Here is a 55,875-nt window from a genome sequence, read left to right as displayed (position 1 = left end):
AACCCAAAAAATTAAAACTGGTCTTTCTTATTACGCAATTCAGCAAAAGTCTGCCATAACGGGGCGGATTCCACATTAATTGCTAAAGCTTTTTGTAAATCAGCATCTTGTGTGCGTAAAAATAAATTTATCTCACGTTCCAGCGCCAGTTTTGTCGGTAAAGTAGTGCGATTTTCTGCCCGTAAATCCTTAATTTCCTGATATCTGGCCAGAATTTTCGGATCATGGGGTAAAATTGCCGCAGAAAACTTCATATTAGATAAAGTATATTCATGTGCGCAGCAGATAAGCGTATCGGCGGGAAGTTGATTAAGTTTCTGAAATGAATGGAACATTTGTTCTGCTGTGCCTTCAAAAAGTCGCCCGCAGCCGCCTGAAAACATTGTGTCGCCGCAGAAAAGATAAGGTTCACTGTAATATGAGATATGTCCTAAAGTGTGGCCGGGCGTGGCAATAACCTGAAAAGGCAGGCCGAGCAGCGTAACGGTTTCGCCCTCATGAACAATATGCTGCGCCCCCTTAGCCGCCGTTTCCTGGGGGCCATACACCTCGAGCTGAGGATAACGCTGCAGCAGTTCAGCAACCCCGCCGGTATGGTCCTGATGATGATGCGTCAGCAGAACAGCCACCGGCGTCCAGCGATTAGCTTCAATTTTTTCAATCAGCGGCCGGGCTTCACCGGGGTCAACAATCAGGCAGTTACCGGCGTCGTCGTTCAGCGTCCAGATGTAGTTATCCGTTAAAGCGGGAATACTGGTAAGATTCATAAACACCTCTCTGGTTGTCTTAAAGGAAGATGGTAGAGCATGAAGCCAGCGAAAACACGTCAGATCCTGACCGCGCCGCGCACCTGGAATGATATGCCCTGGGGAGAGTACTTTCGCGATGCGTTAACCCAGCAGCTACAGCCCTGGCTGGCGAGGCTCTATGGCTTCCACATGCTAAAAATTGGCAGCCTGAGCGCAGAAATCAATACCAGCCAGTGTGCCATATCTCATCAGGTCAATGTTGGCAGTGAGGGCGACGCACTGCAGGTGCTTGCCAGCGTTGCTCAGCTGCCGTTTGAGTCTAAATCAATCGATGCCTGCCTGCTGGCGCACACGCTGGCATGGGAGCAGGATCCGCACCGCGTGTTACGCGAAGTAGACAGGGTGCTGATTGATGATGGCTGGCTGATTATCAGCGGCTTCAATCCTTTCAGCCTGCTGGGGATTAGCAAAGCGATACCAGGCCTGAGCCGCCGCGCACCCTGGAACAGCAGAATGTTCAGCCAGGTGCGTCTGCTGGACTGGCTGAGTCTGCTGAATTATGAAGTGGTCTACCGCACGCGTTTTCAGGTGGTGCCGTGGCATCGACAGGGGGGCAGGATGATCAGTGCGCATCTGCCGGCACTGGGGTGTCTGAACATCGTGGTGGCCCGCAAGCGCACGTTCCCGCTTACGCCAGCTAAAATGAAAACGGCGCGCAGCAGTGCGCAGCTGCGTCCGGTAGTAAACGCTACGCGTCAGTTCCGCGAAACGCAGGATCAGGATGCAACCTGATAGCCGATGTCTTCCAGCGCCGGATTACCGGCAGCGCTGCGCGCCAGTTCGTCACAGCGCTCATTCTCCGGATGGCCGGCATGCCCCTTCACCCACTCCCATTTAATGGTATGGGTGCTGAGCGCCGTATCCAGACGCTGCCACAGGTCGGTATTCTTAACCGCTTTTTTATCAGCGGTTTTCCAGCCGCGCTTTTTCCAGTTGTGGATCCAGCTGGTAATACCCTGGCGGACATACTGGCTGTCTGTGCTGATGACCACGTCGCACGGCTGCGTCAGCGCCTCTAAGGCGACAATGGCCGCCATCAGCTCCATACGGTTGTTGGTGGTCAGGCGATAGCCCGCGCTGAATAACTTTTCATGCTCGCGATAGCGTACAATAGCCCCGTAGCCGCCCGGTCCCGGATTACCAAGGCAGGAGCCGTCGGTGAAAATTTCTACCTGTTTGCGCATCTCTGGTAGACTTCCCTCTGAAAAAACGCCAAGTCTGACACAAAACGAGCCCTATGATCACTGCAAATAACCGCCAGATTGTCCTCGATACTGAAACCACCGGCATGAACATGATCGGGGTTCATTATGAGGGGCATCGCATCATTGAGATCGGTGCGGTTGAAGTCATCAACCGTCGCCTGACCGGCAACAACTTCCATATGTATCTCAGGCCCGATCGGCTGGTAGATCCGGAAGCGTTCGGGGTTCACGGCATCGCCGATGAGTTTCTGGCCGATAAGCCAACCTTTGCGCAGATAGCCGATGAGTTTCTCGACTATATTCGCGGAGCCGAGCTGGTTATTCATAACGCCTCGTTTGATATCGGCTTTATGGACTATGAGTTTGGCATGCTGCAGCGTGATATTGGCAAAACCGAAAGCTTTTGCAAAATCACCGATAGCCTGGCGATGGCGCGTAAAATGTTTCCCGGCAAGCGCAACAGCCTGGACGCATTGTGCAACCGTTATGAAATCGACAACAGCAAGCGTACGCTGCATGGCGCACTGCTGGATGCCGAGATTCTGGCAGAGGTCTTCCTGACCATGACCGGCGGCCAGACGTCGCTGGCGTTTTCAATGGAGGGCGACCAGCGTAATCAGGCTGAAGGTGAGCATATTCAGCGTATCAGCCGCCCCGGTTCAGGCCTGCGCGTGATTAATGCCAGTGATGAAGAGGTGATGGCGCACGAAAGCCGCCTCGATCTGGTTAATAAAAAAGGTGGCAGCTGTCTGTGGCGCGCCTGATGCACTGATTTTGCTGCTAAAAACAGCGGGAAGCTGAAAAAAGCGGCAAACGTGTCATTTTGATATAAAAAGCGTTGACGGGGGAGGGGGCTGCCATTAATATGCGCCTCGTTCCCGACGGGGAACAAAGCGCGGAGCGGTAGTTCAGTTGGTTAGAATACCTGCCTGTCACGCAGGGGGTCGCGGGTTCGAGCCCCGTCCGTTCCGCCAATCTATTTAAAAAAGCCGATTCAGAAATGAATCGGCTTTTTGCTGTCTGCAATTCAGTCAGAGCTACACACCCTCTTTTTGCAGCGTCGCTTCCGGGCGATAGGAGACCGGTACGATCCGTTCCGCACGCGCCAGCCAGCGATAACAGCCAGCGCCCAGCGCCACGCCGATAAACCAGCTGAAGTTAGCTACCGCATGCAGCGCCGGAATAAAACTTATCGTCAGGCAGATCCCGACCGCCGGCAGCAGCGCCGCGATCGCTTTGGGATTAAAGCCGTTGCGGTACCAGTAACGTCCCTGCGGCGTGGCGTTAAACAGGTCATCAACGCTTACGCGGCCGCCTTTAATCAGATAAAAATCCGCAATCAGAATGCCGAACAGCGGGCCAACAAACGAGCCCAGCACATCCAGCGTATAGTGGATCAGTTCAGGTGACTGAAACAGATTCCACGGCGTCAGCAGCACAGAACCCACCGCGGCGATCATGCCACCGGTACGGAAACTGATCTTCTGCGGGGAGCAGTTAGAGAAATCAAAGGCGGGAGACACAAAATTCGCCACGATATTGATGCCAATGGTGGCGGTGATCATGGTCAGCAGGCCGATAGCGACGGCCAGGTCGTTGCCTACCATACTCACCGTCTCAATCGGATCGGTGATCATTCTGCCAAACAGCGACTGGGTGCCGGAGACAATCACCACGGTGACCACGGAGAACAGCAGGAAGTTAAACGGTAATCCCCAGCGGTTGCCGCGGCGAACTTCACTCATGTTTTTGCCGTAACGGGAAAAGTCGCCGAAATTGAGCAGAGGACCGGAAAAGTAGGAGACGACCAGGGCGGTTGCAGTGATCATCTGCCAGGTCTGTTCGCCGGCGCTCAGTGATTTACTGGCGAGCGTAAAAGAGATACCGGCCAGACCGGTTTTGTATACAATCCAGCCCGCCAGCGCGACCATTACGACATAGACTGCCGGACCCGCCACGTCGATAAAGCGCTTGATGGCGTTCATGCCGTGCCAGAACACCATCGCCTGCAGCAGCCACATGACGCCAAAGCAGCACCAGCCGAGCAGCGACAGCCCCAGCCAGCTGCTTTGCGTCATGCTATTAAGCGCCGGGAAGAACTTCAGCAGAACCAGCATCAGGGCATTCGCCGCCAGATAGGTCTGAATACCGTACCAGGCAAACGCGATCAGTCCGCGGATCACGGCCGGAATATTGGCGCCGAATACGCCAAACGCCTGGCGACAGATCACCGCATAGGGCACGCCTGCCATCTGGCTGGGTTTCGCCACCAGATTCGCACAGAGCTGCACAATACCGATCCCGGCCAGCAGGCATAACAGCACCTGCCAGCTTGCCAGTCCCAGCGTAAAGAAGCTGGCGGCAACCACATAGCCGCCCATGCTGTGCACATCCGACATCCAGAAAGAAAAGATGTTGTACCACGTCCAGCTCTGCTGGCGCGTTGGGGCCAGATCCTCATTACACAGGCGTGGACTATAGGCCGCGCGGGCATCAGCCTGCGCTGGCGTCACTTCAGTATGAATTGGCATGAAACCTGCTCCTCTCACCATGATGGGGAAAATATTCACCGTTTAGAGAGCTATTGCAGGATCCAGGCCAGAAGTGATTTGTTGTATACAAAAAATGAAAGGAGTGTATACGATATCTGGCAATCAGCTATTTTCCGGAGCAGGTAATGAAGCATGAATCCGCAGTGAAGCCGCGCGCTGTGCCGTTTGAAAAAGATGAAGCGATCTTCCAGGCATTACTTAATGCCATCGTTGAGCACCAGCTTCCGCCGGGCAGCAAACTGCCTGAAGAAGCGCTGGCAGAGGTGTTTGGCGTCAGCCGTACCGGCATTCGTAAAGTGCTGCAGCGCCTCGCGGCGGTGCAGATGATCACGCTGTCGCCCGGACGTGGTGCACAGGTCAGCACGCCCGATGTGGCGGAATCACGCGATATCTTTGCCACGCGCAGCATGCTGGAGTGCGCCAACCTGCCCGCGGTACTGACGCATCTGCAGTCGCCACACCTCGCAGCGCTGGAGGCGATTATTACGCAGGAGCAGCAGGCGCATCAGCAGAATGACGGCGCGGCTGCCATTCGCCTTTCAGCCGCGTTTCACATCCAGCTGCAGGCGATATCCGGCAATCAGGTGCTGACCGATATCATCACGCGCCTGACCCAGCGCTCATCGCTGGTGATTGCCGCCTGGGGAACGCCCTGGCAGCACGGCTGCCGCTGCGATCATCACGACAGGCTGGTCGATCTGCTGCGCCAGCGGGCGCTGCCTGCGCTGACTGAGGCGCTGACACACCACTTTGACCATATTCTCTCCAGCCTGCACTTTGAGCGCAGCGGTGAAACGCTGCCCGATTTCAGCCGGTTATTTGCCGGTCATAAAGGAGCCCTATCATGAGCCTGATTCAGGTGATCAATCCCAATACCAGCCTGGCAATGACTGAAACCATTGGTGCGGCCGCGCGTGCTGTGGCGGCACCGGGCACGGACATTCTGGCGGTCTGCCCGCAGCAGGGCGTACCCTCCATAGAGGGACACTTTGATGAGGCGATAGCCGCGATCGGCGTACTGGAGCAGATTAAGCGTGGCGAAGCGCAGGGCGTCAGCGGCCATGTCATCGCCTGCTTTGGCGATCCCGGCTTGCTGGCGGCGCGTGAGCTGGCCAGCGGCCCGGTAATCGGTATTGCCGAAGCGGCAATGCATACCGCCACGCTGGTGGCGACGCGCTTTACCATCGTCACCACGCTGCCGCGTACGCTGGTGATCGCCCGCCATCTGCTGCAGCAGTATGGTTTTACGCACCACTGTGCGGCGCTGCACGCCATCGATCTGCCGGTACTGGCGCTGGAGGATGGCAGCGGCGTGGCGCAGGAGAAAGTCCGGGCGCGCTGCATTCAGGCCAAACGTGAAGATAACAGCGGCGCGATTGTGCTGGGCTGCGGTGGCATGGCGTCGCTGGCGCAGGATCTGACCCGCGAACTGGATATGCCGGTGATCGATGGCGTCAGCGCGGCGGTAAAAATGATAGAGGCGCTGGTGGCGCTTGGCCTGGGCACCAGCAAGCATGGCGATCTCGCTTATCCGCTGCAAAAACCCCTCAGCGGCGCCTTTCAGCACCTAAACTAAGGTCTGGCTGAGGTGTGACAACAGGAACTGACTGAATGAATGACGCATCTGAAAAGAAAGAGTACAGCTTCAACAAAAATTATCCGCGCGATCTGATCGGCTATGGTGGCCAGCCGCCGCATGCGCAGTGGCCCGGCAACGCCCGGGTGGCGGTACAGTTCGTACTTAATTATGAAGAGGGCGCAGAAAACAACGTGCTGCATGGCGATGCTGGTTCGGAGCAGTTCCTGTCCGATATCATTGGCGCAGCCAGCTACGCCGATCGCCACATGTCGATGGATTCCCTGTATGAGTATGGGTCGCGTGCCGGTTTCTGGCGCATTCATCATGAGTTTCAGAAGCGTGGCCTGCCGCTGACGGTGTTTGGTGTGGCGATGGCGCTGGCGCGGCACCCGGAAATTGTCGCCGCGATTAAAGCGGCGGATTATGACGTGGTCAGCCACGGCTGGCGCTGGATCCACTATCAGGGAATGGATGCCAAAACTGAACGTCAGCATATGCAGCAGGCGGTCGACGTGCTGACCGAACTGTTTGGCAAAGCGCCGACGGGCTGGTACACCGGGCGGGACAGTCCAAACACCCGCCGGCTGGTCGCAGAGCAGGGCGGCTTCAGCTATGACAGTGACTACTACGGCGACGATCTGCCGTTCTGGACTCAGGTCACACGTCAGGATGGCACCGTCAAGCCGCATCTGATCATCCCCTACACGCTGGAGTGCAACGACATGCGCTTCGCCACGGCGCAGGGATTCAACACCGCCGAACACTTCTTCACCTACCTGCGTGATACCTTTGATGTGCTGTATGAAGAAGGGGAGAGCGCCCCGAAAATGATGTCGGTCGGCATGCACTGCCGCCTGCTGGGGCGTCCGGGAAAATTCCGCGCGCTGCAGCGTTTTCTTGATCACATTCAGCAGCATGAAAAGGTGTGGATCTGCACCCGCCAGCAGATTGCCGATCACTGGATGACGGTACATCCCGCGCCCTGATAATGCCCTCACCGCAGGGGTGAGGGCTGACGCGCTTACTCACTCATCAGGCTCACCTGCGCGGCCGCAATGCGCCACCCCTGCGGCAGCCGCACCCACGTCTGCTGCTGCCGTCCGATACGCGCCGTTCCCTCGCGGGTAAACTCGGTGCTGCACACCGCGTAATCGTCGCCAAACGTGGTGATCACCGTATTGCGCAGCGTGCGATCGAGCCCTTTTGACGGCCGTGCTGCGCGAAAGGCGCGAATCTCCTCAATCCCGTACAGATTCTCTCCGGCACCGAGTCGCACCGTGCGCGCATCGTGCCAGAATAGTTCGTCCAGCACCGCGACATCATTGCTCACCAGCGCCTGCTCGTAGCGGTAAAACGCGGCGGTGACTTCAGCCAGTATCGCCGGACGATCGATATGTTCAGGTGTCATTTTCAGGCATCCATAAAAGAGGTTTGTGGCAGCGTCACACCTTGCTGCTGCAGCGCCCAGGCGGCGCGCAGCGCCAGCTCTTCATTGCCCGGCGCGGCAATCAACTGCAGGCCAATCGGTAAGCCGCTGGCGGTGAGCAGCGGTACGCTACATACCGGCAGGCCGAGGAATGAAATCGGCTGCGTCAGCATGCCCATGCTGGCGCGTGTCGGCAAATCCTGACCGTTGATGTGAATGGTTTCCTGGCCGATGGTGGTGGCGGTACAGGGCGTGGCGGGGGCGATCAGCACGTCATAATGGTCGAACAGCGGCAGAACCTGTTGCTGGAAGTGGCGGCGGAACCGCTGGGCCTGCACATACCACGCGGCGGGCAGCATTGCGCCAGCCAGCAGGCGTTCTCGTGAATTCGGCTCAAAGCGTTCTGGCTGGGTGCGCAGAGCGGGCAGATAGTGATTGCCGCCTTCCGCCGCGGTCATGATAAACGCGGCCGCGCGCGCGAGTTCGGCCTGGGGCAGCGTCACTTCTTCTGCCGCACCGAGCGCGCTGGCCGCTACCGCTACCGCCGCGCGCGCCTCATCATTGCACCAGGTGGTAAAAAAACCACCCAGCGTCGCGCAGCGCAGCCCGTCGCTGCCCGCCTGCAGGCGGTCGCTGACCGGTTCCGGCGGCCGCGTCAGCTGAAACGCATCCTCTGCGTCGCGGCCCTGCAGCGCATCATAAACCAGACTGAGATCGTCAACCGAGCGGGCAAACGGGCCGATATGATCGAGACTGGCGACAAACGGCTGTGTACCGCTGCGCGACAGGCGGCCAAAGGTGGGCTTAAGGCCGAAGATGCCGCACAGCGACGCCGGTACGCGAATCGAGCCGTTGGTATCGCTGCCGAGCGAAAAGTGCACCAGTCCGGCCGCTACCGCGGCGGCAGAGCCGCCGGATGACCCACCGGCGATGCGCGTGATATCGCGCGGGTTGCAGGTAGCGCCATAGTGACTGTTTTCGGTAGTAAAGCCATAGGCGTAGGCATCCATGTTCAGCATACCGGAGAGTAGCGCGCCCGATTCATGCATCCGGTTGACTGCCCAGGCGTCTGCTCGCGCCGCCGCACGCGTGCTGAACAGGCTGGCGCCCGCCAGCGTGGTATGGCCGGCTACGTCAAACAGATTTTTTACCGCATAAGGAATGCCCGCCAGCGGCGGCAGCGTTTCGCCACGCAGGCGCTGCCGGTCAAGCTCTTCAGCCTCGCGCAGCATGCGCTGCCCGGTGATCGCCGTCCATGCGTTGAGCGCCGGGTTATGCTGCTCAATCGCCGCCAGCGTATGGCGGGCAACCTCAGCCGCGCCGATTTCACCCTGCTGCAGCGCGCGCTGCAGCGCTGTAATTGATAATGACGTCAGGCGCATGGCTGGAACACCCCGGCCACTTCCAGGCGATCGTCCAGCGGCAGCGCCATCAGCGGCGCGGCGATAGCAGCGATCCGGCTGAGCTGCAGCTGCAGCTCAGCACGACGTGCGTCATTCAGATCCAGTGCGAGGATCTGCTCCATCTGAGCGACATAATTCGCCCACTCTGCGGATTCGGTCATGAGTCTCTCCTGTTAAAAACCGGCTGCGCTGCCGTTGCTGCGCGGATCGAAAGCGCCTTCCAGCATGCCGCTGGTGTGGCGCACGACGGCGCCCGCATGGCCCACCACTTCACTGAAGTCAGAGAGCAGCTCAACCTGATGCCCCAGCAGACGCAGCCGGCCCACCGTTTCCGGCGCCACGCGCGCTTCCAGTTTGAGTGAGTCAGAGGCCTCGCCCCAGGTGCGCCCCAGCAGCCAGCGTGGCGCACTGACCGCCTGCTGCAGCGGCATACCCTGAATAACGTGACGGGTAAAAATGGCCGCCTGCGTCTGCGGCTGACCATCTCCGCCCATCGATCCATATACCATGACCCGACCATCTTTCAGGCGGGCGGCGGCAGGGTTAAGCGTGTGAAATGGCTGTTTGCCCGGCAGCAGCGCCAGCAGATGATCGGGTTGCAGGCTGAACGCCGCGCCGCGGTTCTGCCAGGTGATGCCGCTGCCTGGCAGCACCACGCCGCTGCCAAATTCGTGGTAGATGCTCTGAATAAAAGAGACCGCCAGCCCGCTGCTGTCGATAGCGCCCATCCAGACGGTATCGCCCGGACCGCGTCCGGTTCCCCACGGCGCGGCGCGGTGGTCATCAATATTGGCCGCAAGGCTGGCAAGATGATTGGCACTGAGCAGTGCCTGCACGTCGGTATCGCTATGGCGAGGATCGGTGATGTGCCGATCGCGCAGGCTGAACGCCTGCTTGGTCGCCTCCACAATCCGGTGCAGCGTCTGAGCTTCATCAGCCTGCGCCATGTCCAGACGATCGGTAATGCCCAGAATCGCCAGCGACACCAGCCCCTGCGTCGGCGGCGTCATGTTCCAGATATCGCCTTCGCTGTGCGCGAGGTGGAGCGGGGTGCAGCGCCGGGCGCGATGCTGCTGCAGATCGTTCAGCGTGACCGGCATCCCCAGCGCGTGCATGTCATCTGCCAGCGACCGTGCCAGCCGGCCGCGGTAAAAGCTCTCCAGCCCCTCTTCACTCAGCTGGCTGAGCGTGGCCGCCAGCGCAGGCTGGGTAAAGCGGCTGCCCGGCTGGGGCGGTCCGCCATCCGGCATAAACGTGGCGGCAAAGCCGGGCTGATGCTGCAGCTCAGGCGCTTTTGCGGCGGTCGCGGCCGCCTGCGAGGCGGTAACCGGTATGCCGTCGGCAGCGTAACGGATAGCATCGCGCAGCAGACGGTGTGGCGGCAGCGGCGCATGGCCCAGCTCCTGTGACAGGGTCAGCGCCTCCTGCCAGCCGCTGACGGTGCCGGCGACGGTCAGCGCCGCTTCCGGCCCGCGATGCGGAATCGTCTGCCGGCCCTGATAAAAACGCACTGTCGCCAGCGAGCCGGCGGCGCCACTGGCATCAATCGCAATCGGTTCCCCCTCAGGCGGCACCACCAGCCAGAAGCCGTCGCCGCCCAGCCCGTTCATATGCGGATAGACCACCGCAATGGTAGCGGCGGCGGCGACCATCGCTTCGAGTGCGCTGCCGCCGTCGCGCAGTACGGCAAGGGCGCTTTCACTCGCCAGATGATGGGGGGTGACGACCATGCCCTGCGGGGCCATGTTGCTCTGAATCATAATTGTTCCCGGCTCATTTCTGCTCATCTCCATCCGACACAGCTGCCAAACCCGCTGCGGCGGCATTCCCTGACGTAAACATAAGCAAGAGCTGTTCCACTTTTTCTGTCGGCAGGCGCTGGATCGATTTATGCTAGAGCAGGGTGAAACGAAAGTTACAGGACAACGCATGAAACAACTCGATGAACGTCTGCGCAGCCAGTACGCGCAGCTGTCGCCTCAGGAGCAGCGCATTGCTGACTTTGTGTTTGACCATTTTGATGACCTGATCAGCTACAACAGTGCCGAACTGGCGCGGCTAAGCGGCGTCTCCAAAGCAACGGTAAGCCGGCTGTTCCGGCGCCTTGGCTATGAAAAATATAAAGATATGCGCGATGAGCTGCGCACCCTGCGGCAGAGCGGAATGCCGCTCACCGACAACCGCGACGCGGTACAGGGAAACACGCTGCTGGCGCGCCACTATAAGCAGGAGATGGCGAACCTGACGCAGTGGATCAACCGTATCGACAGCCAGCAGTTAAGTGACGTCGTCGCCGCGCTGGGCAGCGCAAAACGCGTCTTTATTGTCGGTATGCGTAACGCGTACCCGGTGGCGCTGCACCTGCGTCAGCAGCTGCTGCAGGCGCGTGCCCACGTGGTACTGCTGCCGCAGCCGGGCCAGACGCTGGGCGAAGAGCTGGTGGATATTACCCCGGACGATATGGTGGTGGTGATGGCGTTCCGGCGACGTCCGCGCCTGCTGCGTCCGCTGATGCAGCAGCTGCAGCAGCGCGATATCCCGCTGCTGGCGCTCTCCGAGCCGCAGGCGCAGGGGATTCAGGGCGTGGCACGCTGGCAGCTTTGTGCCCCGCTGGACAGCGTGTCTGCTTTCGACAGTTACGCTTCAGCCATGAGCCTGGTCAATTTACTGGCAAATGCGCTGCTGCATGAAACTCTGGCGCAGGGTCGGCAGCGCATTCATCAGATAGCCGATCTCTATCAGCATCTCGATGAGCTGGAACACCGATAGCGGGCACTGAAATGGTGCGCTGCACCGTTTTGAATCTCTGAAGCAGGGTACGCCAGTACCCGATTTTTCCTGCGGTTTATCCCTTTCATGCCGGTTTGTCACCGGTTTTTGTCTGTCGCTTCGATTGGCACATTAGTTGCAATTGTTCTTTTCAGGAATCTTTTGTTTCACGTTCAACACACCGGGGTGCATAATGAAAAAGGTTTTACTGGCGGTAGCGGGTGCGGCGCTTTTACTGGCTCAGGCAGGCAGCGCGCAGGCGGATCAGCTGCAGGATATTCAAAAGCGCGGCGTGATCCGCATCGCGGTGCCGCAGGATTTCCCGCCGTTTGGATCAGTGGGCACCGATCTGCAGCCGCAGGGCTATGACATCGATATGGCGCGCTATCTGGCAAAGCAGATGAAACTGAAGTTGCAGCTGGTGCCGGTCTCCAGCGCCAACCGCGTACCTTATCTGCAGACGGATAAAGTCGATCTGGTGATCTCCAGCATGGGGAAAAATGCGGAGCGGGAAAAGGTCATCGCTTTCAGCCGCGCCTATGCGCCCTTTTTCCTCGGCGTGTTCGGGCCGAAAGGTGAGACGCTGAAGGATGCCGCCGCGCTGAGCGGCAAAACGATCGGCGTTACGCGGGGCGCAGTAGAGGATATGGTGCTGAGCGCGGCCGCGCCGAAAGATGCGCAGGTCAAGCGTTACGAAGATAACAACACCACGCTTTCCGCTTATCTCTCCGGTCAGGTGCAGTATGTGGCAACCGGTAATCTGGTGGTGGCGGCCATCACCCGGCAGAACGCGGCAAAAGCGCCGGTGGCGCAGTTTATGCTGAAAGACTCTCCCTGCTTTATCGGTCTGAAGAAGAATGAGCCGGCGCTGAAAGCAGAGGTCGATACGCTGATCGAACAGGGTATAAAGGACGGTACGCTGAATAAGCTCTCGGAAGAGTGGCTGAAAGCGCCGCTGCCCGCCTCGCTCGGTGCCTGAGTCATGGCGCAGCTAAATTTCGCTGAACTCTGGCCTTACTGGCCGGAACTGCTGGCCGGGCTGTGGGTCTCTGTGCAGCTTACGGTGGTGGCTACGCTCGGGGGCGTCAGCCTCGGCATCCTCGGCGCGGCGCTGCGCAGCGGCAGGCCGGGCTGGGCCAGCCGCCTCTGGGGCGTCTATGTGGAGCTGATCCGCAATACGCCGTTTGTTGTACAGCTGTTTTTTATCGTGTTTGGCCTGCCCAACCTGGGCCTAAAGCTCACCGCCGGAGAAGCTGCGCTGCTGGCGATGCTGATCAATCTCGGCGCTTACAGCACAGAGATTATCCGCGCCGGCATTCAGGTCACGCCAAAAGGACAGTGGGAAGCGGGGCGCGTGCTGGGTTTAAGCCGCACGCAGACCTTTCTGCGCGTGGTGCTGCCACCTTCACTGCAGCGCATCTACCCGGCCCTGGTCAGCCAGTGCATCATCGTTATGCTCGGCTCATCGGTGGTGTCGCAGGTCTCTTATGAGGAGCTGACCTTTGCGGCCAACCTGATTCAGTCCCGCACGTTCTTGAGTTTTGAAGTCTACCTGGTGACCACGCTGCTCTATCTGGCGTTGTCAGTTGCGATGCGTCAGCTGCTGCTGGCGCTGGGGCGTAAATGGTTTGGAGCAGAGCCGGCATGACAACCTTTACCGACTGGGACATTTTGCGCAATCTGCTGCTGGCCGCACGCTGGACGCTGCTGCTGTCGCTGGTGGCCTTCGCCGGCGGCACGCTGGTGACGCTGCCGCTGCTGCTGCTGCGCCTGCTGAAAAAGCCGTGGCTGACGCGACTGATTCAGGGCTATACCGCGCTGTTTCAGGGCACGCCGCTGCTGATGCAGCTGTTTCTCGCGTTTTTTGGCGTCGGTCTGTTTGGCGTGGACGTGGCGCCGTGGACCGCCGCCTCGCTGGCGCTGACCTTTTATACCAGCGCCTTTCTGCTCGATATCTGGTACGGCAGCATACGCGCGCTGCCAAAAGGTCAGTGGGAGGCGTCACGCTGCCTCGGCCTGAACTTCGGCCAGACGCTCTGCCGCGTCGTGGCGCCACAGGCGATCCGCATCGGCATTGCGCCCACGGTGGGCTTTGCGGTGCAGGTGATTAAAGGCACCGCGCTGGCCTCAATCATCGGTTTTATCGAGCTGACGAAAGCCGGCACCATTTTAAACAACGTCACGTATCAGCCGTTTAAGGTGTTTGGCCTCGTGGCGCTTGGCTACTTCCTGATGTGTTATCCGCTGTCGCGCTACAGCCAGTACCTGGAGAAAAAATTCCATGCCGCTCATCACCATTAATCAGGTTCAGAAATACTATGGCGAAAATCATGTCCTGAAAGGGGTTGATCTGGATATCGATAATGGCGAAGTGATCTCGATTATCGGCCGCAGCGGCTCCGGTAAAAGCACGCTGCTGCGCTGTATGAACGGACTGGAGGGCTACCAGGAGGGCAGCATTAAGCTGGGCGGCATGACCATCACGCATCGTGAATCGCAGGCGCGTGAAATCAGCCGCTCGGTCGGCATGGTGTTCCAGAACTTTAATCTTTTCCCGCACATGACCGCGCTGGAGAATGTGATGCTGGCGCCGCGCCGCGTGCTGAAAAAAAGCGCGGCGGAGTGCCGGGAGCTGGCGGCAAAAATGCTGGAAAAAGTGGGGCTGGGTGAGCGACTGGATTACTACCCGGCCAGCCTCTCCGGTGGCCAGCAGCAGCGCGTGGCGATTGCCCGGGCGCTGGCGATGCAGCCAAAAGTGCTGCTCTGCGATGAGATCACCTCCGCGCTCGATCCGGAGCTGGTGGGTGAGGTGCTGAAGGTGCTGGAGCAGCTGGCAGCGGAAGGGATGACGCTGATCCTCGTGACGCATGAAATGAATTTTGCCCGCGACGTGGGCGACCGGGTGGTATTTATGCATCAGGGGCGGGTATGGGAGCAGGGCAGCAGTAAAACGCTGTTTGCGCAGCCGCAGACCGCCGAACTGAAACAGTTTATTTCGACCGTACGCCTCTGAGCGGGGCCATTAAGGAATTCACTATGGACATTCATCAGTTCTCTCAGATCAATCCGCCGCAGCGTCTGCTGATGGGGCCAGGGCCGATTAACGCCGACCCGCGCGTGCTGCGCGCCATGTCGAGCCAGCTGCTCGGGCAGTACGATCCGGCGATGACGCACTACATGAATGAAGTCATGGCGCTCTATCGCGGCATTTTTCGCACCGAAAACCGCTGGACGCTGCTGATTGACGGCACCTCACGCGCCGGCATTGAGGCGATTCTGCTCTCCGCTATCCGTCCCGGCGATCGGGTGCTGGTACCGGTGTTTGGCCGTTTTGGTCATCTGCTGTGCGAGATTGCGCGGCGCTGCCGGGCGGAAGTGCATACGATTGAAGTGCCCTGGGGCGAAGTGTTCTCGCCGGATCAGATTGAGGACGCGATCAAACGGGTTAAGCCGCGTCTGCTGCTGACGGTGCAGGGCGACACGTCAACCACCATGCTGCAGCCGCTGGCGGAGCTGGGCGCTATCTGTCGCCGGTATGGCGTACTGTTCTATACCGATGCCACCGCCTCACTGGCGGGCAACGCGCTGGAAACCGATGCCTGGGGGCTGGATGCGGTCTCTGCCGGCATGCAGAAATGCCTGGGCGGTCCCTCCGGCACCTCTCCCGTCACCCTGAGCCCGCAGATGGAGGAGATCATCCGCAAGCGTAAATGCGTGGAGGAGGGGATCCGCACGGCAGCGCACCAGGATGGCGATGATGAGATGATCTACTCCAACTATTTTGATCTCGGCATGATCATGGATTACTGGGGGCCGGAGCGTCTTAATCACCATACGGAAGCGACCAGCGCGCTGTTTGGCGCCCGCGAATGCGCGCGCATCATTCTGCAGGAGGGGCTGGATAACAGCATCGCCCGGCACAAGCTGCATGGTGATGCGCTGCTGAAAGGCATTCAGGGCATGGGACTGGAAACCTTTGGCGATCTGCAGCACAAAATGAACAACGTGCTGGGCGTTGTTATTCCGCAGGGCGTGAACGGCGACCAGGTGCGCAAACTGATGCTGGACGATTTTGGCATTGAGATCGGCACGTCATTTGGTCCGCTGCATGGCAAAGTGTGGCGCATCGGCACCATGGGCTATAACGCGCGTAAAGATTGCGTGATGCAGACCCTGAGTGCGCTTGAAGCGGTGCTGCAGCACTGCGGTTTTCGTACGCCGCAGGGCGCGGCGCTGCAGGCCGCCTGGGATCGCTACGGGAGCGAAGCATGAGTGCACGCCAGATGAGCGCTGAAGAGGCGCAGTCGGCCGCCGCGCGCATTATGGCACGCTGTGATGCGCTGGCGGAGATCAGCGAGGAGGAGGATAGCCTGACGCGCGTTTATCTCTCTCCGGAGCACCTGCGTGCTAACGCCTGCGTGGCGGAGTGGATGCAGGCAGCGGGCATGCGGACCTGGCAGGATGCCGTAGGTAATATCTGCGGCCGCTATGAGGCGGCTGAGCCGGGTGCAGCGGCGCTGCTGCTCGGTTCCCACCTTGATACCGTGCGCAACGCCGGACGCTATGACGGTATGCTGGGCGTGCTGAGCGCAATTGAAACCGTGCAGTGGCTGCACGATCGCCGGCAGCGACTGCCGCTGGCGGTCGAGATAGTGGGTTTTGCGGATGAGGAGGGCACCCGCTTCGGCATTACGCTGCTGGGCAGCCGCGGCCTGACCGGCAGCTGGCCGGAGAGCTGGATCACCCATCCCGACGGCAACGGCATTACGGTCGCTGCCGCGATGCAGGATGCCGGGCTGGATGCCACACAGGTGAGCCTGGCGGCACGTCATGTCAGCGAGATCGCCGCCTATCTGGAGCTGCATATCGAACAGGGACCCTGCCTGGAGGAGGCGGATTTAGCCCTGGGCGTAGTCACCGCCATCAACGGCGCGCGCCGTCTTAACTGCCATTTCAGCGGCGAGGCGGGACACGCCGGCACGGTGCCGATGCTGCTGCGCAAAGATGCGCTGGCCGCCGCCGCTGAGTGGATGCTGTTTATCGAACAGGCGACGCAGGCGCCGCTGGTGGCGACAACCGGCACGCTCAGCTGTCAGCCTGGCGCAGTGAATGTCATTCCGGGAGAGGTGCAGCTGTCGCTCGATATTCGCGGCCCGCAGGATGAGCCGCTGGAGCGGCACCTGTCGCGGCTGTTAACGCAGGCGCAGGCGATTGCGCTGCGGCGCGGGGTGAGCTTCAGCGCCAGCGAATATTACCGCATTGCCGCGACGCCGTGCGATAAACGGCTGCAGCAGGCGCTGGGCGCGGCGGTAGAAACCGTTCAGGGCTGCACGCTGGCACTGCCGAGCGGGGCAGGTCATGATGCAATTGCCATGGCGGAGCGCTGGCCGGTCGGTATGCTGTTTGTGCGTAACCATCGCGGTATCAGCCACCACCCGGCGGAATCGGTAAAGACGGACGATGTGGCGCTGGGCGTGCAGGCGTATCTGCAGGCGGTAACAGCGCTGGCGCAGGCATAAGGGAGCGGGCATGAAGCTGAATGAGTTTAATCAGGCGGATGCGGCTGACGCCCGTCAGGCAATCGCGCACTGCGTCGCCATTCCTGCCTGGCAGCAGGCGCTGGTGGCCGCACGGCCCTATGCATCCCTGAGCGCGCTCGCCAGGCGGGCGCAGCAGCTGGCGCAGCGCTGGCAACAGGCGGAGCTGGAGCAGGCGCTCAGCGCCCATCCGCGTATTGGTGAAGCAGCACAGGGTACAGCGCATGAGGCCACGCTGTCGCGTCAGGAGCAGGCTGCCATGCAGCAGGCGGACCGCGACCTGCAGTGCGCGATGCGCGCAGGTAATCAGGCCTATGAAGCACGCTTTGGCCGGGTATTTCTGATCCGGGCCAGCGGGCGCAGCGCGGAGCAGATGCTGGCAGAGTTGCAGCGCAGGCTTAACAATACTATGGCGTGCGAACAGCAGGAGACGCTGGCACAGCTGCGGGAAATTACCCTGTTACGGCTTAAGGAGAGCATCATATGAGCACTATCACTACACATATTCTTGATACCGCGCTCGGCACACCGGCCGCAGGCGTTGCCGTCTCGCTGGAGCAGAACAGCCCGGAAGGGTGGTTTCCGGTCAGTGAAGGAGAAACCGATCGCGACGGGCGTATCAGCGATTTAACACCGGAACCCCTGGCGCCGGGGCACTACCGACTGACAGCAGAGATTGGCGACTATTTTGCCGCTGACGGGCGCGATGCGCTCTATGTCAGCGCGCAGATAGACTTTGTGATCGGACGGGCGGGCAGCCATTATCATCTGCCGTTTTTGATCTCCCCCTGGTCCTGGTCCACCTATCGCGGCAGCTGACCGGTCGCGTTTCATTTTGTGCAGCCTGTCACAAAACCTCTTTTTGAAAGACAAAAGCTATCAAAGCTTTCGGTCCATCCAAATATATTCTGCTCCTGAGTGCCGCTATCTTAACCGCAAAACGTGAAGCCAATGGAGCCGAATAATGAGCACGCCAGAACATAACGATAATGCTGCAGCGTCCGGAAAATGTCCTTTTCATCATGGAGCGTCAGAAGAGAAGAGCGTGCTTGCACGCGGCGCCGGCAGCGGCACCTCGAACCGCGACTGGTGGCCTAATATGCTGCGGGTCGACCTGCTGAATCAGCACTCCAGCCGCTCTAATCCGCTGGATGAAAATTTCAGCTACCGCGAGGCGTTCAGCCAGCTTGACTACGCGGCGCTAAAAGCGGATATCCGCGCGCTGCTGACCGATTCACAATCCTGGTGGCCCGCCGACTGGGGCAGCTACATTGGCCTGTTTATTCGTATGGCGTGGCACAGCGCCGGTACCTACCGCACCATTGATGGCCGCGGCGGCTCCGGACGCGGACAGCAGCGCTTTGCGCCGCTCAACGCCTGGCCCGATAACGTCAGCCTTGATAAAGCACGACGCCTGCTCTGGCCGGTAAAGCAGAAGTATGGCCAGAAAATTTCCTGGGCCGATCTCTATATTCTGGCGGGTAACGTCTCCCTGGAGAATGCCGGTTTCCGTACCTTTGGTTTTGGGGCCGGTCGTGAGGATGTCTGGGAGCCGGATATGGATGTGGACTGGGGCCATGAAAAAGAGTGGCTGGCGCACCGTCATCCCGAGAGCCTCGCAAATGCCCCGCTGGGCGCCACCGAAATGGGCCTGATCTATGTGAACCCTGAGGGGCCGGAAGCGAGCGGCGATCCGCGTTCTGCAGCTCCGGCGATCCGCGCCACCTTCGGCAACATGGGCATGAACGATGAAGAGATCGTCGCGCTTATCGCAGGCGGGCACACGCTGGGCAAAACGCACGGGGCGGCGGCGGCCAGCCACCTTGATGTCGATCCTGAAGCCTCACCAATTGAAGCGCAGGGCTTTGGCTGGCATAACAGCTACGGCAGCGGCGCCGGCGCAGATGCCATCACCTCTGGTCTGGAAGTGGTCTGGACGCAGACGCCAACCCAGTGGAGCAACTACTTCTTTGAGAATCTGTTCAAATATGAGTGGGTGCAGACGCACAGCCCGGCGGGCGCGATTCAGTTTGAAGCGGTGGATGCCGAAGCGATCATCCCCGATCCGTTTGATCCGGAGAAAAAGCGCAAGCCCACCATGCTGGTGACCGATCTGACGCTGCGTTTCGATCCGGAGTTTGAGAAGATCTCGCGCCGCTTCCTGAACGATCCGCAGGCGTTCAATGAAGCGTTCGCCCGCGCCTGGTTCAAGCTGACTCACCGCGATATGGGACCCAAAGCGCGCTACCTCGGTCCGGAAGTACCGAAAGAGGATCTGCTGTGGCAGGATCCGTTACCGCAGCCAGTGCATCAGCCTGGCGCTGATGATATTGCGCAGGCTAAAGCGCAGATTGCCGCATCGGGCCTGAGCGTCAGCCAGCTGGTCTCCGTGGCCTGGGCATCCGCTTCAACGTTCCGTGGCGGCGATAAGCGCGGGGGGGCTAACGGCGCGCGTCTGGCGCTGGCACCGCAGAACGGCTGGGCGGTCAATGCCGGCGTGGTAAGTGATGTGCTGCCGGTCTTGCAGCAGATCCAGCAGGCGTCCGGCAAGCTCTCGCTGGCGGATATCCTTGTGCTGGCAGGCAGCGTTGGTATTGAGCAGGCGGCAGCCGCCGCTGGCGTGGCGGTACAGGTGCCGTTTATGCCGGGTCGCGTGGATGCGCGTCAGGATCAGACCGATATTGAGTCATTTAACGTGCTGCAGCCGCTGGCCGATGGCTTCCGTAACTATCGTCGCGTGCAGGGCGGTTCCTCAACGGAGACCCTGCTGCTGGATAAAGCGCAGCAGCTGACGCTGAGCGCGCCGGAGCTGACGGCGCTGCTGGGCGGCCTGCGCGTGCTCGGCACCAACTATGACGGCAGTCAGCACGGCGTATTTACCGATCGTCCGGGCGTGCTGAGCAACGACTTTTTTGTCAATCTGCTCGATATGCGCACCGCATGGCGCGCCACTGATGAACGCGCTGAGCTGTTCGAAGGGCGCGATCGCGAAAGCGGTGAAGTGAAGTATCACGCCACGCGCGCCGATCTGGTGTTCGGTTCTAACGCCATCCTGCGCGCGCTGGCGGAAGTGTACGCCAGCAGCGATGCGAAGCAGAAATTTGTCCATGACTTTGTGGCTGCCTGGACAAAAGTGATGAACCTGGACCGGTTCGATCTGGCGTAATTATCCTGCGCTGAATCGCGCCTGATACGCCCGTGTAAAAGCAGAACCGGAAGCCACGCGCTTCCGGTTTTTTTTGCTTTTCTTACCGGCGTTACCGGTGCCGGCCTGCGCTTTATTCCAGTGTCCACGTATCAGCATCGCGCCACGCCGGAAAGCGCTCGCGGTACGTCTGCAGCGCCTCCAGCGACAGATCTGCATCCAGGCGTGCCGGGGTGAACGGCTCAGCCGCCGCGAGGATCTCTCCCTGCGGTGAGATAATCTGGCTGTCGCCGCGGTAGCGGTGATGATTGCCGTCGCTGCCCACCCGGTTACAGCCGGCGACATACGCCTGATTTTCGATAGCGCGCGCCATCAGCAGCGCCTGCCAGTGATGCGCGCGCGGGGCCGGCCAGTTAGCCACGTAGAGCGCCAGATCGTAATCGTTACGGTTGCGGGAAAACACCGGAAAGCGCAGGTCGTAGCAAATCTGCGGCAGAATGCGCCAGCCGCGCCAGTAAACCCGTTCCCGGCGTTCGCCCGGCAGATAGTGCTGATGCTCCTCCGCCATACGAAACAGATGGCGTTTGTCATACTGATGCAGCGTGCCGTCTGGCTCCACCAGCAAAAAACGGTTTACCGCACCCGCTTCTGTCTGAATGGCCGCGCTGCCGCCGATCAGCGCCTGGGTGGCCCGCGCGTGATGCTGCAGCCAGGCCACCACCTCCTGCTGCGGCAGCGAAGCCTGCGCCGCCTCCATGGCAAAGCCGGTTGTAAACATCTCCGGCAGCACAATCACATCGCGTCCGCTCAGATTTTCCAGCAGTCGATCAAAATGACGCAGGTTAGCGGCGCCGTTCATCCAGCTCAGCGGCTGCTGCAGCAGAGTAATCTTCAAAGTTTGCACAGGCGCTCCGCGGCGGCGTCAAGCGTCGCCTCTTGTTTGGCAAAGCACAGGCGGATCAGCCGGTGCGGGAAAGGGTCAGCGCAGAACACCGACAGCGGGATAGCAGCGACGCCCGCCTCTCTGGTCAGCCACTCGCAGAAGCTGACGTCGTCCAGATCGGCGATCGCGCTGTAGTCCAGCAGTAAAAAATAGGTGCCTTCGCAGGGTAATACCTGAAAGCGACTGGCTGCCAGCGCCTGCGTCAGACGATCGCGCCGGGCGCGGTAAAACTCAGGCAGCGTCCGGTAGTGTTCCGGCTGCTGGCGCAGCATATCCGCCAGCGCCAGCTGGGCCGGAGTATTGACGGAAAAAGTCAGATACTGATGTACCTTGCGCAGCTCGGCGCTGATAGCGGGCGGCGCTATGGCGTAGCCCACTTTCCAGCCGGTCATATGATAGGTCTTGCCAAATGAGGAGACGGTGACCGCACGCTGGCGCAGTCCGGCATGCGACAGCACGCTGGCGTGGCCTGCCGTGCTGAAACAGATATGCTCATAAACTTCATCGCTCAGCACATAAATCTCCCGATCTGCAATCGCCTGCCACAGCGCCTCCAGATCGCTCTGCTGCCAGACGGTAGCGGAGGGATTGTGCGGCGTATTCAGAATCACCAGCCGGGTACGTGCGCTGAGCCGATCGCGAAACGCAGGCCAGGCGACGCGAAACGCAGGCGGCTGCAGGGCGATGCGCTGCATCACGCCGCCCGCCAGCGTTACCGCGGGCGCATAGCTGTCGTAGCTGGGGTCAAAGCAGATCACTTCGTCGCCGGGGCGCACCAGCGCGGTAATGGCCGCGTAGAGCGCTTCCGTCGCCCCGCTGGTCACCGTAATGTCGCTGCCGGCGTCGGGCCGGTAGCCATAGAGCCCGGCGGTTTTATCCGCGATGGCGTCGCGCAGCTCCGGCGTGCCGATCATCGGCGCATACTGATTGGCTCCCTGGCTGACGTGATGCGCCAGCCGCGCCTGCAGCAGGGCGGGGCCGCTGAAATCGGGAAATCCCTGGGAAAGATTAATGGCGCCGTGCCGGGCGGCAAGCGCGCTCATCTGCGTAAAGATCGTGGTGCCGGTCGCGGGAAGCTTGCTGTCGGGAATAAGATCAAATGGCGTCATAGTAAGCTGGCCTTGCGCATAAGCAGCGTGATAAGAAACCCTGTATTGCTGACACTATAATCAGGATGCTACTCTTTGGCAATCAAGACGCTTAGATGGCTAAATGCAGCTTTTACAGGAGCAGGTAATGGCACAACCTCATGACAACAGCGCCGCCGGCGAGGCGCTGGCGCAGACTTTGCTGGCGGCATCAACCGGGATAAATGACGAAGCGGCACGCCGCCTGGCGGAACAGCTGTTCAACTGGCAGCCCGTGCCGGTGCCGGTTACGCTGCAGGCGCTGGCGGCGGAGCTGCAGCAGGATGAGGCGCTGCAGCAAATCCTCGGCGTACTGCGCTGGCGTTTCCTTACCCGTCCTGAAACACAGCTGCCTGAGCACGGCTGCGCTGCGCCTATTGGTTTTGCCGTCAGCGGGGCGTTAAGCGATCTGCTGATCCACTACTGCGCGGCTCCCGGCCAGCTGCCGCTGCGCGAAGCCGCCGATGCGCGCGAGCAGCATCTGCAGGCGGTTCAGCAGCTGTGGCGCGGATTTTCCGCCGGCTTTCGCCGCCAGGTGGGCAGCGAAGCGCTCTTCAGCTGGCCCGGCTGCGACCAGCTGCTGCTGCAGTCGGTCTGGCATGACGCTCTCGGCTACAGCGGTGCAGCGCTGATCCGGCGCAGCCTCAGCGCCATCACGCTGAGTGATTTTTCCGGTATCGATGATGACGGGATGCGCAACGCCTGTCTGCACAGCGCGCTGGCGCTGGGGCGCACCCTGATGCTGGCCGCTGACCATATTGCGGATGAAGAGGCGCTGGTTGCCCGCATTCGCCAGGCCGCGTAGGGGCTGGCGCAGGCAAAAAAAAGACGCCTCCCTAAGGAGGCGTCTGGCACCTGGTGTCGGGATTATGCCGCTTCGCTGGATCGCGCCTGCGGCCGGGGTTGTGGCTTCGGTGCGGCCAGCGCTTCCGGCACGAACTCATCCACATTAATGGCTTTCAGCCGGCTTGCTTCTGCGCGGATCAGCACCTGCGCTTCGCTCTCGTCGATCAGTCCTTCCTTCAGCGCCCGCTGCGCCAGCGCATCAAGGCGGGTAAAAGAGAGAGGCTTTTTCTGCTGCTGACAGAGGCGATCGTGGATCACTTCTGCCGCCATCACATCCTGCAGCGCCTGCTCCAGCTGGCCCGCCGGATTATGCTCAGCTGGCGTCAGATACTGACCGCGGCCAAGGCGGGAGCGGGTGGCAGAAGGCAGCTGCAGCAGCTTCGCCAGTTTATGATCAAGTTTGTCTGACGGCGGCAGGCAGCGTTTGCCGCCGGCGAAGATAGCCAGGCGCAGCGCACCGGCGGCCAGACGGTTCGGAAAGTTACGCAGCAGATCGTCCATCGCCACTTCTGCCTGATGCAGCGCATCCTGCACGCCCCAGTGCACCAGCGGCAGATCGGCTTCATGGCGTCCTTCTTCGTCATAGCGTTTCAGCGTAGCGGAGGCCAGATACATCTGGCTCAGCACATCGCCAAGGCGGGCAGAGATACGCTCGCGCCGCTTCAGGCTGCCGCCGAGCACCGCCATGGAGATATCGGAGAGCAGCGCCAGGTTTGCGCTCAGGCGATTAAGCTGCTGATAGTAGTGGCGCGTCGCGTCACGCGTCGGCGCGGCGCTGGTGCGGCCGTTGGTCAGGCCAAGCCACAGGCTGCGTACCGCGCTGCTGCCGACGTGACCGATATGGCTGAACAGCGCGTGGTCAAAGCGGGAGAGATCGTTCTTCGCCGCCGCGTCCATCTCTTTAAGCACCCACGGATGGCAGCGAATGGCACCCTGGCCGAAGATAATCATGCTGCGCGTCAGGATATTGGCGCCCTCAACCGTAATGGCAATTGGCGCACCCTGATAGGCGCGGGCGAGGAAGTTGTTATCTCCGAGCATAATGCCTTTGCCGCCCGCGATATCCATCGCGTCAATAATGGCGCGCTGACCGCGGTGGGTACAGTGATACTTCACAATCGCAGAGAGCACGGCGGGCTTTTCACCCTGCATAATGCCGGTAGTGATCAGCGTGGCGGCTGCGTCCATAACGTAAGCATTACCGGCAATACGCGCCAGCGGCTCTTCAATGCCTTCCATTTTGCCAATCGCCACTTTGAACTGACGGCGGATATGCGCATAAGCGCCGGTGGCCAGCGCCACGCTTTTCAGACTGCCGGTGGAGTTAGAGGGCAGGGTGATGCCGCGCCCGACTGAGAGGCACTCGACCAGCATGCGCCAGCCCTGACCGGCCATCGCCGGGCCGCCGATAATATAGTCAATTGGCACAAAAATGTTGTTGCCGCGCGTCGGGCCGTTCTGGAACGGCACGTTGAGCGGGAAGTGGCGATGACCGATCTCCACGCCCGGCGTATGGGTCGGGATCAGCGCACAGGTAATTCCCGGCTCCGGGTTATCGCCCAGCAGGCGATCGGGATCGGAAAGTTTAAACGCCAGGCCCAGCACGGTGGCGACCGGCGCCAGCGTGATATAGCGTTTGTTCCAGGTCAGACGCATCCCCAGCACCTGCTGGCCCTGCCACTCGCCCATGCAGACCACGCCGGTATCAGGAATGGCACCCGCATCAGAACCCGCTTCCGGGCTGGTCAGGGCAAAACAGGGGATCTCCTCACCGCGTGCCAGTCGTGGCAGGTAGTGATCTTTCTGCTCCTCAGTACCGTAGTGCTGCAGCAGTTCACCCGGCCCCAGAGAGTTCGGGACGCCGACGGTGATCGCCAGAATACCGGAGACGCCAGCCAGCTTCTGCAATACGCGCGCCTGCGCATAAGCGGAAAACTCCAGGCCGCCATACTCTTTTTTGATGATCATGGCAAAAAAGCGATGCTGCTTCAGATAGGCCCACAGTTCCGGCGGTAAATCGGCCAGCTCATGAGTAATCGCGAAGTCGTTTGCCATACGGCACGCTTCCTCAACCGGACCATCCAGAAACGCCTGCTCCTCATCGGTGAGGTGCGGGCGCGGGTAGTTATGCAGCTTCTGCCAGTCCGGCTTGCCCTGAAACAGGTCGCCTTCCCACCAGGTCGTGCCGGCATCGATCGCTTCCTGCTCGGTGCGTGACATTGGCGGCATGACGTTGCGAAAGCCCCGCAGAGCCGGTTTTGAAAACAGGCGCTGGCGCAGCAACGTCAGGTTAAACGGCAGCAGGACCAGCGCCAGCGGCGGCAGCAGCCAGGCGCTCCAGAGGCCGGTCAAGGCCATGGCAGCGGTCCAGAGCAGCAGGATGGCGCTGCTCAGACGCAGGGATATCTGATGATAAAAGAGGGCGCTAACCAGCAGTAGCGTCGCCACGATGGAAACCAGCAGCATAGTGAATCGCTCCGTAAGTAGTAAGAGGTCTGACCTGTTAGTCACAGGTTTAGAGCAGCCGGTCTTAATAAGCAATTCCTTTACATCACAATTACAACCAGGCTCACAAAATCATCGCGGCTGGCGCATTTATCACCTGGCGACGCTGTAGCGGACGCGTTTTCCCTGCTGCCAGCGCTTTGCGCCCCTGTGGCATTCCGTTAAACTTGCCGGGTTAACCTCTCCGCTAAAGGACATCTCCTATGTATCAGGACATCATTCGCTCGGAACTCAACGAAGCCGCCGACACCCTGACCCGATTTTTGAGTGACGACGCGAACATCCACGCTATTCAGCGCGCTGCGGTGCTGCTGGCAGACAGTTTCAAAGCGGGCGGAAAAGTGCTCTCCTGCGGCAATGGGGGATCGCACTGTGACGCGATGCATTTTGCCGAGGAGCTGACCGGCCGCTATCGCGAAAATCGTCCCGGCTACCCGGCGATTGCGATTTCCGATGTCAGCCATCTCTCCTGCGTCAGCAACGACTTCGGCTACGACCATGTGTTTTCGCGCTATGTGGAAGCGGTCGGGCGCGAAGGCGATGTGCTGCTGGGGCTCTCCACTTCCGGCAACTCCGCTAACATTATCAAAGCGATTGAGGCTGCGCGCGCGCAGGGAATGAAAGTGATCACCCTGACCGGCAAAGATGGCGGCAAAATGGCGGGCAGTGCAGATATTGAGATCCGGGTGCCGCATTTCGGCTATGCCGATCGCATTCAGGAGATCCACATTAAAGTGATCCATATCCTGATGCTGCTGATTGAAAAAGAGATGGTTAAGTAATTTACGCTGCCTTCCCGCATGCCGGGAGGAGTGAGAAGGGGGGAAGCTATGTGCGAACTGCTCGGGATGAGCGCCAATGTCCCTACGGATATCTGTTTCAGTTTTACCGGACTGGTGCAGCGCGGCGGCGGTACCGGGCCGCATAAAGATGGCTGGGGTATCGCCTTTTATGAAGGTAAAGGGTGCCGCACGTTTAAAGATCCGCTGCCGAGCGTAAATTCACCGGTTGCCCGCCTGGTGCAGGAGTATCCGATCAAATCGCACTCGGTGGTCGCGCATATCCGCCAGGCAAACCGGGGCGAAGTCTCGCTGGAGAATACGCATCCGTTTACCCGCGAGCTGTGGGGCCGCAACTGGACTTACGCGCACAACGGACAGCTTAAAGGCTATCGCCAGCTCGACAGCGGCCACTTCCGCCCGGTGGGGGAGACCGACAGTGAAAAGGCGTTTTGCTGGATCCTCTCACAGCTGCAGGCGCGCTATCCGCGCACGCCAGGCAACTGGCCCGCCGTATTCCGCTATATCGCCGAGCTCGCCGGCGAGCTGCGTGAAAAGGGCGTTTTCAATATGCTGCTATCGGATGGTCGCTATCTGATGGCGTTCTGCTCTACCAATCTTTACTGGATCACGCGGCGCGCGCCGTTTGGTAAAGCGCGCCTGCTGGATCAGGATGTGGAGATCGATTTCCAGCAGCAGACCACGCCACATGATGTGGTGACGGTTATCGCCACGCAGCCGCTGACCGGAAATGAAACCTGGCACCGGATAGCGCCAGGCGAGTGGGCACTATTTTGCCTGGGTGAGCGCCAGGAATGATTTGGACGCCGCGTCCGGTGCAGAAAGTACCGGCGTGTTGTTCACCGCATACTGACCCGTTGCGGTGACGTTAACGCTGGGCGGTACGTGATATTTAGCAAAATAGGCGTAGCCCGGCTGCAGTTCGCGCCAGAAATCGATGTAGGTCGAATAGCGATGACGCTGCATATTGCTTTCCGTCATGCGGAACGGATAGATATTCAGCTGCATCTCCTGCTGGCCGTTACGCAGGGCCGCATTAACGTAGTTGAAAATCTCATCCATTGAGCCGTTGGTCATGGCGTAGCAGCCCACGGAAACGCAGTCGCCGTGAATCATCAGATAGTTGCCGTTATAGCCCTTGCTGCGATCGTACTGGTTAGGAAAACCGGTATTGATGGCGCGGTAAAAGCGGCTGTCGGGTTTCAGCTGATTAAGTTTAACGTTGTAGAAACCTTCCGGACTTTTGAAGTCGCCCTGGCGGCGCTTGGGACCGAGTCCGCCGGAAAAATTACAGATGCGATAGCTGTCCAGCAGGCGATATTCATTACCGATTTTGCCATAGAGCTCCAGCGTACGCTCTTCTTTGAAAATCTGAATAAACATCGGCGTACCCAGCAGTTGTTTCTTTAACTCTTTGCTTACCGGAGCCAGCGGCTGTGCGGGTTCAGGTGTGATTGCCCAGCTAAGGACTGGCATAAGAATCATCGCGAACAGCAGTGCGATTCTGCCCATTCTGTGTGTACCTTGAAGTGAAGAAAAACTCAGACGCGCAGCGTCACTCAGTTGCATTATCGGAAATATCCGCTATCGCTGCGCAACATTAACATTGTCTGGCTTTTAATCAAGATAGCGGGCAACAAAATGGCGCAAAGTTGTGAAGCATCGGGGGAGTAAAAACGCTCAGGCGCGACATTGATGATGAGGAAGATTGCTCAACGCCTTCGCTACTGTATACTTAGCCAGTGTCCGGAGGGGGTATGCGCAAAATCATTCATGTCGATATGGACTGCTTTTACGCAGCGGTTGAGATGCGTGACGATCCGTCGTTGCGGGATATTCCTATCGCGATTGGCGGCAACCGCGTTCAGCGCGGAGTCATCAGTACTGCTAACTATCCGGCGCGCAAATATGGCGTGCGCAGCGCCATGCCGACCTCGACCGCGCTGCGTCTCTGTCCGCATCTGCGCCTGCTGCCGGGGCGTTTTGACGCCTATAAAGAGGCCTCGCGACAGATCCGCGACATCTTTCTCCGCTATACGCCACTGATTGAACCGCTCTCGCTGGATGAAGCCTATCTGGATGTCACCAGCAGTCTGCACTGCCAGGGGTCGGCGACGCTGATGGCGCAGGCGATCCGCGCGGATATCTTGCGCGAAACCGGGCTGACGGCGTCGGCCGGCATCGCACCGATCAAATTTCTGGCGAAAATCGCCTCCGACCTTAATAAGCCTGACGGCCAGTATGTGATCACCCCGCAGGCGGTGCCGGCGTTTCTGCATGAGCTGCCGCTCAGTAAGATCCCGGGCGTGGGCAAAGTGGCGACCAAAAAACTGGAGGAGATGGGGCTGCGTACCTGTGCTGACGTGCAGCGCGCCGACCTGGCGCTGCTGCTGAAGCGCTTCGGAAAGTTTGGCCGCTCGCTCTGGGAACGCAGCAACGGCATTGACGACCGCGAAGTGATCGTCGAACGTGAACGTAAGTCGCTCGGGGTAGAGCGCACGCTGCCGGAAGATATCCACCACTGGGAGCAGTGTCTGCCGATTATTGACTATCTCTATGCGGAGCTGGATCGCCGTCTGGGTGCTATCCGGCCAGATAAGCAGATCGCCCGGCAGGGGGTGAAATTTAAGTTCAGCGATTTTCAGCAGACCACGCAGGAGCACGTCTGGGCGGTGCTGAATAAAGAGGATATGGTGGCGGTGGCGCGTCAGGTCTGGGAAGCGCGTCGGGCAGATCGCGGAGTAAGGCTGGTGGGGCTGCATGTCACGCTGGTGGACCCGCAGCTGGAGCGCCAGCTGCTGCTGGGACTCTGAAATCTCCCCTGCCCGGCAGCGGACAGGGGAGCAACATCAATTACGCTTTTGCCGGAATCGCGTTCAGCAGCGCAGTGAGCAGCTTCCAGTAGAGGCCAACGCTCTCAATATGCACCTGCTCATCCGGCGAGTGCGGGCCGGTAATGGTCGGTCCGATAGAGACCATATCCATATGCGGATAGGGTTTTTTGAACAGACCACACTCCAGACCGGCATGGATCACCTGAATGTTAGGCGTTTTACCAAACAGCGCTTCGTAGGTGGTGCGCGTCAGCGCCATGACCGGTGAGTCGGCGTCAGGCTGCCAGCCCGGATAACCGCCTTTTGGCGCGGTCTGTGCGCCCGCCAGCGCGCCCAGCGAGGTCAGCGTTTCTACCACCCACTCTCTGCCGGTATCGATCAGCGAACGGATCAGGCAGATGATCTCAGCGTTAGCCTGATCCATGCTGACCACACCCACGTTCAGCGAGGTTTCAACCACGCCTTTCGCCACGTCTGAATTACGGATCACGCCGTTAGGGGTGCTGTTGAGCAGGTTGATAAAGCGATCGCGGCTCTCTGCGCTCAGCGCCTCAGCCTGCTGTGCCAGCGGCTCGGTCTGCAGTACAATATGCTTCTCTTTGCTGCCGAGCTCGTTGAGCAGTACCGCCTGGAAGTGCATCGCCGCAGATTTCAGCGCATCCACTTTGTGGCTCTCTACGGCCAGCGTGGCAAAGGCTTCACGCGGGATCGCATTACGCAGCGTGCCGCCGGTAAAGTCGATCAGACGCAGATCCAGCTCGCGGGCATGGGCGGCAAGAAAACGCGCCAGCAGTTTGTTCGCGTTGCCAAGACCCAGGTGGATATCCGCACCGGAATGACCGCCTTTCAGCCCTTTGAGCGTCAGCTTCAGCGTTTCATAGCCGGCCGGCACCGCTTCGCGGCTCAGCGGCAGTGTGGTAATAAAGTCGATGCCGCCCGCGCAACCCATGTAGATCTCACCCTCTTCTTCAGAGTCGGTGTTGATCAGGATCTCTGCCTGCAGCCAGTCCGGCTGCAGGCCAAATGCGCCATCCATGCCCGACTCTTCGGTCATCGTCAGCAGCACTTCCAGCGGGCCGTGCGTCAGGCTGCTGTCAGCCAGTACCGCCAGCGCTGACGCCATGCCGATGCCGTTATCTGCACCCAGCGTAGTGCCGCGCGCTTTCACCCACTCGCCGTCAACCCATGGCTGAATCGGATCTTTCGTGAAATCGTGGGCGGTATCGTTGTTCTTTTGCGGCACCATATCCAGGTGCGCCTGCAGGGCAACCGGCGTGCGGTCTTCCATGCCGGGCGTGGCAGGTTTGCGGATCAGAATATTGCCGACCCGATCGCGTTCGACCCAGAAATTCTGCTCTTTGGCCCAGCTGACCACATATTCAGCCAGCGCCTCTTCATGATAAGAAGGGTGGGGAATAGAGCAGATTTTGGCGAAGATATCCCACAGCGGCTGCGGGGAGAGTTGAGACAATTCAGACACAACGCGTCTCCTGTATCAGCGTGGCGGACAGGCCGCTCGCACGCAGTTTCCGGTTTAAGATCGCCGTCAGCTCATCTGACGTGATGAGCCAGAGAATATCACCCTTTATTCGCAGGCGCGTCATCAGGCGCGCTAAAAACCTGCAACCAGTGTGACGGATGCTGGTTTTTAACGCGTCAGATCCTTATAATCTCGCGCAACCTTTTCCCCCTTGCATATTTTTAAGCCACTTTTGGTGGTTGGGATTCCTTTTATGAGCGAAAAATACGTCGTAACCTGGGACATGCTGCAGATTCATGCCCGTAAACTGGCCCAGCGCCTGCTTCCTGTGGAACAGTGGAAAGGTATCATCGCGGTAAGCCGCGGCGGTCTGGTTCCGGCATCGCTGCTGGCGCGTGAGCTGGGTATTCGCTACGTCGATACCGTCTGCATCTCCAGTTACGATCACGATCACCAGCGCGAAATGAAAGTGCTGAAGCGCGCTGAAGGCGACGGTGAAGGCTTTATCGTTATCGACGATCTGGTCGACACCGGCGGCACCGCGCAGGCGATCCGTGACATGTATCCGAAAGCGCGTTTCTGCACCATCTTCGCCAAGCCTGCTGGCCGCGCGCTGGTGGATGACTACATTGTAGATATCCCGCAAAACACCTGGATTGAGCAGCCGTGGGACATGGGCGTGGTCTATATTCCGCCAATCGTCAAAAGCTGATTGATGCAACGCAAACAACGCCCGGTTAAGCCGGGCGTTGTGCTATTCGCGCCTCGCGCAGCCGGAGCGGGTGCAGTAAACTCATAGCCATCTATGCGACCGCCGCAGGAGAAACCGTCAGATGGCCGAAAAAAATCTTAGCGAAGAGTTATTCAAGCCGCGTTTTAAACATCCCGAAACCTCTTCCCTGGTGCGCCGCCAGCATCACGCTACCGCGCAGGTGCATAACGCGCTGGAGGGTGATACTCAGCGCGGCTGGTATCGCATGCTCAACAAACTGCTCTGGACATGGCGCGGCCTGTCACCGCAGGAGATCAGCGAAGTTCTGGCGCGTATCGCCGTCAGCCGCTTTGAACACACCGATGAGGCGCTGCTGGATACGGTAATCGGCTATCGCGGCGGCAACTGGAATTTTGAGTGGTCAAAGCAGGCGGCGCTCTGGCAGCAGCGGGCGATGCAGAGCGAGCAGCATGATGAAGCGGGCCAGCAGTGGCTGCATGCGGCGAATCTCTACAGCCTCGCGGCCTATCCCTATATCAAAGGCGATGAGCTGGCGGATCAGGCGCAGGTGCTGGCTAATCGCGCCTATGAAGAGGCGACCCGGCGGCTGCCGGGCGAGCTGAAATCGCTGACGTTTCCCGTCAGTGGCGGCAGCCCGGTTACCGGGTTTCTGCATATGCCGGCGCAGGCCAGCGCACCTTATCCCACCGTAATGCTGTGCGGAGGGCTTGATTCGCTGCAGAGCGATCACTATCGGCTATTTCATGACTACCTGGCCCCGCGCGGTATCGCTATGCTGACGCTGGATATGCCATCGGTTGGCTATAGCAGTAAATGGACGCTGAACCAGGATACCAGCCATCTGCATCAGCAGGTTCTGCGCGAGCTCAGCAATGTGCCGTGGATCGATCACACCCGCGTGGCGCTGTTTGGCTACCGCTTTGGGGCCAATATTGCGACCCGACTCGCCTGGCTTGAGGTGCCGCGTATCCGTGCCGTAGCCACGCTGGGCGCGATGGTGCACGGCGTGTTTGTTGACGCGGCGCGTCAGCAGCAGCTACCGGACATGTATATGGATATGCTGGCGAGCCGGCTCGGTATGGCGTCAACGTCCGACAGTAACCTGCGCATTGAGCTGAATCGCTATTCGCTAAAAGTACAGGGTCTGCTGGGACGCCGCACCCCGGTGCCGATGCTGGCCGCTTACTGGCCGGACGATCTTTTCAGCCCGGAAGAGGACTCGCGCCTGATTGCCGGCTCGTCGGCGCAGGGGAAAACGCTGGCTATCCCGGCCTCACCGGTATTTCACAGTTTTGAGAAAGCGCTGAATCAGATCTGTGACTGGCTCAGCAAACAGTTGCAGCGGTAACTGGCAAAATGCAAAACCTCTGCTAAAACTTAATGTCGGCCTACTACGCGCTGCGCCCTTTGCGCAGCGCGCTGCTTTTTTACGGTTTATTTGAGGGAGAGAATTAGCATGACGTTACCGAGTGGTCACCCCCGTAGTCGCCTGCTTAAGCGCTTCACCGAATTGGGGCCGTACATCCGTGAAGGAAAATGCGAAGATACGCGTTTCTTTTTTGACTGCCTGGCTGCCTGCGTTAACGTAAAGCCTGCACCAGAGAGCCGCGAGTTCTGGGGCTGGTGGATGACGCTGGATGCGCACAGCGATCACTTTACCTACGAATATCACTTCGGCCTGTTTGATAAAGAGGGCGACTGGAGTGTGACAACCATTAAAGGTAAAGAGAACAATGAGCGTGTAGAGAGCACACTGCGTAACTTTCATGAGCGGCTGAAAGCGATGCTGCACGAGCAGAAGCTCGATCTGCGCCCCGCCGCTGGCTTTAAAGAAGAGCCGGTTAAGCTGAGCGCATAACGTAAAAAAAGAGCCGGTCTTGCGCCGGCTCTTGCGTTGTCAGGGTATCAATATCACAGCGGGTAATCAGAACTGATAGGTCAGCGCGACGGCCACCACATCGTCATTGTTCAGCCCCAGCCTGTTGTTGTCATCCAGCTGATTAATTTTGTAATCCACCATGGTCGACATGTTTTTATTGAAGTAGTACGTCAGGCCCAGATCAACATATTTCACCAGGTCTTCATCACCCACGCCTTCAATATCCTTGCCCTTGGTCTGTACATAGCCGAGTGACGGACGCAGACCGGAATCAAACTGATACTGCGCCACCATTTCGATGTTCTGCGCTTTATTAGCAAAGCCGCGCGTGCCGATTGGCGTCATGTTGCGCGTCTCGGTGTAGATAGACGCCAGGTAGAGGGCGTTGGCATCATATTTGATACCGGCTCCCCAGGATTCCGCTTTGTCGCCGTGTCCGAGCAGGCCAGCCTGCTGCTGCTGGCTGGTGCGATCGGATGAGGTAATGGCTGACATCAGGCTGACGCCGCTATCGCCAATGGTATAGCCCAGGGATGCGCCGTAGCCGTCGCCGTTCTGGGTGCTGGTATCCGCTGCGCTGCCGCGGCTGTTCGCGCTGTCGGCGTCGTTTTTACCCTGATACTGCAGGGCGAAGCGCAGGCCATCCACCAGACCAAAGAAATTACTGTTGCGGTAGGTTGCCACGCCTGATGTGCGCGCCGCCATAAAGTTATCGGTGCGCGCGGTGCCGTCACCCCCGAACTCAGGGAAAACGTCGGTCCAGGCTTCGACGTCATACAGTACGCCGTAGTTACGGCCATAATCGATTGAGCCGTAGTCGCCAAATTTCAGGCCGGCAAAGCCCAGGCGGGTTTTGTTGCCATTGTTTGCGTCACTGCCTTCCGAGCGGTTGCCCTGAAACTGGTATTCCCACTGGCCGTAACCCGTCATCAGATCGTTGATCTGCGTCTGACCTTTAAACCCGAGACGCACGTAAGTTTTATCACCGTCCGCGCCCGCATTGTCACTGAAATAGTGCATCCCTTTTACGCGACCATAGAGATCCAGTTTGTTACCGTCTTTATTATAAATTTCTGCGGCTTGTGCCGTTGTGGCCAGAGCCAGTGCGGAAACAACCAGTGCCAGTGTGCTTTTCTTCATTTGCTATCAATCCCGATGAGTAAAAAAAGTATGTACCCGTGAAAAGGTTTGTAAAACACGGGACGTTTTACCGATCGCTGATGAAGGTTTTATGACAGATTTGCGCAATCGGGGTGAATGAGGTAGCGCAGTTGCGCTGACAGGCCTGCGGAAATTCGCGCTTTTCCCGGCGTGGCTGTTGGCTTCCTTGCTGACTCCTGATAAAACGTCCGTTCGCGGATTTTTTCTCAGATGGCAGGAAAATATGAGTGGCAGTCAGACCCTGGTGGTCAAATTGGGTACCAGCGTTCTCACCGGCGGTTCGCGCCGGCTGAATCGGGCGCACATGGTGGAGCTGGTTCGCCAGTGTGCACAAATGCACGCGGCGGGACATCGCATTGTCATTGTCACCTCCGGCGCGATTGCGGCCGGACGTGAACACCTTGGCTATCCCGAACTGCCACCGACCATCGCCTCAAAGCAGCTGCTGGCTGCGGTGGGGCAGAGCCGTCTGATTCAGCTGTGGGAGCAGCTGTTCTCTATTTATGGCATCCATATCGGGCAGATGCTGCTGACGCGCGCGGATATGGAAGATCGCGAACGCTTTCTTTATGCGCGCGATATGCTGCGCGCGCTGCTGGATAACCATATCGTTCCGGTGATTAACGAAAACGACGCGGTCGCCACGGCGGAAATTAAAGTTGGCGATAACGACAACCTCTCGGCGCTGGCGGCGATGCTGGGCGGAGCGGACAAACTGCTGCTGCTGACCGATCAGCAGGGGCTGTTTACCGCCGATCCGCGCACCAATCCGGAGGCGCAGCTGATTGGCGACGTGCACCAGATTGATGATGCGCTCCGGACGCTGGCGGGCGGCAGCGTGTCAGGATTGGGCACCGGCGGTATGGCGACCAAACTGCAGGCTGCGGATGTCGCCTGTCGCGCCGGCATCGATGTGATTATCGCTGCCGGCAGTCGTCCTGATGTGATTAGCGATGTGCTGAACGGCAAACCGGTCGGCACGCGCTTTCACGCACAGCAGTCGCCGCTGGAGAACCGCAAGCGCTGGATTTTCGGCGCGCCGCCGGCCGGCGAAATCACCATTGATGATGGTGCCCTGGCAGCGGTGCTGGAGCGCGGCAGTTCGCTGCTGCCTAAAGGCATCCGCGAGGTGCAGGGAAATTTCTCACGCGGTGAGGTGATCCGGATCCGCAACCTGCAGGGACGCGATATCGCCCACGGCGTGACGCGTTACAACAGCGATGCGATGCGCATGATCGCCGGACATCACAGCCAGGAGATCGGTGATATTCTCGGTTATGAGTATGGCCCGGTTGCCGTGCATCGCGACGATATGGTTGTCAGCTAAGGAGCAGAAAATGTTAGAGGAAATGGGTAAGGCGGCGCGGGCGGCATCGTACGCGCTGGCGGCGCTCTCCACCGCAGAGAAAAATCAGGTGTTGCTCACCCTGGCTGAAGGGCTGGAGGCGGATCACGCAGAGATTCTGGCGGCGAATGAACAGGATCTGGCCGACGCGCGGCAGAGCGGCATGAGCGCGGCGCTGCTCGATCGCCTGACGCTGACGCCGCAGCGGCTGAAAAGTATTGCCGATGATGTGCGGCAGGTCTGCCAGCTGGCCGATCCGGTCGGACAGCTGATTGACGGGGGCCAGCTCGACAGCGGCCTGCGTATTGAACGGCGTCGTGTGCCGCTCGGCGTAGTGGGCGTTATTTACGAAGCGCGTCCAAACGTCACCGTTGATGTGGCGGCTCTCTGCCTGAAAACCGGCAACGCAGCCATCCTGCGCGGCGGCAAAGAGACGTGGCGCACCAATGCGGCCACGGTCAGAGTCATTCAGCGTGCGCTGGTAAAGCACAACCTGCCAGCCGGAGCCATACAGGCGATTGAAAATCCGGATCGCGAGCTGGTCAGTCAGCTGCTGAAGCTGGATCGCTATGTCGATATGCTGATCCCGCGCGGCGGGGCAGGGCTGCATAAGCTGTGCCGCGAACACTCCACCATCCCGGTGATCACCGGCGGTATTGGCGTCTGCCATCTCTATCTTGATGAGACGATGGAGATCGCGCCGGCGCTTGAGATCATCGTTAACGCCAAAAAGCAGCGGCCGAGCGCCTGCAACTCGCTGGAGACGCTGCTGATCCATCAGGATCAGCTCGATCGTTTCCTGCCAGCTTTCCTGCAGCGTATGGCGCAGGAGAATATTACGCTGCACGGCGATGCTAATATTCTGGCGCAGCTGCAGGCGGGGCCGGCCAGCGTAGCCGCAGTGAGTGAGGCGCACTATCGCGATGAGTGGCTGTCAAACGATCTCAACGTGAAGCGGGTGGCGGACATGGATGAGGCGATTGCGCACATTCGTGAATATGGCACCCAGCACTCCGACGGCATTCTGACGCGCAGCATCCGGCACGCGAATGCGTTTGTTCAGCAGGTGGACTCTTCTGCGGTCTACGTCAATGCCAGTACCCGTTTCACCGACGGCGGCCAGTTTGGTCTGGGCGCTGAGGTCGCGGTCAGTACGCAAAAACTGCACGCGCGCGGCCCGATGGGGCTGGAAGCGCTGACCACCTACAAATGGATTGGTTGGGGCGACGATACGCTGCGCCGCTAGCCGTCCTGCCCGCCTGAGATGGGTACCTGTACAGGTACCCATTTTTTTTGCTTTAGATCCACTCAATATCACAGCTTTCTGAAATTTATCTGTCATCTGTGGCGCGTCAGCCGCTTTTCACCCATTTTTTTGTGTAAGCGCTGGCCCGGGTTTAACAGAAGATTCCTGAAAACCTCAGTCAGAACAAGCTGTCACACATTCATTGCTGGTTTAGCGCAGGCGGGCGAGGATAATGATCCTCCAGCTTCATTGATAATATCGCGTGGGTAGTAAACTAGCGGTAATATAAAATGAACTGGTAGCAAAAACCAAAATAACATTCAGTCTTTTACTGATGGCAGACAATTAACTGATGGTTAAAAAAGAGAGTACAAAACACGCTTTTACTGCCAGGCTGATTGCCGCATGCGAAAGTGCGGGAATTGTCGGACATGGACGAAACAAACAGGTTGCACAGGCGTTGCAGCAAAGAGGATGCAAAATCTCAACGCCGGGGGTATGGAAATGGTTCAACGGTCAGTCGATTCCGGATGACGGAAATTTATTAGCGCTCAGCGATCTGCTGGGCGTGCGCGTGGAGTGGCTGCAGTTTGGTATGGAGAAACCGGATGCCGCGCTCTCGCAGCAGCGTCTGCTCTCAGCCGGGCATATGTTCCGCGTGGAGAGCCTGGATATCGGCCAGCGTAGCGCGCAGGGCATTGCCGCGCGCGATGAGCTGGTAGAGACCATTCAGGCGATAGAATATGGGCTGGATGAGGCGCGCGTGCTCTTTAACGGCCGCCCGGCAGAGAGTATCCGGCTTATTGCGCTGAACAGCGATTCAATGGCCGGCACCTTCGCACCGCGCGATCAGCTGTTTGTTGATATCAGCGTGCATCGCTTTGATGGCGATGGAATTTATCTGTTTACGCTTGACGATCAGCTCTATCTTAAACGCCTGCAGCTGCAGCATAAAAAAGTGGCCGTTATCTCAGATAACAAGCGCTATGAGACCTGGTATCTGACGCTGGATGAAGCCGATTCTCTGCAGGTAATCGCCCGCGTCATCATGAGCCAGGCGCGTGATTATCAGATCCTGGGCTGAGCGATTGCCAGCACCGGCAGAAAAAATAACCCGGCTGAAATCATAAATTTAACTGCTGGTAAATAAAAAATTAACTGTTGGTGTTTGCCAAAGTATTAGAACATGTTAATAATTTGACCATAGATGGACGAAATCGTTGCCCCCGGATGGGCCCGCTCTTAAACAATTGAGGCGCTGCACAAGCGCGAAACTACCCACTCAAAATCAGTGTGTTTTGGGATGGGGTGGATACGCACTCAGCAGCGTTGTCAGTTGTCTCCTGCCTTCACTTCTCTCTGCTTTTTCCTGGCCGTTTTTTAACGACCGGGAAAGCGGATTGTGGGTGATTCCAGTGGCACACCGGACGCACCGGCCTCTGCCGGAAGGCCGCGTTTGCCACCCCATCGCCAAAAACTCATTCACAGGAGGAGTTATGGCGATTATCCAATATGGCAAGTCAGCGTTTACCGGTAATGCACGAACCCGGCGTCATCGACGACGCCAGCCACTCGCACGTCTGAACCGTACTATCGACAACGCACTCGGGTTCGAGTGCGATGACGTCACGCTGCGCACCGCTGAACGTATCTGTCAGCGGGAGATTCGATCCAGAGTAGAGCGTGCCGTACTGGCGCCGGGACGCTCGCACACTGAAAGCGCCAGTTTCGATAACTGCTGTTTACCCCACGTTCATCTCTACGCTACCCGTTAAGTTTCCTCTGCTTTTCCAGTTCTCAACGGAACGTTTTTACATTGCTCACTGTTTAATCGCGCTTGAGCGTTGCGCTTGATTCTGGCGTGCGCGAATGGCTGACCGATCAGTGATGTTTAAGTGTGCTGAGCCTGCGCGCAGCGTACTCCGCGTTGCGCCTCAAAGAAGGAACGGATATGAGCCAGATTATTGCCATTTTAAATTTTGAAGAGGGTTATCGCGAAGCGCCCTATCTGGATACGCAGGGCTTCCCCACCGTGGCGGGCGGCATCCGCATCGGACCAAAAGGCGCCTCGCTGAGTAACTACATCTTTCAGGTGCCGCGCCGCGTCGGGGACGTCTGGAAGCAGTGCATCGTGGAGAAAAAAGTGCAGGAGATGCAGCAGCGTGAACTGATCCGCCAGGCGCTGCTGAAGTGCAACGACGCCCGCAGTGATGTGCTGATTAGCATGGCATATCAGATGGGCGTGGAGGGGCTGGCGCTGTTTCGCGGCATGCTCACCTCGGTCACGCAGGGCGACTTTGACGCCGCCGCAAATGCCATGCTGGATAGCCTGTGGGCGCGGCAGACAGCCGGACGCGCCCGGCGGCATGCGGAAGCGATGCGCAGCGGCACCTATGACATCTACCGGGGGCTGCTATGAACATGAAGTGGATGATCTTCATCATTGCAGTACTGGCGGCAATCATACTGCTGCTCCTGCTGCAGCGCTTTACCACGCTGGAGTTTGTTAAACATGCGCGCCTGCTGTTTAAAACCTGGTCGGTATGGCTCGCCTCACTTGGCTCCATGCTCAGCGCATGGGCGCAATCCTTTCCCGCTTCCGCGCTCGATGCCTGGAACGCGCTGCCGCCGGACGTCAAAGAGGTTCTGCCGCACAACTATCTGGGGCTGATTGGTGCCTTTATGGTGGCAATGGGCGTTATGGCGCAGTTTGTGCGGCAGAGAAATCTGGCGGAAAAACGCAGCGCGCTGGAGGAAAAATCATGAGTTTTCTTCTTTCCCTGCTGGCGGGCAGCTGGCACTGGCTGGCGGCGCTGTTCGGCATCATCGCCGCGCTGGTAGCCAGCTACGCTGGCGGTAAAAAGATCGGCAAAGTGCAGCAGCAGGCCAGAGCAGACACCGAACGCGCAGAAAAAACAGCGGCGCAGGCGGTAGCGGTTAACCAGCAGCAGCAGCAGCTGCGTGAGGAGGCCCGACGTGTGGAAATCAGCAACAGTAATCTTGATGATGCTGCCGCTCGTGACAAGCTGCAGCAGTCGAAGTACCACCAGCCCTGAGGCGCCGGTCGTTATCGATTCCGCCTGCTCTCTGTTTTCACCCATTTATACCCACGGCAGTGATGCCGACCGCATGGATATTCGCACCGTGCGCGCCATTAACAATCACAACGACCTCTGGGATCGGCACTGCCGCACGCCGGCACGCTAACGCCGCTCCTTCTGACGCTATTCCAATACCCTGTATAAGCCGAGGAGGCTGACATGATCGAAGTTAATTCATTTGCTGAACTGCGTACCACTGCACCTGCCAAAAACGGCGATTCTGCGTTTCTGCGCCGCTACAATGCGGACTCAAACTTTCGCGGTGGCGGTGACTTTACCGGTTTTATCGGGACAACCACGGCGGCTGACGATGGCGGTACGCTGGCGGTCGGTAATGGCTTCTACTGGAAGCGCGTGATCAACGATCCGGCAGACCTTAACGTCTACCACTTTGGTGCGAAGGGGGATGGCTACGCCAATGACACCGAACCCTTCAAACGCATGCTGGCGTGGACCCAGGGCTACAGCGGCAATATCCGCGATCTGCCGGTGCGCTTTCCGGGCGGTAAATTCCTGATTAACCCGATAGATATCAGTGATACTGAGGTCGCCTTCTTTGGCCTGCAGGGGGATGATGTGGAGCTGGGTTCGCTGCCGCGTACCACGATCATTTCCGACAAGAGCGCCAATACGGTGTTCAAGGTGAAGGCGCGCCGCACCGCGATCAAGGGGATCACCTGGCACGGTCAGGCGTCCGCCGATACCAATACCAACAAAGGCACCATCACAGCCGAGCTGTGTACCAACGTGCAGCCCTTCTTCGAAAACACCTGCATCGAAGGCTCTACGGTAAATATCTACTGTTTCCGCGCGCAGAATAGCGGCGGGACCGTAATCAAAGTGCTGGATACCCTCGACAGTAAGTTTGACCAGATCTACACCCTGTGGACCTACGGGCGCGTATTCGACATCGGCTGGTCAAACTCGCCGAAAGGTAAGTGGGACCACTCCACCGCGATTGAGATCTGCAACTGTAACTTCCAGACCGGTTACGGTGACGCCACGCTCTATATGCCGCGCGTGACGCAGGGCATTATGCGTAACGTCTGGATTGAGCATACGCGTAACCCAGGCGATCTCTCCGACGGCGGCTGGACCATCGATACGCTGAACATTGAGGATTGCGGCTCGCCGTTTAACCTCAATAACGCCCGCGTGATCATGCGCCAGATTGGCCTGCAGTCGGGTGCCACTATCTCCAACGATCTGGCGGGCACGCGCTGGCTCTCGACGTTTGAGTATGGCTACCGGCGCGAGGAGAACCACGGCACTATTATTACCGGCTCCCTGCGTACGGGTTACTACAGCGGCCATAAAGTCACCAATAACACCGATACCGATAACTGGTATCGCCTGGGACAGCTCTTTTTCCCGGTGGCGAACCAGCAGTGGGTAATGGAGCTGATTGGTAAAGCGGATGCCACCCAGCCCACCGGCACGGCGGCATCGCCGGTCAATATGGCCGGCACCGGTAAAACCTGGATCAACCTGCAGCGGCTGGATACCGTCTGGGCTGACGCCTGCCATATGGGCCAGCCTGCGGTGATGGATATCCGCTACAACCGGGTCGGCACCACCTATGCGGTAGTGTGGGTTAAGCTGCGCGCCAAAAGCGGTGATACGCTGATTAACCTGAAAACCACCGGACCAACGCGTTTTGAGTCAGGCTCCTGCTCGCTGTTCCAGACTGACTTTTCAGTCGTAACCGATACCACCAAAATGGGCACACTCAAGCCTGCGGCGCGCTTCGGCCTGCATAACGGTGTAGCTGGCATTGGTGCCAATGAGAAAGGGGTGCTCACTGTCGCGACGGCAGCGGGTAATCCCACCAATAAAACGGCCCCTTCGGGCTTTGTGCTGGTCAATATCAACGGTGTTGATCGTAAGCTGCCTTATTACGATTAAGGCCAGCACCTTTTTGGCGAGGCTCCGGCCTCGCCTTTTTTTTTGTGGTGAAAAACGCACCGGCGCTGCTGAAAAAGCGGACGGTTGAATCACCGCATCTTGACGCCGCGCGTCACATTTCCTATTTTTACTCCCCGTAGTTCCCGCCCCATTGCCGGTGTAGCTCAGTTGGTAGAGCAGCGCATTCGTAATGCGAAGGTCGCAGGTTCGACTCCTGTTTCCGGCACCAGTTAATTCCATCTCTTATCGATCATTTTCTCCTGCTCCTTTCAGCATCTGCATAAGACAGCCTCAGGCAGACGCCGGCTGGACGTATTCCTGTCCGTTGACCAGACTTAGCGTTCCCCCCGAAAAGGAGAATGCACAATGAGTACCCGATACAAAGTGACCTATGAACATCAGGATGGCGACGTTAAAAAGCGCGAAGAGGTGATACTGGAGAGCGAAAATGAGCCTTCAGATGAAGAGGCGCATGAAGCGGTGCTGCAGGATCTTGCGATGATGAAAACTCCCGGTACCGGCGTAGATGGCGTGGCGAAGTTCGATATTATCAGTATCGCCCCGGCTGACGAGTAAAAAGGGGCGGTTGCCCCTTACCTCTTACCCCTGCAGCAGCTTAAGCACCTGCTGCGGTTCCTGCTGCGCCTTTGCCAGCACGGAGTTACCGGCCTGCTGCAGAATTTGCTGACGCGCCATCGCTGACACTTCCTGCGCATAGTCAGCGTCTTCAATACGCGAGCGGGCTGCTGCGTAATCGGTTGTGCTCTGGCTCTGCAGCCGCTGCGCCGACTCCAGCCGGTTGGCAATCGCACCCAGCTGGCTGCGCCGGCTGTCAATCAGCGCCAGGGCGCGATCCAGCGTTGCCAGCGGATCGTCCGGATGCTTCAGGCGGATCTCATCGCCCATCTCTGAAACACGCATCGTCGTCAGATTGGTTGAGGCATCAGTGGTTGAAGAGATGCCCGCCTGAAAATAGATCTGAATATCACCGGTGCCCTGCAGCGTTTTCAGCATGATACTGCCGCTGCTGTCGTGAGTCACAAAGGTCGCTGTTTTATCAATGCCGATATCCGGCGCATCCATATAGTAGTTGCCGTCACCGTCCAGCCGCAGCACGTCGCTGGCGCTCTGGCCTGAAACATCGGTATAGCGCAACTCAACGTTTGCCGGGTCCAGCGTGACGTAAGCCGTACCGGTTACGCTGTTTACGCTGCTAAAACTGTTGATAGCACTGCTGCTGACAGCGCTGATAGCCAGGGAACTGCTGCCGGTCTCGTCAGTATGCGCGGCCACCGCTGCGTTGAAATATTGAAAATTACCGCCGCCGTTATCAACTTCCATCACGTACTGTGAACCGCTCTGCAGCAATCGCGCATTACTCAGGCTATTTCCGCTGGCATCCGTAAAGCTGAGCGTGGCGCTGCTGGTATCAATAGCGGGCGTTTGCGTTACAGCAGCCGGTAGCGTAGCAAAATCGGCACTGCTTTTGGTCGGGGCGCTGGTGACCTGCGCGATAACATTTCCGCTGCTGCCAAAGTCCAGCGTGGCAGCGTGATAGAGACCGCCTTGCTCAACATAATAGCTGCCGTTATCAACGGTGAGATGCGCGGCGGGCGTAGCGGCAAGCGCAGTGCCATCTGATTGCTGAAAATTAACTGCCGGAATAGCACGCGCCGCTATAGTGTTTACGCTGCTATAGAGCGGGGTGGATGTGGCGCGGCTGATGGCCACCGTTCCGGCGGCATTAGCGGTGTCCCAGCGGGCGCTTACCGCCGCCAGATAGTATACCGGCTTGCCGTCAGCGCCGGTGCTCTGCACATACTGCCGGTTATCCGCGCTGCTGCGCATCAGCTGCGGCGCGCCTGACGAAGGCGTATAGGTCACAGTAATAGCCGGATTGGTGAAATTCATATTGGTGGCAAGGCCGGTCACGCGGTTAACCGGCGTCACTTTGCCGCTGATGCCACCGATCACCAGATCTTTCAATCCCAGCGCGCCAACGCTAAAGCCCGGCGCGGAAAGGTCCAGCATAATCTTTTCACGATCGTTGGCACCAACCTGGAAACCGATTTGTCCGGCGCTGCCATCGAGCGTTTTGATGCCATTAAACGCAGCCGTACTGTTCAGACGATCGATCTCTTTCAGGTTAAGGTTAATCTCTCCCTGAATGGAATCGGCGTCACTCTGCGAAAGGGTACCGTTCAGTCCCTGTACCGCCAGCTGCCGGATACGCTGAACGCGATTATTGATCTCATCCAGAGCGCCAGCAGTGGTATTTACCAGCGACAGCCCATCGCCTGCGTTACGCTGCGCCTGCTGCAAACCGCGCTGCTGACTCTGCATCCGGTTTGCTATGGCCTGTCCTGCCGCATCATCACTTGCGCTGTTGATACGCATTCCGGAAGAGAGATTACGTATCGCTGTTCCCAGCGCTGACTGGCTTTTGTTTGTGTTCTGCACCGCATTAAGGGCAGAAAGGTTGGTTTGCAGGGAAATCATTTACTAACTCACCGGTTGTGCTGTTGATAGCGTTATCGGCAGAAAGTGATTTTATTTTAACCATTATTTGACCTAAGTCGCTGTAGCGCTGCGGTGCTGTGATTTACAGCGGAATCGCGATCTTTTTTTACTGATATTAATCCTGGTGACCTTTACGCGTTTATCTTATCAGTCAGCGTAATATTCCTTTATTAAAGCTAATCAATCTGCATTTTAATTAATGGCCGGTTTGCTGCGTAAATTCTGTTTTCCTGGCCTCCCCATTGACCCTGGCTGGTTCAGCAGAGAGAATGCCGTTTAAAGTTTTGAAACAGATCGCATTTTAAGGGCCTGAAGCCCATTGCAGTATGGCTGCGATAGCCATACTGGATTAACGCCTCCTGCTTCTCACGCGGCGTAACAGACGCAGCGGAATAATAAAAGAGCAGGGCGCACAGCACATATCATTAATGTTGCCACACGTTACGTTAAGGCCGCTGAAAAGTCGGTAAAACGATTTGCGCGACGTCGCGCCGCAGAGCGCGGCAGGCCGGACGCGGATAACTTATTGATAAAGAATGATACCCAGCTGAAGCTGACGCTAAAGCCGCCATTCTTTGCCCGCCATCCAGCCAGATTGCGAGGTGAATCGCAGGCAGCCGGGCGTCGTCAGCGGTATGCATTTACAAACGAATAATAAATAGTTCTGGCGTGCAGCGCTGGCGAAATTCTTATTATTACTTTGAGTGTTCGTTTATTTAATTAGCGGAGTTCCTTACTGAGGAAACTCCGAAAAAAATCCGGAATACAGTTAAGCCGGACGCAGGAATATGCCACAAAGCACGCGCTTTATCTGAACGGCGATGTTTAACGCCGCTGCGTTCGCCTTATTAATACTGACAAACCGATTTCTGAGGTCTCATGCAAAATCCCGTAAACGACGTGTTACTGAGCGTCATTGTGCCGGTGTATAACGCGGCTGCTTATCTGGAAAGAAGCATTAATAGTCTGCTGCAGCAGACGGAAATGCGCTTTGAAGCGATTTTTATCAATGATGGCTCAACGGATACGTCACAGGCCATTCTTGAGCGGTTTGCGCACCATCCGCAGTTCCACATCATTGAGCAGTCCAATATGGGCGTCTCTGCGGCACGGAATCAGGGGCTGCGCAGCGCACGCGGTAAATTTATCTGTTTTTTAGACGCGGATGACTTTCTGCCGCACGACGCCTTTGCCACCTGGGTAGGGCTGATGCAGGAAAATATCGGCATGTGTATCGGCGAGTCGCAACATTTTACGCCAGCCGGTGAGCCGCTGGATCAGCCAGCCAACCGTGACGCATCGCGGCAGATGAGCGCGGCGGCAGCGGTCAACGACGTGCTCTATTTCCATCCCCGTCACGGCATCTGCGACAAGGTATTTCGCGCGGACGTTATCCGGCAGCATCAGCTGCGTTTTAACGAGGAGATCTTCAACTTCGAAGATCTGCTGTTTGTGATGAATTACCTCTATCTGCTGCAGAACCAGCAGGTCATCGCCACCGAACGCGTGGTCTACCACTACGTGAAGTCAGACAACTCCGCCACCCGTTCGGCGCTGCGTGAAAAGCACTTCTCCTTTGCGCGTTCGTTTGGCCGGATGAAGGCGTTTATGACCCGGCAGCACCATCGCTACTACTACCATCTCGTGCTCAAGGTCACCTCTTCCTACATCAGCAAGGGGCTGAACAGCCGTGAATTCAGCGGCGCCTTTATTGAAGATTATATCGCGCTTTATCGCCGCAGTTTCCGCGCCTATCTCTCTTCCGGCCCGATGCTGAATCCCTGGAGTCTCTATTTCACCCTCTTTTTTGTCAGCCCGCGCGGCGTTTCACAGCTGCGCCGCCTGGCGCGTAAAGCGTAAGGGGAGCCGGAATGAAAGAGAAACTCAGAAACTCAATGTGGATGATCGCTGAAAAGCTGATCGCCGTTTTTGGCCTGATTTTTGTGACCTCTTACGTCGCCAAATATGTCGGCCCGACCACCTTCGGCATTATCTCACTCTCAATGCTGATTTTTCAGTTTTTGCAGAGCATCGCGGTAATGGGCAGCGATGTCATATTGCTGAAGCGCATTGCGCAGAACCACCGTTCGGGTATTCGTCTGATGATGGCTGCAGGCCTGCTGGTGCTGGGCGTCTACAGCGTCCTGGCGATTAGCGGCATGCTGATCATGAAGGCGGAGTGGAGCCCGGACGCGGTAGTCTTTATCTGTGCCGCTGCGCTGGCCTGCCTTTTCTCGGCGCTCGATCTGGTTAACATCTACAACGAGGCGATGCTCAATGCCCGTCTCAATGTGATCGCTAACGTTATCGGGCTGGCGATCAGCCTCTCGGTGCGGTTCCTTATCTCCTGGCTGGAGCTCGATCCGCGCTACCTGGCGATCCCGATTGTGCTCGCCACCTTTATTCCCTTTGTCATTAAGCTCGCGCTGTTTATGCGCCAGCACCGCCATGAACCGCTGCCGGCGCTGCGTCAGCTGAAGCAATATTCGCGCTATATGGTGGCATCAGGCATGTCGCTGGTTATCTCGGCGATTGCGGTCGGCATCTATACGCGCGTCAACCAGGTAAGCGTCTCTTACTTCCTCGGCGTAAAAGAGGCGGGCATTTTCTCTGTGGCGCTGACGCTCTCCACGGCGTGGGTATTTTTACCGGCCGCACTGCTGGCATCGTTTTATCCCGCTTTCTTTGCCGAGCGCAACCGCGATCGGGCGATCGTCAAAGCGCAGCAGCTGCATCTGCTGGTGATTGGCGTCTCTGCGCTGGTAATTATGGCGATCTGGCTGCTGTCAGGCTGGTTTATTGGTCACTTTTACGGCGCTGCCTATCTGGATGCGGTAGCCCCGACGCTGCTGCTGAGCGTGGGTGCAATGTGCGGTGTGCTGAGCAGCGTGATGGACCGCTTCATTGTGAAATACAACGGCTATCGCTTTTTGATCAAAAAGACCTTTGCGGTACTGGTTATTTGCCTGATCTCTTCGCTGCTGCTGGTGCCGCATTACGGCCTGACCGGTGCTGCACTGAGCGTGGTGATTACCGAATTCGTCTCCTTCTCCCTGCTTAATTATTTTTTCACCGCGCAACCCGTGGCGCGGATCCACCAGGTTTTTTTCAACCCCAGGAAGCTATGGCAGTTATTTAGCAATTACAAAACCTCAGACAGTAAAGAGAGTTTATCATGAATGACAATCCGCTCTTCAGTATCATCATTCCCGTTTATAACTCACAAAATACCATCCGGCGCACGCTGCTGAGCGTTTTGAACCAGACGTTCAGCAGTTATGAAGTGGTGGTGGTTAACGACGGCAGCCGCGACGACAGCGCGCAGATTCTGTCTGAGTTTGCCAGCTATCCGCAGATAACCGTGCTGGAGCAGATCAACGCCGGCGTCAGCGCTGCGCGCAATACCGGGCTGTTAAAGGCGCGCGGCGACTACGTGCTCTTCCTGGACGCCGACGACTGGGTCGATGACAATTTCCTGATGAGTTTTAAGCAGAATCTCAACGCCTGGCCGGCTGAAACCGTAGACCTGATGGTCGGCCACCTGAATGACGATCGCATTGGCAAGGTGTCGCAGGCGGGCTTTTTCAGCCAGCACGATATCCCTTATGTGCTGGGCGAGCTGGAGATCAGCGACAACATCGGCTATCTGCATAATAAATGCTACCGCCGGGAGATTATTGAATCCCTGAACCTGCGCTTTCTGGAGGGGATCTCAATGAGTGAAGATCTGCTGTTTAACCTGAAATATTTCAGTTGCATCAGTAACTTCCTGATTACGCCTAACGCGGCTTATCACTATGAAGATACCAGCGGATCGCTCTCCAAGCAGAAGGTGCAGTACAGTGAATTAAAGGTGCGTAAGCAGTCGCTGACCGCGCTGTATGACACCATCGTCGATAAATATCAGGCCAGCGAACTGGACCACTTTCTGAAAGGGATCTCAAAGCGCGTGCTGGCGCTGGATATGCAGATTGTCACTGCTATGTATCACGCTTCCTTTTCACCGGCAGATATCGCAACCGAAATAGAACAGATAAAGCGCGGAAAATACTCAAAAGGTATCTTCACGCTGCTGAATAAAAATGAAAAACTGAAGTACATGATTATGAATCTGAACTCACTCACAGCGTACTATTTCCTCTATGCGTTATACAGAATGCGCGCATTCTGATCCCTGACCCTCCCGGTGTTGCCCTCCGATCTCTGTCTCTGGCAGAAGAGGGCAGCAGCCGGGAGAGACCGCTGCTTTTACCTTTCGGTTGTTTACTTCACTTGCACAATTTTTGTGACTCAGGTCAAATAACGTCAGGCAATCGATTGCGCGCCGGTTTTGTGCATTTTTAAAGCATAAATTTACCAGCCTGCGCATTTTTGCTGCTTTTGTGACGCGTATCTTGCGTTGTGCCCCCCGCACGGTGACAAAAACGTATAGCATGAGCGCGGTTGAACGGCAGCCCGCAGCGGTTGACCGTGAACAGAGAGCCGGAAACCGGCTGCAATAATGATGATTCTGGAGAGAGTGATGAACAACTCACAAACCAGCACGCTGGCAACCGCCAGAGCGGCCAGGGGCTGGAGCAAGAGTGACACGGTGTGGATGCTGGGTCTGTATGGTACGGCGATCGGTGCCGGAGTGCTGTTTCTGCCGATTAACGCCGGTGCCGGCGGGCTGCTGCCGCTGCTAATCATGGCCGTACTGGCATTCCCGATGACCTTCTATGCGCACCGCGCGCTGACGCGTTTCGTCCTCTCGGGTAAAAATCCGGGTGAAGATATCACTGACGTGGTGGAAGAGCACTTTGGCAGCGGGGCAGGTAAGATCATCACGCTGCTCTATTTTTTTGCTATCTATCCCATTCTGCTGATGTACAGCGTGGCCATCACCAATACCGTAGACAGTTTTATGGTGCATCAGCTTGGCCTGGTGTCGCCGCCGCGCGCGCTGTTGTCGCTGCTGCTGATCAGCGGGATGATGGTTATCGTGCGCTTTGGCGAGCAGATGATCGTAAAGGCGATGAGTATTCTGGTCTTTCCGTTTGTTGCCGTCCTGATGCTGCTGGCCGCCTGGCTGGTTCCGCACTGGCACGGCGCCGCGCTGCAAACGCTGTCGTTTAGCGAGGCAACGGGCAGCGGCAATCTCTGGATGACGCTGTGGCTGGCGATTCCGGTAATGGTTTTTTCATTTAACCATTCGCCGATTATCTCGTCGTTTGCCGTCGCAAAACGCGACGAATATGGTGCCGGTGCGGAAAAACGCTGCTCGCGCATACTGGCCAGTGCGCATCTGATGATGGTGGCTACGGTGATGTTTTTTGTGTTCAGCTGCGTGCTGAGCCTGTCGCCAGCCGATCTGCAGGCAGCGAAAGCGCAGAACATCACCATTCTTTCTTATCTGGCTAACCATTTTCAGGTGCCGATGATCGCCTGGCTGGGGCCGATTGTCGCGATGGTCGCGATCACGAAATCGTTTCTGGGGCACTATCTGGGGGCGCGCGAAGGTTTTAACGGCATCGTCACCAAATCGCTGCGCAGCCGCGGTAAAGCAATCGCGCCGCAGAAGCTGAACCGGCTGACCACGCTGTTTATGCTGCTGACCACCTGGCTGGTGGCAACGCTAAACCCCAGTATTCTTGGCATGATTGAAACGCTGGGCGGGCCGGTTATCGCGGCGATCCTGTTTTTGATGCCGATGTATGCGATTCAGAAAGTGCCGGCAATGCGCCAGTACAGCGGGAAAATCAGCAACCTCTTTGTGGTAATCATCGGACTGCTGGCGATCTCTTCTGTCGCCTGGTCGCTGTTCAACTGACCACAGCCGGGTCGCCGTCACCGGCGGCCCGGGCGTGGGCATTACGCCAGCGCGGTTTTAAACACGCTCATCGACTGCGCCAGCCGATCGGCCTGCTCCTGCAGCGCCTGTGAGGCGGCGGATGCCTCCTGCACCAGCGAGGCATTCTGCTGCGTCACCGCTTCCATCTGCGTAATAGCCTGATTAATTTCACCAATGCCGCTGCTCTGCTCGCTGCTGGCAATCGTAATTTCACTCATGATCTCAGCCACGCTCTGCACGCTGCTGACGACTTCACCTATGGTAGAGCCGGCGTGCGTCACCAGGCGGCTGCCTTCATCGACTTTTGCCACCGAATCTTCAATCAGAACTTTGATCTCTTTAGCGGCGGAGGCGGAGCGCTGGGCCAGATTACGCACTTCCGATGCCACCACGGCAAAGCCGCGTCCCTGTTCACCGGCACGCGCTGCCTCAACGGCGGCGTTGAGCGACAGAATATTGGTCTGGAAAGCGATAGAGTCGATGACGCTGATAATATCGACGATCTTCTTCGAGGAGTAAGCAATCGCCTCCATTTTATCGATAACCTGCTCCATCACCACGCCACCCTCTTTAGCCACCTCAGAGGTTTTTGATACCAGCGAGTTCGCTTCGCGCGCGTTGTCGGCGTTGTGCTTCACGGTCGCGGTCATCTGCTCCATCGCGGAAGCGGTCTCTTCCAGCGAGCTCGCCTGCTGCTCGGTGCGCGAAGAGAGATCGATATTGCCGCTGGAGATCTGATTAGAGGCAACGGCGATGGTATCGGAGCCGGCGCGCACGTTAGAAACGATGGTCATCAGATTGTCATTCATGGTCTGCAGCGCCTGCATCAGCACGCCGGTTTCATCTTTACTGCGTACCGTTATGCGCGAACTGAGATCGCCGGCGGCCACTTTGCTGGCTACGGTGACGGCCTCATTTAGCGGACGCACGATAGAGCGGGTCAGCAGCAGACCCAGCAGCGCGGCGGCAGCGATGGCGATAGCCGTGAAAATTACGGAAACCTGAATCGCCGTGGTGCCATCCTCAATGATGCCGACCCCTTCCTGATGGAGCTGGCTGGCCTGAGAGTCAGCAAAAGCGGCCGCGCTGAGCAAAAAGGTGTTTTGCGTCTGAGTAATCTTTTTCAGCACGTAGTTGCTGGCTTCCTCTGTCTTGCCATCCCGCACCAGCGCCAGCACCTCATTTTTTTGCTGTTCAAACAGCTTGCTGGCGGCAAGTAATCCGGCAATTTTCTTTTTGCCTATCGGCGTGACCTGGATGGCCTCAATTTTTTTCATGGCGCTGTTGGTTTGCGCCGTTGCATCCGCGAGCTGAGCAAAGCGTTTAACATTATTTTCCGGTCGGGTGGTATCAATCACGATACCGCGCAGATATTTGATCTGATCATTAACGCCATCGCGCACGTCAAAGCCGAGGCGAACCTTAACAAAACGATCTTCTACAATAGAGGTAATACCGGTTTTGATATTGCTGATTTTCAGCCACGACGTAACGCCCACCACCATTAACAGGGCCACGACCAGGCCAAAGGCGATGCCCAGGCGTACCCCGACTTTCATATTCTTGATGCTCAACATTGGTTCTCCCTGTTTGCCAGAAATCAGACAGTAATAGGATGCGTCAGCAGGTGGGTAATCTGCTGCGATAGACTGTTTTTAAAAGAAAAAGAGAAATCTGTCTGCGCAGGCTATCCCCGAAAACTCCGGCGCAGGCGCAACAGTTATCGGTAACTAATATATTTACTTTAATTTTTGCGCGCGGCAGCGAAGATCGGTTAGCAATACTAAATAGTGATGAATAAGCGGTACTGTTTCGGGGCGGGAGGAATAACCACAATAAAAAAGGCGCGATAGTCGCGCCTCAAGGGGAAGGGAGAAACAGGGCGGATTCAGCGCTGTTTTTCCAGCACGCTAAAAATGGCACTGGAGAGCTCATTGATCTCGAATTTTGCCACATAACCATCGGCGCCCACTTTGCGAACGTGATCCTCGTTGGCGCTGCCGGAAAGTGAAGAGTGAATGACGACCGGAATATGACGCAGCGCATCATCACGCTTGATATTACGCGTCAGCGTGAAGCCATCCATCTCCGGCATCTCCAGATCGGTCAGAACCAGGGCGATTTTATCGTGAATCGATTCGCCGCTGGCCTGCGCTTCTTTCTTCATTTCATTGATTTTTATCCACGCTTCCAGGCCGGTATTGTGCATCAGGGCCGGAATACCCATGCTCTTCAGCCCCTGTTCGAGCAGCTGACGAGCCACTTTAGAATCTTCCGCCACGATAGCGACTGCGCCGGGCTTCAGATTAAAGTTTTTCGCGGTCTTAGCGTCAGGTTCAACGCCGCGCACCGAAGGAATGATGTCATAGAGGATCTGCTCTACGTCGAGTACCAGAGCAAGGTTATTGCTCTCACCATTGCTGTCAAGGCAGGCGATACTGGTGATATTGCGGCTGCTGATCCCCGCTTCTGCGGTATGCACCTGACTCCAGTCGAGACGCACAATATTCTCTACCGACTCCACCGCGAACGCCTGGGTACTGCGCGCATATTCGGTAACCAGCAGCAGATTCAGACCGGTTTCGGGTTTGCAGCCGGTTACGGCCGGCAGGTCGATGACCGGAATAAACTGCCCCCGGATACTGGCCATACCAAGTAGCGGTGAGTTCATACCAGCGGCGCGCGTGATGGCCGGCATCGGCACAATTTCGCGTAGCTTAAACACGTTGATGCCATACAGCTCAGATTTGCCTTTCAGCCGATCGGAACCCAGGCGAAACAGCAGCAGTTCAAATTTGTTGGACAGCGCCAGGTTTGCGCGTTCGTCGATCTCTTTCTGAAAATTATCCATCATGGCCTCGGGGCAGAATCTGGGCGGAGCAGGGAGAGGGCGGAAGTGCCATGATTAACTTATCGGCAGGGCGTGCGAAAAATGAAGGGAGAAAGAGAAGATTTAGCGCAAGGGCGCGATCGCCCTCACGCTATAGCCATACTATTTCAGAAGAATCGCGCGCACGCTTTTTCCTTTGATCTTGCCCTCTTTGAGCCGGATCAGCGCTTTTTTCGCCTGCGCTGCCGCAATCGCGACATAGGCGTGCGACGGCGTCAGGTCAATTTTACCGATCTGATCGGCACTGAAGCCCGCTTCACCGGTCAGCGCGCCCAGGATATCACCCGGACGCATTTTTGCTTTGCGCCCGCCATCGATACAGAGCGTCATCATGGCCGCAGGAAGCGCCTGTGCCGCTCTGCCTTTTAAGGTAGCGGCCGCCACCCAGTTAAGCTTCTGCTGCAGGTAATCCTCCAGCGCATGGGCGCGAGCCATGCCGTCAGGAGCCACAAAGCTCACCGCGACTCCTTTTTCGCCCGCGCGCCCGGTGCGGCCAATGCGGTGCAGATGCACTTCCGGATCCCAGGCCAGTTCAAGATTGACGACCAGCGCCAGCGATTTGATATCCAGACCGCGTGCGGCCACGTCGGTCGCGATCAGGACGCGGCTGCTGCCGTTAGCAAAGCGGATCAGCACGCGCTCACGATCGCGCTGCTCCAGATCGCCGTGCAGCGCCAGCGCGCTGATATCGCGCTCGTTCAGCGCGGCGGCAATATCATCGCACTCGCGTTTGGTATTGCAGAACACCACGCAGGAGGCGGGCTGGTGCTGACTCAGCAGAGCGCACAGCAGGTTAACGCGCTCGCCTGCGCTCGCTTCGATAAACTGCTGTTCAATCGCAGGCAGCTCCGCTTCGGTTTCCGTTGCAACCGCCAGCGCGTCGCGCTGAAAGCGCTGGCTCAGGCTGGCAATGGTGTCAGGCCAGGTGGCGGAGAAAAGCAGCGTCTGCCGTGCGGCGGGCGTGAAGCCAATAATCGCTTCCATATCGTCGCGGAAACCCATCTCCAGCATGCGGTCGGCTTCGTCGAGCACCAGCGTCTGCAGCTGGCTGAGATCGAGGTTGTCGCGCTTAAGGTGATCCAGCAGGCGGCCTGGCGTGCCGACGACGATGTGCGGAGCATGCACCAGCGAATCGCGCTGTGCGCTCATCGGCTGGCCGCCGCACAGCGTGAGGATTTTAATATTGCGCGTAAAACGTGCCAGCTGACGCAGCACATTGCTGACCTGCTCAGCCAGTTCACGTGTCGGGCAGAGGATCAGCGCCTGCGTATGAAACTGGCTGTTGTCGATACGATTAAGCAGGCCGATACCGAACGCAGCGGTTTTGCCGCTGCCGGTCTTCGCCTGCGCACGCACATCGCGGCCGGCAAGTATGGCGGGAAGCGACGCTGCCTGGATAGGCGTCATCGCATCAAAGCCCATGTCGCGCAGGTTGTCGAGCTGGCTGGCGGGCAGTTGCGTCAGGGTTGAAAAAGCAGTCACAAAGATGTCTCAGATAGGAGGGAAGATAACGCGGCCAGTCTGGCAGAAAGCCACGCAGGCAGCAACGGTAATTCGCCTGATGCATACGGCCGGAGAGGGAACACAACCCTGTCCCGCATAATGGTGATTATTGTTGCAAAGTTTTAATAAGTTGTTATCCGGAACGATCCTTTGTCGTTTAAAAAATATTCAGTAAATAAGGAGATTAACGCTTTTAGATCGTTTTTCCGCGGCAACTTAAGATAATTTTCCCCGGGTCAGGCTTATATATTACGCAGCATAAGGAAATTCTGATTAAAAAACCTTGTTGTTCTGATCTATATTGGGCGCGCCATTTGGCGAACGAATTTACTTCAGAGGTCAATTTCATTGAGTCAAAGTCTCCAGGGACATAGCGAAGACATTCTGAAAATCGTCGGCCGCGCCGTATTAACGCTGCACCTTCATGGAGAAGCTTTATCCTCTGATAAAGTCAGCTCAATGATCGCCTGTTATGCGGAAGAAGAGCCAGTCAGTGACGATGAGCATCAGCGCCTCTATGCGCTGGCCATTCAGATGTTGTCATAAACGTTATGCAGCGGCGGGTGTCGCCGGTCAGTAAGACAAAAGCCTCCAGCCGGAGGCTTTTTTGTTTTTGGGCTGGGTGCTAAGCAGCGTGGGGCACTGAAGGGTTCCGCCCGGCAGGGCAGGGCTGTGCGCGGCACCGGAGGGGTTCCGCCCGTCAGGGCAGGGCAGCACGCGGCACCGAGGGGGTTCCGCCCGCCAGGCTTCCGGCAGTTTCAGCGGCATTTCCGCACGCGGACGGGCTAAGGGGCGGGTGGGC

General features: G+C 58.0%; 54 protein-coding genes and 2 tRNA genes. 39 read left to right on the top strand and 17 right to left on the bottom strand.

Translation table 11 applies throughout. The annotated features are described in order from the left end of the window. Positions 1 to 11 precede the first annotated feature (11 nt). On the bottom strand, positions 12 to 767 hold the full coding sequence (gloB, locus tag AC2CF9_RS17350; RefSeq protein ID WP_150018599.1) for a hydroxyacylglutathione hydrolase: 756 nt from the start codon (positions 765 to 767) through the stop codon (positions 12 to 14). Positions 768 to 806: 39 nt separating this feature from the next. Between gloB and AC2CF9_RS17345 the strand changes: the two genes are divergently transcribed. Further along, positions 807 to 1,541, top strand: a complete 735-nt coding sequence (locus AC2CF9_RS17345; protein WP_094112074.1) for a class I SAM-dependent methyltransferase — start codon at positions 807 to 809, stop codon at positions 1,539 to 1,541. Here the strand turns inward: AC2CF9_RS17345 and rnhA are convergent. Beyond that, positions 1,526 to 1,993, bottom strand: coding sequence for a ribonuclease HI (rnhA, locus tag AC2CF9_RS17340; RefSeq protein ID WP_094112073.1), 468 nt, complete (start codon positions 1,991 to 1,993; stop codon positions 1,526 to 1,528). The genes AC2CF9_RS17345 and rnhA overlap by 16 nt on opposite strands. A gap of 53 nt (positions 1,994 to 2,046) precedes the next feature. On the opposite strand from rnhA, the gene dnaQ reads away from it, so the two are divergent. Both dnaQ and AC2CF9_RS17330 read left to right on the top strand, forming a co-directional pair. Beyond that, positions 2,047 to 2,778 (top strand): DNA polymerase III subunit epsilon, encoded by a 732-nt coding sequence (gene dnaQ, locus AC2CF9_RS17335; protein WP_039382808.1) that lies wholly within the window; start codon positions 2,047 to 2,049, stop codon positions 2,776 to 2,778. 133 nt (positions 2,779 to 2,911) lie between these two features. Further along, positions 2,912 to 2,988: transfer RNA gene (locus AC2CF9_RS17330), tRNA-Asp, on the top strand. Positions 2,989 to 3,051: 63 nt separating this feature from the next. Here the strand turns inward: AC2CF9_RS17330 and AC2CF9_RS17325 are convergent. Continuing rightward, positions 3,052 to 4,545 (bottom strand): NCS1 family nucleobase:cation symporter-1, encoded by a 1,494-nt coding sequence (locus AC2CF9_RS17325; protein ID WP_484557553.1) that lies wholly within the window; start codon positions 4,543 to 4,545, stop codon positions 3,052 to 3,054. Positions 4,546 to 4,691: 146 nt separating this feature from the next. Here AC2CF9_RS17325 and AC2CF9_RS17320 point away from each other — a divergent pair, with 146 nt between their 5' ends. The 3 genes from AC2CF9_RS17320 to puuE are packed head-to-tail and all read left to right on the top strand — an operon-like array spanning position 4,692 to position 7,131. Beyond that, positions 4,692 to 5,414, top strand: coding sequence for a GntR family transcriptional regulator (locus AC2CF9_RS17320; protein WP_150018596.1), 723 nt, complete (start codon positions 4,692 to 4,694; stop codon positions 5,412 to 5,414). Beyond that, the gene (gene hpxA / locus AC2CF9_RS17315) at positions 5,411 to 6,142 is read left to right on the top strand and encodes an allantoin racemase (RefSeq protein WP_039382816.1); all 732 of its coding nucleotides are present in this window, start codon (positions 5,411 to 5,413) and stop codon (positions 6,140 to 6,142) included. Before AC2CF9_RS17320 ends, hpxA begins: the two co-directional genes overlap by 4 nt. A gap of 35 nt (positions 6,143 to 6,177) precedes the next feature. Beyond that, entirely contained in the window at positions 6,178 to 7,131 is a 954-nt protein-coding gene (gene puuE, locus AC2CF9_RS17310; protein WP_484557552.1) for an allantoinase PuuE, read from the top strand. Between the two features lie 35 nt (positions 7,132 to 7,166). On the opposite strand, the gene hpxZ is transcribed toward puuE, so the two are convergent. Genes hpxZ through AC2CF9_RS17290 form a run of 4 tightly spaced genes read right to left on the bottom strand, consistent with a single transcriptional unit; the run spans position 7,167 to position 10,734 of the window. Next, positions 7,167 to 7,553: an oxalurate catabolism protein HpxZ gene (hpxZ, locus tag AC2CF9_RS17305; protein ID WP_150018594.1), complete on the bottom strand. Its 387-nt coding sequence runs from the start codon at positions 7,551 to 7,553 to the stop codon at positions 7,167 to 7,169. 2 nt (positions 7,554 to 7,555) lie between these two features. Beyond that, on the bottom strand, positions 7,556 to 8,953 hold the full coding sequence (locus AC2CF9_RS17300; protein WP_484557551.1) for an AtzE family amidohydrolase: 1,398 nt from the start codon (positions 8,951 to 8,953) through the stop codon (positions 7,556 to 7,558). Next, a complete protein-coding gene (gene hpxX, locus AC2CF9_RS17295; protein ID WP_150018592.1) occupies positions 8,944 to 9,135 on the bottom strand; it encodes an oxalurate catabolism protein HpxX in 192 nt (63 codons plus the stop codon). Before hpxX ends, AC2CF9_RS17300 begins: the two co-directional genes overlap by 10 nt. Before the next feature lie 12 nt (positions 9,136 to 9,147). Further along, the gene (locus tag AC2CF9_RS17290) at positions 9,148 to 10,734 is read right to left on the bottom strand and encodes a gamma-glutamyltransferase family protein (RefSeq protein WP_484557550.1); all 1,587 of its coding nucleotides are present in this window, start codon (positions 10,732 to 10,734) and stop codon (positions 9,148 to 9,150) included. Between the two features lie 169 nt (positions 10,735 to 10,903). Between AC2CF9_RS17290 and hpxU the strand changes: the two genes are divergently transcribed. The 10 genes from hpxU to katG all read left to right on the top strand — a co-directional run bounded on the left by hpxU (position 10,904) and on the right by katG (position 20,446). Further along, the gene (gene hpxU, locus AC2CF9_RS17285; RefSeq protein WP_150018590.1) at positions 10,904 to 11,743 is read left to right on the top strand and encodes a MurR/RpiR family transcriptional regulator HpxU; all 840 of its coding nucleotides are present in this window, start codon (positions 10,904 to 10,906) and stop codon (positions 11,741 to 11,743) included. A 193-nt stretch (positions 11,744 to 11,936) separates the two neighbouring features. Continuing rightward, entirely contained in the window at positions 11,937 to 12,722 is a 786-nt protein-coding gene (locus AC2CF9_RS17280; RefSeq protein ID WP_039382831.1) for a transporter substrate-binding domain-containing protein, read from the top strand. A gap of 3 nt (positions 12,723 to 12,725) precedes the next feature. Then, a complete protein-coding gene (locus AC2CF9_RS17275; protein ID WP_484557549.1) occupies positions 12,726 to 13,391 on the top strand; it encodes an amino acid ABC transporter permease in 666 nt (221 codons plus the stop codon). Then, positions 13,388 to 14,044, top strand: coding sequence for an amino acid ABC transporter permease (locus tag AC2CF9_RS17270; RefSeq protein WP_065650048.1), 657 nt, complete (start codon positions 13,388 to 13,390; stop codon positions 14,042 to 14,044). Before AC2CF9_RS17275 ends, AC2CF9_RS17270 begins: the two co-directional genes overlap by 4 nt. Beyond that, positions 14,025 to 14,756: an amino acid ABC transporter ATP-binding protein gene (locus AC2CF9_RS17265; protein WP_484557548.1), complete on the top strand. Its 732-nt coding sequence runs from the start codon at positions 14,025 to 14,027 to the stop codon at positions 14,754 to 14,756. The genes AC2CF9_RS17270 and AC2CF9_RS17265 overlap by 20 nt, the downstream gene beginning before the upstream one ends. Before the next feature lie 23 nt (positions 14,757 to 14,779). After that, positions 14,780 to 16,015: a pyridoxal-phosphate-dependent aminotransferase family protein gene (locus AC2CF9_RS17260; protein ID WP_094112069.1), complete on the top strand. Its 1,236-nt coding sequence runs from the start codon at positions 14,780 to 14,782 to the stop codon at positions 16,013 to 16,015. Next, a complete protein-coding gene (gene hpxK / locus AC2CF9_RS17255; protein WP_484557547.1) occupies positions 16,012 to 17,262 on the top strand; it encodes an allantoate amidohydrolase in 1,251 nt (416 codons plus the stop codon). Before AC2CF9_RS17260 ends, hpxK begins: the two co-directional genes overlap by 4 nt. A gap of 10 nt (positions 17,263 to 17,272) precedes the next feature. Beyond that, the gene (gene uraD, locus AC2CF9_RS17250) at positions 17,273 to 17,767 is read left to right on the top strand and encodes a 2-oxo-4-hydroxy-4-carboxy-5-ureidoimidazoline decarboxylase (protein ID WP_484557546.1); all 495 of its coding nucleotides are present in this window, start codon (positions 17,273 to 17,275) and stop codon (positions 17,765 to 17,767) included. Continuing rightward, on the top strand, positions 17,764 to 18,099 hold the full coding sequence (uraH, locus tag AC2CF9_RS17245; protein ID WP_071668481.1) for a hydroxyisourate hydrolase: 336 nt from the start codon (positions 17,764 to 17,766) through the stop codon (positions 18,097 to 18,099). Before uraD ends, uraH begins: the two co-directional genes overlap by 4 nt. A gap of 145 nt (positions 18,100 to 18,244) precedes the next feature. Then, on the top strand, positions 18,245 to 20,446 hold the full coding sequence (katG, locus tag AC2CF9_RS17240) for a catalase/peroxidase HPI (RefSeq protein WP_484557545.1): 2,202 nt from the start codon (positions 18,245 to 18,247) through the stop codon (positions 20,444 to 20,446). 112 nt (positions 20,447 to 20,558) lie between these two features. On the opposite strand, the gene AC2CF9_RS17235 is transcribed toward katG, so the two are convergent. Both AC2CF9_RS17235 and AC2CF9_RS17230 read right to left on the bottom strand, forming a co-directional pair. Continuing rightward, the gene (locus AC2CF9_RS17235) at positions 20,559 to 21,329 is read right to left on the bottom strand and encodes an amidohydrolase (RefSeq protein ID WP_484557544.1); all 771 of its coding nucleotides are present in this window, start codon (positions 21,327 to 21,329) and stop codon (positions 20,559 to 20,561) included. Next, positions 21,317 to 22,477 (bottom strand): pyridoxal phosphate-dependent aminotransferase, encoded by a 1,161-nt coding sequence (locus AC2CF9_RS17230; RefSeq protein WP_150018576.1) that lies wholly within the window; start codon positions 22,475 to 22,477, stop codon positions 21,317 to 21,319. Before AC2CF9_RS17230 ends, AC2CF9_RS17235 begins: the two co-directional genes overlap by 13 nt. A gap of 127 nt (positions 22,478 to 22,604) precedes the next feature. Between AC2CF9_RS17230 and AC2CF9_RS17225 the strand changes: the two genes are divergently transcribed. Beyond that, positions 22,605 to 23,300, top strand: a complete 696-nt coding sequence (locus AC2CF9_RS17225) for a hypothetical protein (protein WP_150018575.1) — start codon at positions 22,605 to 22,607, stop codon at positions 23,298 to 23,300. 62 nt (positions 23,301 to 23,362) lie between these two features. On the opposite strand, the gene fadE is transcribed toward AC2CF9_RS17225, so the two are convergent. After that, on the bottom strand, positions 23,363 to 25,807 hold the full coding sequence (gene fadE / locus AC2CF9_RS17220) for an acyl-CoA dehydrogenase FadE (protein ID WP_484557543.1): 2,445 nt from the start codon (positions 25,805 to 25,807) through the stop codon (positions 23,363 to 23,365). Between the two features lie 242 nt (positions 25,808 to 26,049). Here fadE and lpcA point away from each other — a divergent pair, with 242 nt between their 5' ends. Beyond that, the gene (gene lpcA / locus AC2CF9_RS17215; RefSeq protein ID WP_065650032.1) at positions 26,050 to 26,628 is read left to right on the top strand and encodes a D-sedoheptulose 7-phosphate isomerase; all 579 of its coding nucleotides are present in this window, start codon (positions 26,050 to 26,052) and stop codon (positions 26,626 to 26,628) included. Positions 26,629 to 26,676: 48 nt separating this feature from the next. Beyond that, on the top strand, positions 26,677 to 27,444 hold the full coding sequence (locus AC2CF9_RS17210; protein ID WP_150018573.1) for a class II glutamine amidotransferase: 768 nt from the start codon (positions 26,677 to 26,679) through the stop codon (positions 27,442 to 27,444). Here the strand turns inward: AC2CF9_RS17210 and dpaA are convergent. After that, complete coding sequence (gene dpaA / locus AC2CF9_RS17205) at positions 27,415 to 28,158, bottom strand: peptidoglycan meso-diaminopimelic acid protein amidase (RefSeq protein WP_484557542.1); 744 nt, start codon at positions 28,156 to 28,158, stop codon at positions 27,415 to 27,417. The genes AC2CF9_RS17210 and dpaA overlap by 30 nt on opposite strands. A 245-nt stretch (positions 28,159 to 28,403) precedes the next feature. Here dpaA and dinB point away from each other — a divergent pair, with 245 nt between their 5' ends. Continuing rightward, complete coding sequence (gene dinB, locus AC2CF9_RS17200) at positions 28,404 to 29,459, top strand: DNA polymerase IV (protein ID WP_071668489.1); 1,056 nt, start codon at positions 28,404 to 28,406, stop codon at positions 29,457 to 29,459. 40 nt (positions 29,460 to 29,499) lie between these two features. Here dinB and pepD read toward each other — a convergent pair whose 3' ends face one another. Beyond that, entirely contained in the window at positions 29,500 to 30,960 is a 1,461-nt protein-coding gene (gene pepD / locus AC2CF9_RS17195; protein ID WP_484557541.1) for a beta-Ala-His dipeptidase, read from the bottom strand. 253 nt (positions 30,961 to 31,213) lie between these two features. Here pepD and gpt point away from each other — a divergent pair, with 253 nt between their 5' ends. The 3 genes from gpt (at position 31,214) to crl (ending at position 33,551) form a co-directional block, all read left to right on the top strand. Beyond that, positions 31,214 to 31,672: a xanthine phosphoribosyltransferase gene (gpt, locus tag AC2CF9_RS17190; protein ID WP_007887137.1), complete on the top strand. Its 459-nt coding sequence runs from the start codon at positions 31,214 to 31,216 to the stop codon at positions 31,670 to 31,672. A gap of 121 nt (positions 31,673 to 31,793) precedes the next feature. Next, complete coding sequence (gene frsA / locus AC2CF9_RS17185; RefSeq protein WP_039382875.1) at positions 31,794 to 33,041, top strand: esterase FrsA; 1,248 nt, start codon at positions 31,794 to 31,796, stop codon at positions 33,039 to 33,041. 108 nt (positions 33,042 to 33,149) lie between these two features. Continuing rightward, the gene (gene crl / locus AC2CF9_RS17180; protein WP_039382877.1) at positions 33,150 to 33,551 is read left to right on the top strand and encodes a sigma factor-binding protein Crl; all 402 of its coding nucleotides are present in this window, start codon (positions 33,150 to 33,152) and stop codon (positions 33,549 to 33,551) included. A 66-nt stretch (positions 33,552 to 33,617) separates the two neighbouring features. Here crl and ompC read toward each other — a convergent pair whose 3' ends face one another. Next, complete coding sequence (gene ompC, locus AC2CF9_RS17175; protein ID WP_484557540.1) at positions 33,618 to 34,712, bottom strand: porin OmpC; 1,095 nt, start codon at positions 34,710 to 34,712, stop codon at positions 33,618 to 33,620. A gap of 244 nt (positions 34,713 to 34,956) precedes the next feature. On the opposite strand from ompC, the gene proB reads away from it, so the two are divergent. From proB to AC2CF9_RS17120, 11 genes are all read left to right on the top strand, one after another. Next, positions 34,957 to 36,060, top strand: a complete 1,104-nt coding sequence (gene proB / locus AC2CF9_RS17170) for a glutamate 5-kinase (protein ID WP_150018569.1) — start codon at positions 34,957 to 34,959, stop codon at positions 36,058 to 36,060. A gap of 10 nt (positions 36,061 to 36,070) precedes the next feature. After that, positions 36,071 to 37,324 carry a glutamate-5-semialdehyde dehydrogenase gene (gene proA / locus AC2CF9_RS17165; RefSeq protein WP_255474552.1) on the top strand — a complete coding sequence of 418 codons (1,254 nt, stop codon included), beginning with the start codon at positions 36,071 to 36,073 and terminating at the stop codon, positions 37,322 to 37,324. 352 nt (positions 37,325 to 37,676) lie between these two features. Further along, positions 37,677 to 38,408 carry a LexA family transcriptional regulator gene (locus AC2CF9_RS17160; RefSeq protein WP_065650023.1) on the top strand — a complete coding sequence of 244 codons (732 nt, stop codon included), beginning with the start codon at positions 37,677 to 37,679 and terminating at the stop codon, positions 38,406 to 38,408. Between the two features lie 412 nt (positions 38,409 to 38,820). Next, a complete protein-coding gene (locus AC2CF9_RS17155; protein WP_150018566.1) occupies positions 38,821 to 39,099 on the top strand; it encodes a transcriptional antitermination N peptide in 279 nt (92 codons plus the stop codon). A gap of 176 nt (positions 39,100 to 39,275) precedes the next feature. Continuing rightward, positions 39,276 to 39,743 (top strand): glycoside hydrolase family protein, encoded by a 468-nt coding sequence (locus AC2CF9_RS17150; protein ID WP_039382888.1) that lies wholly within the window; start codon positions 39,276 to 39,278, stop codon positions 39,741 to 39,743. Between the two features lie 2 nt (positions 39,744 to 39,745). Beyond that, on the top strand, positions 39,746 to 40,090 hold the full coding sequence (locus AC2CF9_RS17145) for a DUF7940 domain-containing protein (RefSeq protein ID WP_484557554.1): 345 nt from the start codon (positions 39,746 to 39,748) through the stop codon (positions 40,088 to 40,090). Continuing rightward, positions 40,087 to 40,380, top strand: coding sequence for a hypothetical protein (locus AC2CF9_RS17140; protein WP_150018565.1), 294 nt, complete (start codon positions 40,087 to 40,089; stop codon positions 40,378 to 40,380). The genes AC2CF9_RS17145 and AC2CF9_RS17140 overlap by 4 nt, the downstream gene beginning before the upstream one ends. Continuing rightward, a complete protein-coding gene (locus AC2CF9_RS17135) occupies positions 40,343 to 40,531 on the top strand; it encodes a hypothetical protein (protein WP_223810724.1) in 189 nt (62 codons plus the stop codon). Before AC2CF9_RS17140 ends, AC2CF9_RS17135 begins: the two co-directional genes overlap by 38 nt. Positions 40,532 to 40,584: 53 nt before the next feature. Continuing rightward, positions 40,585 to 42,330 carry an amylovoran biosynthesis protein AmsF gene (locus AC2CF9_RS17130; RefSeq protein ID WP_150018564.1) on the top strand — a complete coding sequence of 582 codons (1,746 nt, stop codon included), beginning with the start codon at positions 40,585 to 40,587 and terminating at the stop codon, positions 42,328 to 42,330. A 153-nt stretch (positions 42,331 to 42,483) separates the two neighbouring features. After that, positions 42,484 to 42,559, top strand: a tRNA-Thr gene (locus AC2CF9_RS17125). Positions 42,560 to 42,696: 137 nt separating this feature from the next. Continuing rightward, positions 42,697 to 42,906, top strand: coding sequence for a hypothetical protein (locus AC2CF9_RS17120; RefSeq protein ID WP_039382899.1), 210 nt, complete (start codon positions 42,697 to 42,699; stop codon positions 42,904 to 42,906). A 24-nt stretch (positions 42,907 to 42,930) separates the two neighbouring features. On the opposite strand, the gene AC2CF9_RS17115 is transcribed toward AC2CF9_RS17120, so the two are convergent. After that, positions 42,931 to 44,829 carry a flagellin N-terminal helical domain-containing protein gene (locus AC2CF9_RS17115; protein WP_484557539.1) on the bottom strand — a complete coding sequence of 633 codons (1,899 nt, stop codon included), beginning with the start codon at positions 44,827 to 44,829 and terminating at the stop codon, positions 42,931 to 42,933. A 900-nt stretch (positions 44,830 to 45,729) separates the two neighbouring features. On the opposite strand from AC2CF9_RS17115, the gene AC2CF9_RS17110 reads away from it, so the two are divergent. The 4 genes from AC2CF9_RS17110 (at position 45,730) to AC2CF9_RS17095 (ending at position 50,659) form a co-directional block, all read left to right on the top strand. Beyond that, on the top strand, positions 45,730 to 46,710 hold the full coding sequence (locus tag AC2CF9_RS17110; protein WP_150018557.1) for a glycosyltransferase family 2 protein: 981 nt from the start codon (positions 45,730 to 45,732) through the stop codon (positions 46,708 to 46,710). An 11-nt stretch (positions 46,711 to 46,721) separates the two neighbouring features. Beyond that, positions 46,722 to 48,029 (top strand): flippase, encoded by a 1,308-nt coding sequence (locus AC2CF9_RS17105; protein ID WP_484557538.1) that lies wholly within the window; start codon positions 46,722 to 46,724, stop codon positions 48,027 to 48,029. Continuing rightward, entirely contained in the window at positions 48,026 to 49,021 is a 996-nt protein-coding gene (locus AC2CF9_RS17100; protein ID WP_150018555.1) for a glycosyltransferase family 2 protein, read from the top strand. The genes AC2CF9_RS17105 and AC2CF9_RS17100 overlap by 4 nt, the downstream gene beginning before the upstream one ends. A gap of 351 nt (positions 49,022 to 49,372) precedes the next feature. Next, positions 49,373 to 50,659: an HAAAP family serine/threonine permease gene (locus tag AC2CF9_RS17095; protein ID WP_484557537.1), complete on the top strand. Its 1,287-nt coding sequence runs from the start codon at positions 49,373 to 49,375 to the stop codon at positions 50,657 to 50,659. A gap of 41 nt (positions 50,660 to 50,700) precedes the next feature. Here the strand turns inward: AC2CF9_RS17095 and AC2CF9_RS17090 are convergent, their stop codons facing one another. From AC2CF9_RS17090 to dbpA, 3 genes are all read right to left on the bottom strand, one after another. Continuing rightward, entirely contained in the window at positions 50,701 to 52,257 is a 1,557-nt protein-coding gene (locus AC2CF9_RS17090) for a methyl-accepting chemotaxis protein (protein WP_484557536.1), read from the bottom strand. Between the two features lie 311 nt (positions 52,258 to 52,568). After that, entirely contained in the window at positions 52,569 to 53,531 is a 963-nt protein-coding gene (locus tag AC2CF9_RS17085; protein ID WP_150018601.1) for a chemotaxis protein, read from the bottom strand. Positions 53,532 to 53,672: 141 nt separating this feature from the next. Then, the gene (dbpA, locus tag AC2CF9_RS17080; RefSeq protein ID WP_484557535.1) at positions 53,673 to 55,052 is read right to left on the bottom strand and encodes an ATP-dependent RNA helicase DbpA; all 1,380 of its coding nucleotides are present in this window, start codon (positions 55,050 to 55,052) and stop codon (positions 53,673 to 53,675) included. A gap of 369 nt (positions 55,053 to 55,421) precedes the next feature. Here dbpA and AC2CF9_RS17075 point away from each other — a divergent pair, with 369 nt between their 5' ends. Continuing rightward, complete coding sequence (locus AC2CF9_RS17075) at positions 55,422 to 55,619, top strand: hypothetical protein (RefSeq protein ID WP_150018551.1); 198 nt, start codon at positions 55,422 to 55,424, stop codon at positions 55,617 to 55,619. Positions 55,620 to 55,875 lie beyond the last annotated feature (256 nt).

Source organism: Pantoea sp. SYBGC1 (assembly GCF_057197005.1).
Note: the sequence above shows the minus strand (reverse complement) of the source record. Positions and strands in the feature narration are given on the sequence as shown.

Excerpts from the sequence above, each read along its gene's own strand:
- AC2CF9_RS17325 (WP_484557553.1), bottom strand. The coding sequence starts at position 4,545 with ATGCCAATTCATACTGAAGTGACGCCAGCGCAGGCTGATGCCCGCGCG.
- AC2CF9_RS17105 (WP_484557538.1), top strand. The coding sequence starts at position 46,722 with ATGAAAGAGAAACTCAGAAACTCAATGTGGATGATCGCTGAAAAGCTG.
- uraH (WP_071668481.1), top strand. The coding sequence starts at position 17,764 with ATGAGCACTATCACTACACATATTCTTGATACCGCGCTCGGCACACCG.
- AC2CF9_RS17210 (WP_150018573.1), top strand. The coding sequence starts at position 26,677 with ATGTGCGAACTGCTCGGGATGAGCGCCAATGTCCCTACGGATATCTGT.
- AC2CF9_RS17090 (WP_484557536.1), bottom strand. The coding sequence starts at position 52,257 with ATGTTGAGCATCAAGAATATGAAAGTCGGGGTACGCCTGGGCATCGCC.
- AC2CF9_RS17225 (WP_150018575.1), top strand. The coding sequence starts at position 22,605 with ATGGCACAACCTCATGACAACAGCGCCGCCGGCGAGGCGCTGGCGCAG.
- frsA (WP_039382875.1), top strand. The coding sequence starts at position 31,794 with ATGGCCGAAAAAAATCTTAGCGAAGAGTTATTCAAGCCGCGTTTTAAA.
- AC2CF9_RS17095 (WP_484557537.1), top strand. The coding sequence starts at position 49,373 with ATGAACAACTCACAAACCAGCACGCTGGCAACCGCCAGAGCGGCCAGG.
- AC2CF9_RS17150 (WP_039382888.1), top strand. The coding sequence starts at position 39,276 with ATGAGCCAGATTATTGCCATTTTAAATTTTGAAGAGGGTTATCGCGAA.
- AC2CF9_RS17120 (WP_039382899.1), top strand. The coding sequence starts at position 42,697 with ATGAGTACCCGATACAAAGTGACCTATGAACATCAGGATGGCGACGTT.
- AC2CF9_RS17260 (WP_094112069.1), top strand. The coding sequence starts at position 14,780 with ATGGACATTCATCAGTTCTCTCAGATCAATCCGCCGCAGCGTCTGCTG.
- dpaA (WP_484557542.1), bottom strand. The coding sequence starts at position 28,158 with ATGGGCAGAATCGCACTGCTGTTCGCGATGATTCTTATGCCAGTCCTT.
- hpxZ (WP_150018594.1), bottom strand. The coding sequence starts at position 7,553 with ATGACACCTGAACATATCGATCGTCCGGCGATACTGGCTGAAGTCACC.
- AC2CF9_RS17130 (WP_150018564.1), top strand. The coding sequence starts at position 40,585 with ATGATCGAAGTTAATTCATTTGCTGAACTGCGTACCACTGCACCTGCC.
- AC2CF9_RS17230 (WP_150018576.1), bottom strand. The coding sequence starts at position 22,477 with ATGACGCCATTTGATCTTATTCCCGACAGCAAGCTTCCCGCGACCGGC.
- hpxK (WP_484557547.1), top strand. The coding sequence starts at position 16,012 with ATGAGTGCACGCCAGATGAGCGCTGAAGAGGCGCAGTCGGCCGCCGCG.
- AC2CF9_RS17140 (WP_150018565.1), top strand. The coding sequence starts at position 40,087 with ATGAGTTTTCTTCTTTCCCTGCTGGCGGGCAGCTGGCACTGGCTGGCG.
- hpxA (WP_039382816.1), top strand. The coding sequence starts at position 5,411 with ATGAGCCTGATTCAGGTGATCAATCCCAATACCAGCCTGGCAATGACT.
- AC2CF9_RS17265 (WP_484557548.1), top strand. The coding sequence starts at position 14,025 with ATGCCGCTCATCACCATTAATCAGGTTCAGAAATACTATGGCGAAAAT.
- katG (WP_484557545.1), top strand. The coding sequence starts at position 18,245 with ATGAGCACGCCAGAACATAACGATAATGCTGCAGCGTCCGGAAAATGT.
- uraD (WP_484557546.1), top strand. The coding sequence starts at position 17,273 with ATGAAGCTGAATGAGTTTAATCAGGCGGATGCGGCTGACGCCCGTCAG.
- AC2CF9_RS17145 (WP_484557554.1), top strand. The coding sequence starts at position 39,746 with ATGAAGTGGATGATCTTCATCATTGCAGTACTGGCGGCAATCATACTG.
- hpxX (WP_150018592.1), bottom strand. The coding sequence starts at position 9,135 with ATGACCGAATCCGCAGAGTGGGCGAATTATGTCGCTCAGATGGAGCAG.
- AC2CF9_RS17110 (WP_150018557.1), top strand. The coding sequence starts at position 45,730 with ATGCAAAATCCCGTAAACGACGTGTTACTGAGCGTCATTGTGCCGGTG.
- puuE (WP_484557552.1), top strand. The coding sequence starts at position 6,178 with ATGAATGACGCATCTGAAAAGAAAGAGTACAGCTTCAACAAAAATTAT.
- AC2CF9_RS17115 (WP_484557539.1), bottom strand. The coding sequence starts at position 44,829 with ATGATTTCCCTGCAAACCAACCTTTCTGCCCTTAATGCGGTGCAGAAC.
- AC2CF9_RS17160 (WP_065650023.1), top strand. The coding sequence starts at position 37,677 with ATGGTTAAAAAAGAGAGTACAAAACACGCTTTTACTGCCAGGCTGATT.
- AC2CF9_RS17155 (WP_150018566.1), top strand. The coding sequence starts at position 38,821 with ATGGCGATTATCCAATATGGCAAGTCAGCGTTTACCGGTAATGCACGA.
- AC2CF9_RS17100 (WP_150018555.1), top strand. The coding sequence starts at position 48,026 with ATGAATGACAATCCGCTCTTCAGTATCATCATTCCCGTTTATAACTCA.
- fadE (WP_484557543.1), bottom strand. The coding sequence starts at position 25,807 with ATGCTGCTGGTTTCCATCGTGGCGACGCTACTGCTGGTTAGCGCCCTC.
- proA (WP_255474552.1), top strand. The coding sequence starts at position 36,071 with ATGTTAGAGGAAATGGGTAAGGCGGCGCGGGCGGCATCGTACGCGCTG.
- gloB (WP_150018599.1), bottom strand. The coding sequence starts at position 767 with ATGAATCTTACCAGTATTCCCGCTTTAACGGATAACTACATCTGGACG.
- AC2CF9_RS17290 (WP_484557550.1), bottom strand. The coding sequence starts at position 10,734 with ATGATTCAGAGCAACATGGCCCCGCAGGGCATGGTCGTCACCCCCCAT.
- AC2CF9_RS17270 (WP_065650048.1), top strand. The coding sequence starts at position 13,388 with ATGACAACCTTTACCGACTGGGACATTTTGCGCAATCTGCTGCTGGCC.
- AC2CF9_RS17345 (WP_094112074.1), top strand. The coding sequence starts at position 807 with ATGAAGCCAGCGAAAACACGTCAGATCCTGACCGCGCCGCGCACCTGG.
- dnaQ (WP_039382808.1), top strand. The coding sequence starts at position 2,047 with ATGATCACTGCAAATAACCGCCAGATTGTCCTCGATACTGAAACCACC.
- crl (WP_039382877.1), top strand. The coding sequence starts at position 33,150 with ATGACGTTACCGAGTGGTCACCCCCGTAGTCGCCTGCTTAAGCGCTTC.
- AC2CF9_RS17300 (WP_484557551.1), bottom strand. The coding sequence starts at position 8,953 with ATGCGCCTGACGTCATTATCAATTACAGCGCTGCAGCGCGCGCTGCAG.
- ompC (WP_484557540.1), bottom strand. The coding sequence starts at position 34,712 with ATGAAGAAAAGCACACTGGCACTGGTTGTTTCCGCACTGGCTCTGGCC.
- gpt (WP_007887137.1), top strand. The coding sequence starts at position 31,214 with ATGAGCGAAAAATACGTCGTAACCTGGGACATGCTGCAGATTCATGCC.
- AC2CF9_RS17275 (WP_484557549.1), top strand. The coding sequence starts at position 12,726 with ATGGCGCAGCTAAATTTCGCTGAACTCTGGCCTTACTGGCCGGAACTG.
- AC2CF9_RS17280 (WP_039382831.1), top strand. The coding sequence starts at position 11,937 with ATGAAAAAGGTTTTACTGGCGGTAGCGGGTGCGGCGCTTTTACTGGCT.
- proB (WP_150018569.1), top strand. The coding sequence starts at position 34,957 with ATGAGTGGCAGTCAGACCCTGGTGGTCAAATTGGGTACCAGCGTTCTC.
- hpxU (WP_150018590.1), top strand. The coding sequence starts at position 10,904 with ATGAAACAACTCGATGAACGTCTGCGCAGCCAGTACGCGCAGCTGTCG.
- lpcA (WP_065650032.1), top strand. The coding sequence starts at position 26,050 with ATGTATCAGGACATCATTCGCTCGGAACTCAACGAAGCCGCCGACACC.
- dinB (WP_071668489.1), top strand. The coding sequence starts at position 28,404 with ATGCGCAAAATCATTCATGTCGATATGGACTGCTTTTACGCAGCGGTT.
- AC2CF9_RS17320 (WP_150018596.1), top strand. The coding sequence starts at position 4,692 with ATGAAGCATGAATCCGCAGTGAAGCCGCGCGCTGTGCCGTTTGAAAAA.
- rnhA (WP_094112073.1), bottom strand. The coding sequence starts at position 1,993 with ATGCGCAAACAGGTAGAAATTTTCACCGACGGCTCCTGCCTTGGTAAT.
- AC2CF9_RS17085 (WP_150018601.1), bottom strand. The coding sequence starts at position 53,531 with ATGGATAATTTTCAGAAAGAGATCGACGAACGCGCAAACCTGGCGCTG.